At 53.6% G+C, this 55,899-nt stretch carries 57 protein-coding genes and 1 other RNA gene; 18 read left to right on the forward strand and 40 right to left on the reverse strand.

Going from position 1 to position 55,899, the window contains the following annotated elements; translation table 11 throughout:
- Window positions 1-123: 123 nt before the first annotated feature.
- A complete protein-coding gene (udp, locus tag BN1129_RS12545; protein ID WP_042036957.1) occupies window positions 124-879 on the reverse strand; it encodes a uridine phosphorylase in 756 nt (251 codons plus the stop codon).
- Window positions 880-1,259: 380 nt separating this feature from the next.
- On the opposite strand from udp, the gene yiaY reads away from it, so the two are divergent.
- From yiaY to BN1129_RS12560, 3 genes are all read left to right on the forward strand, one after another.
- The gene (gene yiaY / locus BN1129_RS12550) at window positions 1,260-2,411 is read left to right on the forward strand and encodes an L-threonine dehydrogenase (protein ID WP_042036958.1); all 1,152 of its coding nucleotides are present in this window, start codon (window positions 1,260-1,262) and stop codon (window positions 2,409-2,411) included.
- A 135-nt stretch (window positions 2,412-2,546) separates the two neighbouring features.
- Window positions 2,547-2,885: an outer membrane protein assembly factor BamE gene (locus tag BN1129_RS12555; protein WP_042036960.1), complete on the forward strand. Its 339-nt coding sequence runs from the start codon at window positions 2,547-2,549 to the stop codon at window positions 2,883-2,885.
- A gap of 160 nt (window positions 2,886-3,045) precedes the next feature.
- A complete protein-coding gene (locus tag BN1129_RS12560; RefSeq protein WP_042036961.1) occupies window positions 3,046-3,681 on the forward strand; it encodes an NAD-dependent epimerase/dehydratase family protein in 636 nt (211 codons plus the stop codon).
- A 93-nt stretch (window positions 3,682-3,774) separates the two neighbouring features.
- Here BN1129_RS12560 and BN1129_RS12565 read toward each other — a convergent pair whose 3' ends face one another.
- Window positions 3,775-4,134, reverse strand: a complete 360-nt coding sequence (locus BN1129_RS12565; protein ID WP_042036962.1) for an RnfH family protein — start codon at window positions 4,132-4,134, stop codon at window positions 3,775-3,777.
- Window positions 4,127-4,561, reverse strand: coding sequence for an SRPBCC family protein (locus BN1129_RS12570; RefSeq protein WP_042036964.1), 435 nt, complete (start codon window positions 4,559-4,561; stop codon window positions 4,127-4,129). Before BN1129_RS12570 ends, BN1129_RS12565 begins: the two co-directional genes overlap by 8 nt.
- 157 nt (window positions 4,562-4,718) lie before the next feature.
- Here BN1129_RS12570 and smpB point away from each other — a divergent pair, with 157 nt between their 5' ends.
- Both smpB and ssrA read left to right on the forward strand, forming a co-directional pair.
- Window positions 4,719-5,207: an SsrA-binding protein SmpB gene (smpB, locus tag BN1129_RS12575; protein WP_042036966.1), complete on the forward strand. Its 489-nt coding sequence runs from the start codon at window positions 4,719-4,721 to the stop codon at window positions 5,205-5,207.
- Window positions 5,208-5,329: 122 nt separating this feature from the next.
- Window positions 5,330-5,689, forward strand: a transfer-messenger RNA (tmRNA) gene (gene ssrA, locus BN1129_RS22565).
- A gap of 490 nt (window positions 5,690-6,179) precedes the next feature.
- Here the strand turns inward: ssrA and BN1129_RS12585 are convergent.
- Window positions 6,180-6,383, reverse strand: a complete 204-nt coding sequence (locus BN1129_RS12585; protein ID WP_042036968.1) for a hypothetical protein — start codon at window positions 6,381-6,383, stop codon at window positions 6,180-6,182.
- 142 nt (window positions 6,384-6,525) lie between these two features.
- On the opposite strand from BN1129_RS12585, the gene BN1129_RS12590 reads away from it, so the two are divergent.
- Both BN1129_RS12590 and BN1129_RS12595 read left to right on the forward strand, forming a co-directional pair.
- Window positions 6,526-6,705: a hypothetical protein gene (locus BN1129_RS12590; protein WP_042036969.1), complete on the forward strand. Its 180-nt coding sequence runs from the start codon at window positions 6,526-6,528 to the stop codon at window positions 6,703-6,705.
- Window positions 6,705-7,103, forward strand: coding sequence for a type II toxin-antitoxin system death-on-curing family toxin (locus BN1129_RS12595; RefSeq protein WP_042036970.1), 399 nt, complete (start codon window positions 6,705-6,707; stop codon window positions 7,101-7,103). The genes BN1129_RS12590 and BN1129_RS12595 overlap by 1 nt, the downstream gene beginning before the upstream one ends.
- Before the next feature lie 37 nt (window positions 7,104-7,140).
- Here BN1129_RS12595 and BN1129_RS24230 read toward each other — a convergent pair whose 3' ends face one another.
- The 30 genes from BN1129_RS24230 to BN1129_RS23400 all read right to left on the reverse strand — a co-directional run bounded on the left by BN1129_RS24230 (window position 7,141) and on the right by BN1129_RS23400 (window position 39,807).
- Entirely contained in the window at window positions 7,141-15,849 is an 8,709-nt protein-coding gene (locus BN1129_RS24230) for an LPD38 domain-containing protein (protein ID WP_042036971.1), read from the reverse strand.
- A 133-nt stretch (window positions 15,850-15,982) separates the two neighbouring features.
- Window positions 15,983-17,383, reverse strand: a complete 1,401-nt coding sequence (locus BN1129_RS12605) for a hypothetical protein (protein WP_042036972.1) — start codon at window positions 17,381-17,383, stop codon at window positions 15,983-15,985.
- Window positions 17,384-17,395: 12 nt separating this feature from the next.
- Window positions 17,396-17,635 carry a hypothetical protein gene (locus BN1129_RS12610; protein WP_042036974.1) on the reverse strand — a complete coding sequence of 80 codons (240 nt, stop codon included), beginning with the start codon at window positions 17,633-17,635 and terminating at the stop codon, window positions 17,396-17,398.
- The gene (locus BN1129_RS12615) at window positions 17,635-18,015 is read right to left on the reverse strand and encodes a hypothetical protein (protein ID WP_042036976.1); all 381 of its coding nucleotides are present in this window, start codon (window positions 18,013-18,015) and stop codon (window positions 17,635-17,637) included. The genes BN1129_RS12610 and BN1129_RS12615 overlap by 1 nt, the downstream gene beginning before the upstream one ends.
- Window positions 18,016-18,025: 10 nt before the next feature.
- The gene (locus tag BN1129_RS12620; RefSeq protein ID WP_042036977.1) at window positions 18,026-18,658 is read right to left on the reverse strand and encodes a hypothetical protein; all 633 of its coding nucleotides are present in this window, start codon (window positions 18,656-18,658) and stop codon (window positions 18,026-18,028) included.
- Between the two features lie 10 nt (window positions 18,659-18,668).
- Window positions 18,669-19,025, reverse strand: a complete 357-nt coding sequence (locus BN1129_RS12625) for a hypothetical protein (protein ID WP_042036978.1) — start codon at window positions 19,023-19,025, stop codon at window positions 18,669-18,671.
- Window positions 19,022-20,446 (reverse strand): phage tail tip protein, encoded by a 1,425-nt coding sequence (locus tag BN1129_RS21855; protein WP_052449347.1) that lies wholly within the window; start codon window positions 20,444-20,446, stop codon window positions 19,022-19,024. Before BN1129_RS21855 ends, BN1129_RS12625 begins: the two co-directional genes overlap by 4 nt.
- Window positions 20,443-22,053 (reverse strand): hypothetical protein, encoded by a 1,611-nt coding sequence (locus BN1129_RS12635; RefSeq protein ID WP_042036980.1) that lies wholly within the window; start codon window positions 22,051-22,053, stop codon window positions 20,443-20,445. The genes BN1129_RS21855 and BN1129_RS12635 overlap by 4 nt, the downstream gene beginning before the upstream one ends.
- Before the next feature lie 78 nt (window positions 22,054-22,131).
- Complete coding sequence (locus BN1129_RS12640) at window positions 22,132-22,377, reverse strand: hypothetical protein (protein WP_042036981.1); 246 nt, start codon at window positions 22,375-22,377, stop codon at window positions 22,132-22,134.
- An 8-nt stretch (window positions 22,378-22,385) separates the two neighbouring features.
- The gene (locus BN1129_RS23390; protein WP_157013376.1) at window positions 22,386-22,877 is read right to left on the reverse strand and encodes a hypothetical protein; all 492 of its coding nucleotides are present in this window, start codon (window positions 22,875-22,877) and stop codon (window positions 22,386-22,388) included.
- A complete protein-coding gene (locus tag BN1129_RS12645) occupies window positions 22,861-25,257 on the reverse strand; it encodes a prophage tail fiber N-terminal domain-containing protein (RefSeq protein ID WP_042036983.1) in 2,397 nt (798 codons plus the stop codon). The genes BN1129_RS23390 and BN1129_RS12645 overlap by 17 nt, the downstream gene beginning before the upstream one ends.
- Window positions 25,254-25,919, reverse strand: a complete 666-nt coding sequence (locus BN1129_RS12650; protein WP_042036985.1) for a phage adaptor protein — start codon at window positions 25,917-25,919, stop codon at window positions 25,254-25,256. Before BN1129_RS12650 ends, BN1129_RS12645 begins: the two co-directional genes overlap by 4 nt.
- A gap of 13 nt (window positions 25,920-25,932) precedes the next feature.
- On the reverse strand, window positions 25,933-26,577 hold the full coding sequence (locus BN1129_RS12655; protein ID WP_042036987.1) for a hypothetical protein: 645 nt from the start codon (window positions 26,575-26,577) through the stop codon (window positions 25,933-25,935).
- Window positions 26,577-27,020 carry a hypothetical protein gene (locus BN1129_RS12660; RefSeq protein ID WP_042036989.1) on the reverse strand — a complete coding sequence of 148 codons (444 nt, stop codon included), beginning with the start codon at window positions 27,018-27,020 and terminating at the stop codon, window positions 26,577-26,579. The genes BN1129_RS12655 and BN1129_RS12660 overlap by 1 nt, the downstream gene beginning before the upstream one ends.
- A 65-nt stretch (window positions 27,021-27,085) precedes the next feature.
- Window positions 27,086-27,475 (reverse strand): hypothetical protein, encoded by a 390-nt coding sequence (locus BN1129_RS12665; protein WP_042036990.1) that lies wholly within the window; start codon window positions 27,473-27,475, stop codon window positions 27,086-27,088.
- A 65-nt stretch (window positions 27,476-27,540) separates the two neighbouring features.
- Window positions 27,541-28,758 (reverse strand): phage capsid family protein, encoded by a 1,218-nt coding sequence (locus BN1129_RS12670; RefSeq protein ID WP_042036993.1) that lies wholly within the window; start codon window positions 28,756-28,758, stop codon window positions 27,541-27,543.
- 70 nt (window positions 28,759-28,828) lie between these two features.
- Window positions 28,829-29,764: a hypothetical protein gene (locus tag BN1129_RS12675; protein ID WP_042036994.1), complete on the reverse strand. Its 936-nt coding sequence runs from the start codon at window positions 29,762-29,764 to the stop codon at window positions 28,829-28,831.
- Between the two features lie 132 nt (window positions 29,765-29,896).
- Window positions 29,897-30,202 carry a hypothetical protein gene (locus BN1129_RS12680; protein ID WP_042036996.1) on the reverse strand — a complete coding sequence of 102 codons (306 nt, stop codon included), beginning with the start codon at window positions 30,200-30,202 and terminating at the stop codon, window positions 29,897-29,899.
- 133 nt (window positions 30,203-30,335) lie between these two features.
- On the reverse strand, window positions 30,336-32,462 hold the full coding sequence (locus tag BN1129_RS12685) for a portal protein (protein WP_042036997.1): 2,127 nt from the start codon (window positions 32,460-32,462) through the stop codon (window positions 30,336-30,338).
- Window positions 32,462-34,159 (reverse strand): terminase large subunit, encoded by a 1,698-nt coding sequence (locus BN1129_RS12690; RefSeq protein ID WP_042036998.1) that lies wholly within the window; start codon window positions 34,157-34,159, stop codon window positions 32,462-32,464. The genes BN1129_RS12685 and BN1129_RS12690 overlap by 1 nt, the downstream gene beginning before the upstream one ends.
- A gap of 42 nt (window positions 34,160-34,201) precedes the next feature.
- Window positions 34,202-34,948, reverse strand: a complete 747-nt coding sequence (locus BN1129_RS23395; RefSeq protein ID WP_157013377.1) for a hypothetical protein — start codon at window positions 34,946-34,948, stop codon at window positions 34,202-34,204.
- Between the two features lie 39 nt (window positions 34,949-34,987).
- Window positions 34,988-35,899: a hypothetical protein gene (locus BN1129_RS12695; protein WP_042036999.1), complete on the reverse strand. Its 912-nt coding sequence runs from the start codon at window positions 35,897-35,899 to the stop codon at window positions 34,988-34,990.
- Window positions 35,900-36,079: a hypothetical protein gene (locus tag BN1129_RS12700; protein ID WP_244463058.1), complete on the reverse strand. Its 180-nt coding sequence runs from the start codon at window positions 36,077-36,079 to the stop codon at window positions 35,900-35,902.
- Between the two features lie 57 nt (window positions 36,080-36,136).
- Window positions 36,137-36,736 carry a DUF2514 domain-containing protein gene (locus BN1129_RS12705; RefSeq protein WP_339366203.1) on the reverse strand — a complete coding sequence of 200 codons (600 nt, stop codon included), beginning with the start codon at window positions 36,734-36,736 and terminating at the stop codon, window positions 36,137-36,139.
- Window positions 36,679-37,170: a lysozyme gene (locus BN1129_RS12710; protein WP_042037003.1), complete on the reverse strand. Its 492-nt coding sequence runs from the start codon at window positions 37,168-37,170 to the stop codon at window positions 36,679-36,681. The genes BN1129_RS12705 and BN1129_RS12710 overlap by 58 nt, the downstream gene beginning before the upstream one ends.
- Complete coding sequence (locus BN1129_RS12715) at window positions 37,170-37,379, reverse strand: hypothetical protein (protein ID WP_042037005.1); 210 nt, start codon at window positions 37,377-37,379, stop codon at window positions 37,170-37,172. Before BN1129_RS12715 ends, BN1129_RS12710 begins: the two co-directional genes overlap by 1 nt.
- Window positions 37,380-37,524: 145 nt before the next feature.
- Window positions 37,525-38,265, reverse strand: a complete 741-nt coding sequence (locus BN1129_RS12720) for a LuxR family transcriptional regulator (protein WP_052449348.1) — start codon at window positions 38,263-38,265, stop codon at window positions 37,525-37,527.
- Between the two features lie 284 nt (window positions 38,266-38,549).
- The gene (locus BN1129_RS12725) at window positions 38,550-38,957 is read right to left on the reverse strand and encodes an H-NS family histone-like protein (protein ID WP_042037007.1); all 408 of its coding nucleotides are present in this window, start codon (window positions 38,955-38,957) and stop codon (window positions 38,550-38,552) included.
- 428 nt (window positions 38,958-39,385) lie between these two features.
- Window positions 39,386-39,580: a DUF3283 family protein gene (locus tag BN1129_RS12730; protein WP_042037008.1), complete on the reverse strand. Its 195-nt coding sequence runs from the start codon at window positions 39,578-39,580 to the stop codon at window positions 39,386-39,388.
- 68 nt (window positions 39,581-39,648) lie between these two features.
- Entirely contained in the window at window positions 39,649-39,807 is a 159-nt protein-coding gene (locus tag BN1129_RS23400) for a hypothetical protein (protein WP_157013379.1), read from the reverse strand.
- A gap of 188 nt (window positions 39,808-39,995) precedes the next feature.
- On the opposite strand from BN1129_RS23400, the gene umuD reads away from it, so the two are divergent.
- Window positions 39,996-40,418, forward strand: coding sequence for a translesion error-prone DNA polymerase V autoproteolytic subunit (gene umuD / locus BN1129_RS12735; protein WP_042037009.1), 423 nt, complete (start codon window positions 39,996-39,998; stop codon window positions 40,416-40,418).
- Entirely contained in the window at window positions 40,415-41,695 is a 1,281-nt protein-coding gene (umuC, locus tag BN1129_RS12740; protein WP_042037010.1) for a translesion error-prone DNA polymerase V subunit UmuC, read from the forward strand. The genes umuD and umuC overlap by 4 nt, the downstream gene beginning before the upstream one ends.
- Before the next feature lie 1,283 nt (window positions 41,696-42,978).
- Here umuC and BN1129_RS12755 read toward each other — a convergent pair.
- Genes BN1129_RS12755 through BN1129_RS23850 form a run of 5 tightly spaced genes read right to left on the reverse strand, consistent with a single transcriptional unit; the run spans window position 42,979 to window position 45,435 of the window.
- Window positions 42,979-43,677 (reverse strand): TIGR02642 family protein, encoded by a 699-nt coding sequence (locus BN1129_RS12755; protein WP_042037012.1) that lies wholly within the window; start codon window positions 43,675-43,677, stop codon window positions 42,979-42,981.
- A 21-nt stretch (window positions 43,678-43,698) separates the two neighbouring features.
- Complete coding sequence (locus BN1129_RS12760; protein ID WP_042037013.1) at window positions 43,699-44,412, reverse strand: phage antirepressor KilAC domain-containing protein; 714 nt, start codon at window positions 44,410-44,412, stop codon at window positions 43,699-43,701.
- Entirely contained in the window at window positions 44,409-44,834 is a 426-nt protein-coding gene (locus BN1129_RS12765) for a hypothetical protein (protein ID WP_042037014.1), read from the reverse strand. Before BN1129_RS12765 ends, BN1129_RS12760 begins: the two co-directional genes overlap by 4 nt.
- A complete protein-coding gene (locus BN1129_RS12770) occupies window positions 44,831-45,271 on the reverse strand; it encodes a recombination protein NinB (RefSeq protein ID WP_042037015.1) in 441 nt (146 codons plus the stop codon). Before BN1129_RS12770 ends, BN1129_RS12765 begins: the two co-directional genes overlap by 4 nt.
- Window positions 45,268-45,435 (reverse strand): hypothetical protein, encoded by a 168-nt coding sequence (locus BN1129_RS23850; protein WP_167335278.1) that lies wholly within the window; start codon window positions 45,433-45,435, stop codon window positions 45,268-45,270. Before BN1129_RS23850 ends, BN1129_RS12770 begins: the two co-directional genes overlap by 4 nt.
- A 289-nt stretch (window positions 45,436-45,724) precedes the next feature.
- Here BN1129_RS23850 and BN1129_RS23405 point away from each other — a divergent pair, with 289 nt between their 5' ends.
- The 3 genes from BN1129_RS23405 (at window position 45,725) to BN1129_RS23410 (ending at window position 50,127) form a co-directional block, all read left to right on the forward strand.
- Complete coding sequence (locus BN1129_RS23405; RefSeq protein ID WP_157013380.1) at window positions 45,725-48,178, forward strand: P-loop NTPase fold protein; 2,454 nt, start codon at window positions 45,725-45,727, stop codon at window positions 48,176-48,178.
- A gap of 14 nt (window positions 48,179-48,192) precedes the next feature.
- Window positions 48,193-49,137 (forward strand): HNH endonuclease, encoded by a 945-nt coding sequence (locus BN1129_RS12780; RefSeq protein ID WP_042037017.1) that lies wholly within the window; start codon window positions 48,193-48,195, stop codon window positions 49,135-49,137.
- Window positions 49,138-49,503: 366 nt separating this feature from the next.
- On the forward strand, window positions 49,504-50,127 hold the full coding sequence (locus BN1129_RS23410; protein WP_157013381.1) for a hypothetical protein: 624 nt from the start codon (window positions 49,504-49,506) through the stop codon (window positions 50,125-50,127).
- 164 nt (window positions 50,128-50,291) lie between these two features.
- Here BN1129_RS23410 and BN1129_RS12785 read toward each other — a convergent pair whose 3' ends face one another.
- A complete protein-coding gene (locus BN1129_RS12785) occupies window positions 50,292-51,209 on the reverse strand; it encodes an IS5 family transposase (RefSeq protein WP_042037018.1) in 918 nt (305 codons plus the stop codon).
- A 948-nt stretch (window positions 51,210-52,157) separates the two neighbouring features.
- Between BN1129_RS12785 and BN1129_RS23415 the strand changes: the two genes are divergently transcribed.
- The 6 genes from BN1129_RS23415 to BN1129_RS12805 all read left to right on the forward strand — a co-directional run.
- Window positions 52,158-52,541, forward strand: coding sequence for a hypothetical protein (locus BN1129_RS23415; protein ID WP_157013382.1), 384 nt, complete (start codon window positions 52,158-52,160; stop codon window positions 52,539-52,541).
- A gap of 129 nt (window positions 52,542-52,670) precedes the next feature.
- Window positions 52,671-53,105: a hypothetical protein gene (locus BN1129_RS23420; RefSeq protein ID WP_157013383.1), complete on the forward strand. Its 435-nt coding sequence runs from the start codon at window positions 52,671-52,673 to the stop codon at window positions 53,103-53,105.
- A gap of 566 nt (window positions 53,106-53,671) precedes the next feature.
- Complete coding sequence (locus tag BN1129_RS23425) at window positions 53,672-54,025, forward strand: hypothetical protein (RefSeq protein WP_157013384.1); 354 nt, start codon at window positions 53,672-53,674, stop codon at window positions 54,023-54,025.
- A gap of 92 nt (window positions 54,026-54,117) precedes the next feature.
- Complete coding sequence (locus tag BN1129_RS22580; RefSeq protein WP_084204646.1) at window positions 54,118-54,339, forward strand: hypothetical protein; 222 nt, start codon at window positions 54,118-54,120, stop codon at window positions 54,337-54,339.
- A 21-nt stretch (window positions 54,340-54,360) separates the two neighbouring features.
- Window positions 54,361-54,972: a hypothetical protein gene (locus BN1129_RS12800; protein ID WP_042037020.1), complete on the forward strand. Its 612-nt coding sequence runs from the start codon at window positions 54,361-54,363 to the stop codon at window positions 54,970-54,972.
- Window positions 54,973-55,099: 127 nt separating this feature from the next.
- Window positions 55,100-55,899 (forward strand): IS256-like element ISAs3 family transposase (locus BN1129_RS12805; protein WP_042037021.1); only part of this gene is annotated, 800 nt, incomplete at its 3' end.

Here is a 55,899-nt window from a genome sequence, read left to right on the forward strand (position 1 = left end):
GTGGCGGGAATAGTGAAAGGGGTGACAGGAGAGGAAAAGGGGCAAACGGCAGATAAAGATAGGGGCCGCGCTTTCGCAACGGCCCCCACCCCCCACTCGGTGCTCTTGTATCAAGAGCTGCTATCAGATCAGCTTGCGGGCTGCGCCCAATGCGATCTTGATGGCATCAGATTCAGTTTTTGCCATGGTCTCGGCGTTCGGGATTTCCTGCTGGGTACGGTTGACGATAACGCCAGCCACCATACCGGCACGCAGGCCCTGGCTGGTGCACATGGTCAGCAGGGTGGCAGATTCCATCTCATAGTTCAGCACGCCCATGGCTTGCCACTCTTTCATGGAACCCTGGAAACGGCTCACTACGCGGCCGGATACGGTGTCGTAACGCTCCTGACCCGGGTAGAAGGTATCGGAAGAGGCAGTCACACCGATGTGCAGCTTGGAGCCCATCTCTTTAGCTGTGTTGACCAGCGCGGTGGTGCAGTCGAAGTCGGCAACAGCTGGGAACTCCATCGGTGCAAAGTGCAGGCTGGCACCGTCAAGGCGCACGGAACCGGTAGTGACGATCACGTCACCCACGTTCAGGTGCGGCTGGATGGCACCTGTGGTGCCGATACGCAGGAAGGTATTGATACCGAGCTGGGCCAGCTCTTCAACCGCGATGGAGGTGGACGGGCCACCGATACCGGTAGAGCAGATGATCACGGCCTTGCCGTCCATCTCACCGCGCCAGGTAGTGAATTCACGATGGCTGGCCAGGTGCACCGGGTTATCCAACAGCTCTGCGATGCGCTTGACGCGCTCGGGGTCACCGGGAACGATCGCCAAGGTGGCGCCTTGCAGATCCGCTTTCTTCAAACCCAAGTGAAATACATCAGACATAGTGGACTCCTGGTTGCCCCCTGCCAGCAGGGTCAGGGCGCAAGTTAAGATGATTCTTCATGATACTTTCAAGCCTTTCCCCCTCTTTAGGGGAGGCGCCAACTATGGTCGAAAGCGCTTTCCAATTCCTTGAAGCGCCTCACACTTCCACGCATTGACAGTCACAAACTCCGCGCAAAACGTTTGCTAACTTGATGAATTTCTTGAAAAACGTTTTTCTCCAAACTGATCACGACAGGGAAAGTCAAGCCTGGTTCAGCGCTTAATTAACGACTCGTGATCGACCCCGTAAAGTTGTAAACAAGATGCTTTTGTATCCCTCCCATGATGGTAGCTTAACCACCAATTACCACTTAATGGCTAACTATAGGGAGTCCATCATGGCGACATTCAAGTTCTACATCCCCGCAATCAACCTGATGGGTGCCGGCTGTCTGCAAGAGGCCGCCGCCGATATCAAGGGTTACGGCTATCGCAAGGCGCTGATCGTCACCGATAAAATCCTCAACCAGATCGGCGTGGTTGCCAAACTCACCACCCTCTTGGCTGAACATGGCATTGAAAGCGTGGTGTTCGACGAAACCAAGCCGAACCCCACCATGGCCAACGTCGAATCAGGTCTGGCCATGATCAAGGCCAACGGCTGCGACTGCGTCATCTCGCTGGGTGGTGGCTCGCCCCATGACTGCGCCAAGGGCATCGCCCTGGTCGCCGCCAACGGTGGCAGCATCCAGGATTATGAAGGGGTGGATCGCTCCGCCAAGCCGCAGCTGCCGCTCATCGCCATCAACACCACTGCCGGTACCGCCTCCGAGATGACCCGCTTCTGTATCATCACCGACGACGCGCGCCACGTGAAAATGGCCATCATCGACAAGCACGTTACCCCGCTGATGTCGGTCAACGATCCCGAGCTGATGCTGGCCAAGCCGGCCGGTCTCACCGCCGCCACCGGCATGGATGCCCTGACCCACGCCATTGAGGCGTATGTCTCCACCATCGCCACCCCGGTGACCGATGCCAGCGCCATCATGGCGATCCAGCTCATCGCCAAACACCTGCGCACCGCGGTCAACCAGGGCGACGATCTGCATGCCCGCAAGCAGATGGCCTACGCCCAGTTCCTGGCCGGCATGGCCTTCAACAACGCAAGCCTGGGTTACGTGCACGCCATGGCGCACCAGCTGGGTGGCTTCTATGACCTGCCCCACGGGGTCTGCAACGCCGTGCTGCTGCCCCACGTTCAGGCTTACAACGCGCAAGTGAGCGCCGCCCGCCTGAAAGAGGTGGCCCGCTACATGGGGGTGGACGTGAGCGCCATGAACGACGAACAGGGCGCCGATGCGGCGATTGCCGCCATCAAGCAGCTGGCGCTGGATGTGAAGATCCCGGCTGGTCTGGCGCAGCTCGGCGTCAAGGCCGATGACTTCGATATCCTGGCCAGCAACGCCCTGAAAGATGCCTGCGGCTTCACCAACCCGAAACAGGCAAGCCATGAGGAGATAGTCGCCATCTTCCGCGCCGCCCTGTAAACCGCCATCAGGCAGAAAGGGTCGCACGGCGGCCCTTTTTATTGGCTGATGGATCAATGGCTTTTTACTTCCGCAGAGGGAGCCGGTATGATTTGCCGAGCTTAAAAAGACTTGAATGGATGATCTGAACTCGATATGCGGATGAAACACCTGATTGCCGCGGCCCTGACCGCCCTCACCCTGTCCGGTTGCAGCCTGGTCTATCGCATCGATATTCCCCAGGGCAACTATGTGGAACAAAAACAGGTCGACAAACTGCGCCAGGGCATGACCCGCGAACAGGTCGAGTTCGTGCTGGGTTCCGCCATGCTGCGCGATGCCTTTGACCCGAACACCTGGTATTACCTCTATGAATTCCAGCCGGGTCGTGGCGAAAAGGAGCGCAGGGAGCTCACCCTGACCTTCGCCAACGAAAAATTGGCCACGGTCACCGGCGACTTCCCGTTGCCAGCGGCCTTCCACACACCGCTCTGATCGCATTCACAAAACCGGCCCCGTGCCGGTTTTGTTTTATGTGGCCACCGCCATCCCATCTTCGCGAGGAAGCCTCCATGAACCAGCCCCGACATCCCCATCCCAGCGGACGGCTTGATGACCAGGCGCTGGCGGCCCCCGTTGAAGCAGGGAGGCACCCATGAGCCAGATCCTGATCGCCGGGGCCAGCGGGCTGATTGGCCGGGAACTGCTCCATCAACTCGACCCCGCTCACTCACTGACCCTGCTCTGTCGCAAGGCGGGTGATCCCCGACCCCAACATCACTGGCTGCCGGTCGACTTCGAACAACTGGCGGAACTCACCCTGCCCGATCCGGTCGACATCGCCTTCTGCTGCCTCGGCACCACCCGCAAGCAGGCAGGGTCCGACGAGGCGTTTCACCGGGTCGATCACGACTATGTGCTGGCCTTCGCGGCACTCGCTCGCCGCCACGGCTGCCAACGTCTTATCGTCGTCTCGAGTCTGGGGGCCAATCCACACTCGCCGGCCCTCTATCCCCGCACCAAGGGGCAGATGGAACTGGCACTGCTGACACAAGCCTGGCCACGGCTCGCCATAGTGCGCCCCGCCATGCTGCTCGGCAACCGTCAGCCGCCGCGCCTGTCGGAGCAATGCTTCCAGGCGTTCTATCCGCTGCTGCGCCCCCTGCTGGTTGGCAAGTTGCGCCGCTGGCGCGCCATCGACGCCAGCCAGGTAGCCCACGCCATGATAGTGCTCAGCCAGCAGGAGGGTGGCGTTGAGGTGGTGGAAAACGAGCGGCTGCACGGGATGTGACAGCGCTCTGCCGCTGAACAGCGTTGGTGACGACTCAACAGGAGAACAGATCAAAAAAGGCGCCAAGGCGCCTTTTTACTCCAGAGTGCGGCATCAGGCCGGATCTGTGTCCCCTCGCTTGCGGTTGGCATTGGGCCGCCCGCCGGTCACCGCATCGGCACGGCCCTCTTCCTTGGCCTTCTCGGCCCGCTTCTTGCGCATCTCTTTCGGATCGGCGATGAGCGGGCGGTAGATCTCGATGCGATCCCCGTCCTGCAGCAGGTCAGCCCCCTTGACCGGCCGACTGTAGATGCCGAACTTGTTGACCGACAGATCGATCTCCGGGTGCTTGGTCACGATGCCGGACTGCTCGATGGCGGCCAGCACGCTGGTGGCGGGAGCAACCCGGATGCGCAGCACAGTCTGGCGCTCGGGCAAGGCATACACCACGTCGATATTGAGCAGATCAGACACCGTACACCACCTTGGCGCGGTTGGAGAAGGCAAGCACCATGGAGCCCACCAGATCGCGGAAAATCTGGCCAAACGCCAGCTCGATCAGCTTGGAGGTGAACTCAAAATCGAGGTCGAATTCGACCTTGCAGGCATCCACATCCAGCGGCGTAAAGGTCCACCAGCCAGCCAGCTTGCTGAAGGGGCCCTCCACCAGTTCCATCTTGATCTGCCGGTTGGCATCGAGCCGATTGCGGGTGGTAAACGTCTTGGCAATCCCCGCCTTGGCCACATCGACCGAGGCAGTCATATAGTCATCGCCTGTCTCGTGGACACGGCTGCCGACACAACCGGGCAGAAACTCCGGATAAGCGTGAACATCATTGACCAGCCTGAACATTTGTTCTGCGCTGAACATCACCAGGGCACTGCGAGTAATACGGGGCATGGGCTTTCCTCATCCAATCGGGCCGATTTTATCACCTTGTCAGCCAAGATCATCCCCAAAACCGCTCACAAAGCCGCCACTCGAGCAGTTGCGCGTTTTACAGCCGCCGCCACCCACGTATAATGCGCCTTCCTAATCATTGCCAAAGGCGCCCGTCATGAGCAAAAAGAACAGTAAAAACAAAGCCGGGTCCAGCACCATTGCACTCAACAGAACCGCCCGCCACGAGTACTTCATCGAAGAGCGCGTGGAAGCCGGTCTGTCCCTGCAAGGGTGGGAAGTCAAATCCCTGCGGGCGGGCAAGGCCAACATCAGCGAAGCCTATGTCATCTTCTTGCAGGGCGAGGCCTTCCTGTTCGGCTCCACTTTCCTGCCACTGAACGCCGCCTCCAGCCACGTGGTGTGTGATCCGACCCGCACCCGCAAGCTCCTGCTGAGCCGCCGTGAACTCGACAAGCTGGAGAGCCTGACCGCCCGTCAGGGGTACACCATAGTGCCGCTGGCGCTCTACTGGAAAGAGTGCTGGGTCAAGGTCGAGATCGGCCTGGTCAAAGGCAAGAAAGAGCACGACAAACGGGAAGACACCAAGGCCCGCGAATGGGATCGGGAGAAAGCCCGCATCATGAAAAACAAGCATCGCGGCTGATTGTGCGCCGCATGCAGCCATGCGGCGTCCAATAAACCAGCAATCGACCGGTCCAGGCCGGTCGATTGCTATCAACGCCTTGCCATGACAGGATTTTTGCGTACAATCGACTTTGACAACTTGGGGCTGATTCTGGATTCGACAAGATTCACGAAACCCAAGGTGCATGCCGAGGTGCGGTAGGCCTCGTTAACAAACCGCAAAAAAATAGTCGCAAACGACGAAAACTACGCACTCGCAGCTTAATAACCTGCGCTGAGCCCTTCTACCCTAGCTTGCCTGTGTCCTAGGGAATCGGAAGGTCATCCTTCACAGGATCGTGTGGAAGTCCTGCTCGGGGCGGAAGCATTAAAACCAATCGAGCTAGTCAATTCGTGGCGTGTCTCTCCGCAGCGGGTTGGCGAATGTAAAGAGTGACTAAGCATGTAGTACCGAGGATGTAGTAATTTTGGACGGGGGTTCAAATCCCCCCAGCTCCACCAATTTAACTAGGACAGCGGTAGGACAAAACGAGGTAAAACAGCAACTTAGCGAAATCATCGCGACAGAGGCTGGCCTGAAACAGGAACCAAAATGATCCACTGGTGATCCAAGATTTAGAAAGCCTGCAGAAATGCAGGCTTTTTTCTTTTTCACTATCCAAGACATCAAAAAGCCCGCACTGTGGCGGGCTAATCCGAATCCTTCCGCGTTACAACGCAGTGACTTCATCACGAAGCCTTTCAAGAATGCGCGCGATTGTATCCCGCTCCTGCAGTGTCAGATCTACTTCCTCCAAGTACACTTCAAGCTCCGCCAGTATTAATTCCATCCTGTGGTCCCCCAGGTCTCCTCTCAATCTCTCGACCGTGAGGTACTGTATGAATATACAGTGCAATTGGGACCCTATCACCATTCACTTCTGCATTGTATTAAAATTAACCACCCCCTCCTCATTCGCCGCCTATCTTTGTCTAAACCGTGACCAAAGTATCACCAGAAACTAATGACAATTAGCACAACAAAGCCTATCAGGATCAGCATGAAACCAAAGGCCATAAAGTTATCCAGGCTCTCCCTATCGGATCTGCTGAAACACCAACACCCCAAGGCGAACGGGATCAATGCCAACGTGAAGCTGAAACTAAATGTCTTGAGCGCCAGCACCATACATCCGAGCGCAAGCAGTATCCACATGGTCGAGTCCTCAAAACCTCCACCCTATCCCCGTGAATACAGCTCAACCAGGGCCGCGCAACTGGATTGGACATTCCACGGGATGTCGATTTACCATTTATGGTAAAGTCTCACTGTGCAATACCAAGAGGCAAAGAAGAACATGAAAGACAACAACATCAGCAACAAGTATGGGTTGCCCCAGGTACAGAACCGACCACAGATCAAGGCTGAAAAGAACCTGAGCCTGAACGGTGAAGAGGGTCGTCAGATCATCAAGTCTGAAACCAAACTAACGCTGAAAACTCACGAAAAAACCTTCACTCGTCTGGCTGATATGTAATGAACATCATCCAGTTCCCTCCGGCGCGGGTGCTGGAGATCAATCACTACATACTGGGTACTTCACCTGGTCACCAAGGACCAGCCAGCATCGAGTTATTGGAAGGCGCTCTGGGGCGCATTGACAACGCAATCGCTTATAGTGGGCTGAATGATGTGTTTCTTATCGCAGCAAAGTACGCCATGGCCATCGGCACCGCTCATGCTTTTTCTGATGCCAACAAGCGCACTGGGCTTGCGGTATGCCTGGAGTACCTTTCACTCAACGACTACGAAATTGAGAGAGATAACGAAAAACTGGCTGATGCAATGGTTGACCTTGTATTGAGCGTTTTGCCCGAAGAGTGGTTTGCTGACATCCTCTACGCGCTCTGGCTGGAAGAGCAAAACCCCACCTGACACCCCCATCAGGCGAGCGCAGTGACGGCCGCCTCCTCTACTCCCAATTTTTCCGATTCTTGTTTACCGCTTGGTACACTAGATCATTACGGCGCGAGAGCAGCGCATCGATGCGCAGACGCTTTTCAGCAGCCGCCAGAGTCTTGTCACGCTGGAGCAGCTCTATCTTGTTGCGCACAACCCGAACTTGCTGCTGGGTTCGGCTCAAGCTACGTCGGGTCTTCAAGAGCCCACCTTGCTCTTCCAACAATTCGTTGGCCTTCTCACTCATTCCTTCCTTGCGGTACTGATCCACTGTGCGCTTGAGTTGGTTCACCTCGTTGAGCATCCGGTAGAACTCTTCCATGTGCTGGGTTGACTTGGCTGGCCCAGTACCGCGGTACACAGCCTTCACCAAAGGGATCTCATCGCCGCGCCAACTGGCTGACTCACCAGGGCGGCTAGCCCGGATCAACCCGTCTGCAGCAGCCATCACGTAACTACCCAAGGTGCCGGTGTAGCCGATGAGCAGGTGCTCCAGCTGCTTGGGAGAAAAACCTGATAGCTCACCAAGCTCGCGCATCAGCAAGCTGGTCTGCTCGTTGTAACGGGCCTCGGCACGCACAGCCATATCCTGGGGGCCATCGATTGGCCCACCTCGGAAGCTGTCATAGTTGAAGGCGGCCTCAACCATCGGCTTGACCAGTTGGGGAGTTGGGTTGAGGGCAAAGGTATCGCCGACCGCCCGGGCCACAGCCTTGCCGAACTGGGCGCCGGTGTCTTTGTCTCCCAGAGCTCGCACCATACGCTCGGGAATTGTGCCGAACATCACCCCTATCTCGAACGGTTTAGGGATCCGGAAGTGCTGATCCCCAATGAAGAAGTGCCAGTTGGTATCTTTGTCCCAATCTGGCAGTGCCTCGTACCGCTCATCGTCCCAATTAGCAGCAAGCAGGCCGAGCGACATGGCCGTGATCATGCCAGCGCGCTTGGCAATCTCGCGCGGGTTGTCACGCAGCTCTCGGGTCAGCTTGCCCAGCCCCTGAAGGCGGGCATTGAAGAACGGCAGCACCATGGCCGCCCCTTGAATGGCACGAGCAGCACCCAGCATGGAGAAGTCCATCAGGTCCTTCGATTCAAAGGCGGCCTGCGCGTGGCTCTTGCCTGCCTTGATGGCGGCGTCATAGACCGCCTCACGGTTGGCGTTTTCCAGCCCCTCACCAAGCCTGTTGTACTTCTCCCATGCGTTAGCCACCACGCCTTTGGCGTGGGCGGCATTGCGGATGATGGATTTCTCATACTTGGCGATCTGCTCCGGCGTCATCCCTTTGCGACGCAGCGACTTGCGCACCGTGTCAGCCATGGCGGTGGGGTCATTGCCGTTGACGTAGCCACCAAGGAAGCTGGCACCACTAAACATCACATCGATGGTGCTGCCATCCATGGCCAGGGTTTTCCTCACCCCCTTGATGGAGTCGATCACTGGCTTGAAGCCATCCTTGCTGATCACCCAGCTGGAGAGTGAGTCGCGCAAGAAGTTGCGCAGCATGAACTCGGGAGATGCAGTGACACCGGCCGTCAGCAGGCGCTTGGCCTTGGCTGCTACATTAACCAGGGCACCGAACGACTGACGGTCGAAGAAGGTCATGGCGCGGTAAAGGTCAGGATCCTCGACCCGGAGGATGTAATCCTCCCCTTCCAGCTTGACGGTGATCAGGTCCTTGCCGTTCTTGAGGGCTCGCCAGTCCATCATATTTGGCTTGGCCACCACCTCGATGAGACCGGTATCCGCCAAGTTCCAGACGATCTTTTGTGCTGCCATGTTCTTCATGGAGGCATCGATCAGTTTACTGGTACTGGTGAAGATGTTCTCGAGCAGATCGTTGGTGTTGGCCTCACCGCCCTTAAGCTTCTTGATACCGGCGTTCTGGTTGGCGATCCCCTTCGGCTTGAAGGGGGCGATAACATCGCCATCCTCCGACTCTCGGAAGAAGGGGATATACCATTCGCTCTCGAACTCGGCCCGCGCCTCCGCGGTAAAGAGCCCAGCCTCTTGCGCCAGATCCAGCGTCGCTGCATTGAGGCGATTCCAACGGGACTTCACCTCGATAAATTTGGCCTCTTTGCCATTGCCAACGCCTTTCAGCGCTGCGATGTCATTGGCATCAAGCAGGTTCTCACGCCCCTGTCTCAGCAGGATTTCAGCCCGGTGACCGGCCATCCAGCCAAGCCAATTGTGCAGGTCGGTCCCCAGGTCAGAGAAGATCCCCAGCAACGCATCCTTCTCCCCGGTTCCGGCTTTGCGCTGGATCACCCCATCTTTCCATTCCGGCAAACCATAGAGCATGGTCGCCTGCATGGTGGAGGCTGCACCGGTGGCCATCCGTGCAGCGATATAGCCAGAGTCGGCTGCGTCCGCAATGCCTGCGGCTTGCTCTGCATACTTGATGGGAGCCAAGGCATCGAGCACTTCGGTATTGGCTTTTTTGATGAAGCGGTCAACCCATGACTGGACCACTCCGCGATCTACAGATCGCAGCTTGGCAAGGTTGGCTTTGGTGTTATCAATGATGTCAGGCTTGGGGCCCAGATTGAGCTTTTCCATCGCCTTATCGGCGACGGTATTGGTTTGGCTAAATTTCAGACCATCAGGTGGGAGAGATCCATGGTCTCGAGGGCTTTCGTGTTCGCCTCGTGCCGGCGCCGCATATCCTGCCGCAACGATTCGATCTCTGATTTTGTCAGCATCCTGGGCACGAAGGATGTATCTACCTTCTGACTCGGTGAGGGAGTCAAAGCCGTAGCTGAATCGGTTTTGCCACCACGCTTCAAGACCTGTGCCGTCATACTGTTCTCTTAATTGCTCAAGGGTTGAGCTATCTATGGCAATTTTGGCGGAATACTGCTTGCCGGTCAATGCAGTTGCAGCAAGCACCTCCCCACCTCGATTCTCAATGTACCCCTTGAGGTTAGCCAAGGTTCCCCCTTGGGTCAGGGTATCGTCCATAATGAGATAAGGCTTGTCTGTTCGCACTTTGCCATCAAACCCTGGCTGTAAGGCCAACCGACCAAACCCATTCTGCGCCGTTCGCCCTACCTTAGCAGCTTGAACGATATCCACACTGACCTCTATCCCCAGAACTTTGCCTAGCAGGTCAGCCATCGCTTGCGGAATTGCATTACGACTCACCGCCTCCTCAGCATGCACACCCAAGGCAATCGCCTCTCTATCGCCAATCACCGCTTTGAGTTGCCTAATTGCATCCGGTGATAACACCTCGCTAACCAGTCTCCGCGCGGCGGCATCATCGCCACCTTTGGCAGCCTCATAATCAGGATTGCTGGTCGCATCACCCAACCGGCCGTGCAAAATGACCTCGGGGAATCCCTCTTGCCAGGGCGAGCGTTCAGCACTGAACCACAACCCATCGCCATCAGCGCCAATGCTACTGGCATCGGGGCGCTTCAGTTTCTTGCCAAGCCCCTCAATTAGGCTGCGTGTCTCAGCAGCAGTAATTCCCTCGGGTACAAAACCAACGGCGCGCAGGGCCTGTTTCACCCATGACAGCACTTTGTCCCAACCGCGCAGCCAAGCGTTCTGCTCAAGCTCGGCGATGTGGGCAACAACTTCCTCAGCCTGAGTGCCAATATCCTCATCTTCATAATGGGTATTAATCCAGTCCCATACCTCCTTCATGCTTGGATCTTTCTTGGATTGGATCAGGCGGCTCATCAGCTTGGTGTATTCACCACCGCCCAGTACGGTGGCCAATCCATAATGGGCCAGCACCTCATGACGCAGGATCTCACGCATCCTCTGGGGATTGGCGATGGTGTCAGCGGCCACATGCAGGGTGCTGGAGCTGTCATCAAATGCCGCACGCCGGATCAGTCCATCCTTGGCATCCAGTCCCAGGGACTGCTCTAGTTCAACCTGAGTGGCATGGATCTGCACATCAATGCCACTTGCCCCCTGGTACTGCTTGAACCATAGCTTGGTGACCAGCTCCGCCTCTTTCTGGGTCAGGTGCTTAGCTGGCTTGTCGCCTTGCGCCATGGCCTGCTTGGAAAACAGGATCCGGTGCGCCCCCTCCTCACGCTCTTCAATGGTGTCAAAAAACTGATCAAAACCAGCACGGATGGCAGGAACCTCCCCGGCGGTCGGGTAGGGATAACTCTCATCAAGCCGCATCCCCAGCGCCGCTTCTGCATCCCATGACGCCTCACTCACGATATTGGCCAGGTAATCGTTACTAGCACTCTGATCTTGCAGCTTGGCTATCAGATACGACTCGAACGCCCGGGCGCTTAGCTCTCTGTCAGTGGTCCAATACGCCTTGCTACGCTTGTCATCGAGCTTGCGAGACCGCTCCTTGAGCGCAGTCTGCTTGATGGCCCGGTTAACAGCACCAAACGCCTTGATCATCTCTTTGCGCACGTCACCACGATGGATAAATGGGCTCTCCCTAGCCGCCAAAGATACATCCAGTGCCTCGGTCATCATGTCACCTGGTTGGCCACGGGTTCTGGCAAAGTAGCCATCAAGCGCATGCCACCACTCATGACCCAATGAACCGGCCCCATTCATCTTGGTGAGGTTGATCACCACCTTACCGTGCTCGTAATGTGCAGCAGCAGGATTAACCCCACCAGAGCCCCTAGCGCCGAACGCCAGCCCCAGCTCACCATTGAGCGACAGAGCCTTGGGCGAGATCCCCAGTACCGCCGCCATATCCATCAATGCATCGTAGGCATGGTTCAAGTCCCGCTGACGACGCCCCTGCTCCACCCAGTTGCCAAACTCCACCCCACGAAAACCAAATGCTTCCCCAAACAGCTCAGGGGTGACGTCAGCACCACCGCGCATGTCTTCACCCACTCGAGGCAAGTTGATATCACGGCGTTCATGTGGGATCTCCTTGGCCTTTTCCAGCTTGCTGACCAGCTCGTCATAGTGGTCATCCCGATACTTTCTGGCATCACTGACGTTATTAAACGCCTCTGTCAGGTCCAGGTGGTTGCGGCCCACTTTCTTCCCAACGATCCAATCTTGGCCATTACGGCGACTGTAGATGGCGAACGAAATGGCTTTGGGTTTACTGCCTGATTGCGTCAATTGGTCATAGCGATGCTTGAACGCAGTAATCACTTCCGCCTTGCTCGCCCCTGATGCAATGGTTCTCGGCCAGTTGCCAAAGACACTCGATTTACTTTCTCGGCTAAGGGTCCAAATACCCTTGGGTGGGTTGTACTTCACCCCCTCATAGAGGCTGTAACTGCCCAGACTGAGGGAAAGATCGGCCAGACTTCGTTGGTGGCCAACCGCCACATAGAGATCTGCCCTGTGATGAATAGCATGAGCACTGCGCAGACTAGTGCTGGACATCACTCGTTTTGCCGTATCCGCATCAACAGTGCCATCCATCAGGCCAAGAGACAGGTCACGCAGCAACTTCACGGCCTGTGCCCAGTTACCAACCTTATAGCTGACCCGAGGCTTGGCAGGGATCGCGTCACGAGCGGCCCTGGCAATGGCAACGGCATGGCGATCCACTCCTGACTCTATCAGCTTGTCGTAGTCTGGTGCCGGCCATGCCTTGGAGAGAGGCAGCGCCTTGATCTGCTCAGCGGTATCCCCTTCGACGGTGTCGCGGTACGCCGTCCAGCTATCCTTGCGTGCCCCACCAATCTTCTCGCCAAAATCTGCGATCTTGCTCTGTGGCTCGGTCTTGCCAGCCACCGCAGGCTTGGTGGTATCACCGTCACTGAGCCAACGCTTAAACGCCTCGACCGGCATGGCTTTGATAGCGCCCAACCCCTTCCATCCCTTCTCGTAGTTGGCCAAATAGCCAACGCGAGCGGCGGCTTCATCAACAAAGCCCATCATCACCTTGTGCTCGTCAAACTTGCCGCTCTTGGGATCAACCTGGTCCACTATAAAAACCGTCTCGCTATCTGGTTGGTCACCGATAAACACATCAACGTGATCACCGTCAGCACCGAGCGTGCGCTTGATATAGCCATAGTCGTGAGCCATGGTCGATTGCCACGCCTTGCCGGCCTGATCGGTGCCGGAGCGGATGGACCCCTTGGGATTCTCGAGCGCGATATGCAGCCCCTGCAGCGTGAGGTGCCCCTTCTTGTAGTTACCCGTCTCTTTCTGCGCATCGGTGGGCGCTGGCGCCACCTCGGCACGAGCTGCTTCGAGCTGTAGCTCCGGCTCACTGGCGGCAGGCTTGGCAAGCTCTTGCACCTTGGTGGCCGAAGACTTGGCCACAACCAGCCCACCTTTTCCTGGGATAACCTTCACGCCAGTATCCTTGGCCCAGCGCTTGATCATGGGCAGATCACCTTTCAGGGTGATGGTGCCGTCAGGGTTATTGATAGCCTCAGTCCACGGCGTAGGTGTCGATATGGTAGCCCCAGAAACAACAACCCCGGCATCAGTGGCCGGGGCTGTTTTCAGTGCAGGGTCATCTCGTGATGATCCATCAGGTGCAGGTAGATCAGGAGCGAGCTCTGCCGGATCTCCAGTTCGAGTTCGTCCGGCAAGTTCGGCAGTGGTTGGTTCAGAACCCGTTGCAGCTTGTTGGCCTGCTCCAGGCTGATCACCTTGTCGCTCACTGCTGATTGCAGGTACTGGGGTAACTGGCTCATTGCTCACCTCTGCTTGTGGCTGGCTAGTAACGGTGTCGTCGAGGTTCGTGGCACTTGCATGCTCCACCTCGGCAATCTCGGCCACCCCAAACCCGCCACCATTTAGCGGTACCGGGGTCTCCTTGCCCTTGCGGCTGGCAAGCTGAGCCTCTTTTTTACTGGCAAACGGCTTGCCTTTGCGTGTAATGCGTAAGGATTGAAGCGGGCCAAAGATCGAATCTGTCTCACTCCCAGCTCGTGCAATCGATTGATCACGAACCTGTGTGGCGGCCTCTGCTGCATGTTGCGACTCAATGCCGGGCTCAAACGTGGCGCTCTGCAACGCCTCACGTTGAGCCAAGCTATCTTTTTGCTTCTGCTCAGCCGTCTGCCGATACCCCTCTATCTCTCTCTCTTGTTCGGTTGGTGCCCTCAGTGCTTTGGGTTTGTGCCCCTCTGCTGCAACCTGTGAGGCCGTTTTGTTGCCAGCGAACGGATCCACCCCCAGTGCGCCAGACTGAGCCAGCTCGTAGAAGCTTGGTCCCTGCTCTCCCCCTTCCATCTGGGAGGCAATCAACTCTTGTATCGATTCTCCAAAATCACCAGCCAGCGCACGTTGTACCTCCGTATCCTCAGCCATCCCCTTGAAGCGCTCGGCAGTATCGTCTTGACGCAGATAGGCAGGTACATCCCTCACTTCATCAAACTGGCTTTTACTTGGGCCGAGTGGATTTTGTTCGACACTGGTTGGCCCAAGCTCTGCCTGCTCATCAACGGCGGTGGCCAGATCAGGCCCGTTCTCCTGTGCTTGTTCGGCAAGTGGCGCAGGATTGTCTGCCGCCATGGGGCCTGTAGCTTCATCAACCACTGGAGAGGCAGGCTCAGTGGTTGGATTGGTAGCCCCCTCATTAACATGAGGACCACCGCGCAGGCCGCCAGCAGCACCGACAACACCACCCGTGCCCATACCGATAAGGCCACCTTCCAGCGCACTTGAGACAACCCCTTTCATCGGGTCAATGTCGGCCGCTGCCACTTCGTTGAGGGATGCGTTCACAGCATATTGCTGAACACCCTCTTCAAGGGTCTCGCCGATCCCCTCACCCAGTGCGCCCTTGGCGGCTCCTTTTAACATGCCACCAGCAACCATCTTCCCTGCCAGCATTTTGAACAACATGGCATCACCCATCATGGACCCCATGGCTGCCGCGCCCCAAGTCTTGGCATCGCTCATGGTCGCGCGACTGGCCACATTGGCGGTTTCTTCCCTGGCCAGTGCCAATTTCTCATCGTCAGTGAGGTGAAGGGTTTGCTGATCTTGGTCGATACGAGTGAATGCCTGGCGGAACGTGTCACTCGCTGCCAGCTCGTCATAACTCATGCCAAGCACTGACTCTTTGGTATTCACACCGGCACTGCCTACAGAACCGGTCGCACCGGTTGTGACGGCGGCGCCTGTGGCAAGCCTGGAGACGGTCTTGGCGGCTACCGCCTCGGCCACCTGCTGCGTGGCACCACGCTTGACCATCGATGCAGTCACCGCCCTCCCAATGCTGACCTTGGCTGCAACACCAGTCACCCCGCCGGCCAAAAGGGTCGGCACCAGAGAACCGACCCCTTGTGCCATCTTCATGGCCCAAACATCGATATCACCCGCACCGTCCCCCATAATCAGACGGCCCTCCGGCGTTTCATCAACAAGCCGGCGGTTCATGGCCTCTTTTGCATCGGAGCTCATCCCTTCGGTCAGGGACTCTGCGCCAGACTTGGCAAGATCACCAGCCCCGGCAACGAAGTCCAGCACTGGGCTAAGCTTGCTTGCCAGGTTGGCGCGAGCCTGCTCCAGGTAGTCGCCCCCCTGCTTGCCCGCATTCTCTTTGCCAAACTCACTGGCTTGGCCTGCCAACTCACCGATCCCACCGACCAGCTCCAACGCGCCAGCTCCGATGCCACGGGCAAGATCACCAAGTCCCACCTCAAGATTGCGAGCAGGTGCAGCCTTGGCGGGAGTAGGAGCCAGGGCTGCAGAAGTTGCAGACAAGTTGCTATCGATGTTGCTCCAGAACGGGTCAGTACGGGTATCGGATGATTGAGGCTGTGGCAGGGCGTCACGCAGTCCAGGCTTATCCATGGTGTCCTCGGCTTTTCGGCAAAAGAAAAGCCCCGAGCGGCGAACCGTTCAGGGCTTGAATGGGGGAGTGCAGGCCAATAAACAGACTGGCCGACTATGGGGAGATGCTAACGCTGGGAGTGAGTAAAGACAACTACTGGCGGCCCTGAGCCAAGCTCATCGCCTTATAGGCGTCCGTCTTCGTATCACGCAGTCGGGTGGCGGTCACCGTTGCCTGCTCAGCTTTCTTCTCTGATACCGCCTGCTGGCGCCACATTTCAAAAGCAGTGTTCATTCTGGTCGGGCTCTCAAGCAGGCTATTGAGCTTGCCGTGCTGATTGGCCTCTTTGACGAACTGCAGGCGTTCGGGATCACCGCCCGTCCACGCCCTGAGTGGCTCCTCCGGCTTCGGAACGTCGGTTTTCCCGGTCATGCCATAGGTGTCTGCCAAGGCCGCCTTGCTCTGCTCAAGCTGGGCATCCAGCGCCTCGATCTGGATATCCTTGTCCTCAGTGTTGCTTGAAGAGATCCTGGCCCGGTTTTGCCCATGCTGGCTCTCAAGGTTGGTCACGGCCTTCTTGTAACCGGCCTGGTCTGGGCCTGCTGCCAGGCCAAGTGATACGCGCAACTGGTCGGCATTGCCGATCATGTGCTTGGCAAGGGCTGCTCGTTGGTAGGCGGGCTTTAAAAAGTCATTAATGGGAATCACCTTAGGAGGATCATCCGGGGAGGAGGTGCGATTATTGGTGACCGGTCGTACATCCTTGCTGCCATCGTCATAGGTGACCTCAACACCCAGTACTACTCCACGTCCATCTGGGCTCACCATGATGTTATTGAGCTGTTTAGCGGTGATGGTCTTGCCGCTATCCGGGTCAATATCCCCCACCCCTTTATTAACCTCATCCTGATATAGGGTACCGGCAGCTTTAATGAACTTCGGATCGTTAACCATGGCATGACCTTCCGGCGTAGAGGTATCAAGCTTGCCCTCTTGTGCCTGGCGCATCAGGTTGCCAGCATAGGTGACGAAGGTCTTCCCAGCCTCAGCATAGTCATGCTGTAGATAGCGCTCCGGGTTGTAGGAGCCTGCCCGCTTGTCACGAACAACGGACCAGAACTGTTGACCAGGGTCTTTACCTTCGGCCACCGCCTGCCAGCCTGACTGGATGATGGGCAAGTTCTCCTGTTGGAAAAGTTGTTTCTCACGTTGTTCACTCTGCCATTGATACTCCTGCTGCTGACGGGCTTCGCCGGCATTGGCGCGACGTTCTGCTGCTCCCGCCCGCACTTCAGAAGCCTTAACTTGTCGCTCAGTCAGTGAAAACTGCTTGTCATAGCGCTCGTCCGCTACCTTGTCGCGACTCTTGCCGTACTCTCTCTCACCCTGGTAACGCTCATCAGCAACATTCTGTCGATCCTGTTCGTTCTGCCACATGGCATCGCGCAGGCTCATTGACTTATCCATGCGCTCGTCGTCTTTCTGACCACGCTGATAACGATCCATGGTATTGAACCCGGCAAGAAACCCCTCTGCCAACCCTGATACGCCCATCTCTTACCCCCCTTAAAACAGACTGTCAGCCAGAAAACCGATACCGGCCCCAATTGCCGTGCCCAGCCCCGGCATCACCATGGTACCAACTGCAGCACCTGTGCCGATTGAACTCATCGTCTGAGTCTTACGGGCCGACTTCAGGCTCTTGTTTGCCGTCTCAACCTCTTGCTCTCGGCTTGCCGCATCACGCAGGCCAGCCATTCCCTGCTGGCGCGTCTGGGCTCCGATCTCCAAAATCCCGTATCCCATTACATTCCCCCACCGGTTTTAATTGCATCACGCAGCCCGGCATCAGCACCGGTCAAGATCCCCATCTGGCGAGTCTGCTCCTGCTCACGCAGACCATTCTCTGTGCCTGCTGTCATCAAGGCAGAGCGCAGCCCTTGGCTGTTGTCGTTAACAGGTGAGGGGGCAGCAACCCCCATGCGGGCATTGCGATTAGCCGTGGCCTGCTGAGCTGAACGCAGGGCATTCGCATTGTTCCCATCCACCCGGCCAAGTTGGTCTTGGAGCAACTTGCCATTGGTGGCCAGTTCCATTAGTTCTTTCTGCTTGGGGTAGAAGCGAGTCTTCCAGTCCTGATATTGCTCCCGGGTAATCTTTGCGTATGTATCTGCGGCGTATCCCATCGTTTACCCCTTAGTAACCCTTGCCCTGCAGCACTGATGCTGTCGGGCTGATCTTCTTGCTACCAGCCGCCACCGGGGTCTTAAGTTGCCCAAGTCCATAAGCGGTCGCACCACCGGCTAACGAGCCCACCAGTCCCGCCGTTGCCTGCTTATCCTGAAACGAGGTTTGGGCATCATTCACTGCCTTGCGCAAGCTGGTATTGGCCACATCCCCAATCCCGGCGAGAGATTCGGCCTTCTGGCCAGCGCCTATGCTCAATACATCCTTGAGACCCGCTACGTACTTATCTTGCTGACTAGATTGGGCCCGGTTAGTGGTGTCGGTTTGGCTCAATGCCTGGTCTGTCTCTAAACCTTCCATTGCGGCCTGGTACTTACCGCTAGTCGGATCTACACCACCGGCAGCCAAGTCGTCTGCTAATCCCGTGCGCGCTTCGCCAAAGGCTTGCGCTGTACCAAGGGCTGCCGTCCCAGCCACTTTGTCGTATTGCTGTTCGCTGTTGAGGTTATCGACCTTGTTCATAAAGATGTCCTCATACTGCTGCAGGTCGTTCTTGTAGAGATCCCATTGCTCCATGGCCACGCCAGCCGCCGCCTTTTGAGCCTCAGTTTCCTTGATTTCGTTCGAGCCACCCTTCCCCATCACCCACCTCTCACAGGTTGATCTGAAATACGTACAAGCCGTCAGCATCGTCCGGCTGACGCACCCACCCCAATTGCGGGGCCACTCTGAGCCACCCCTTACGCGCGGAGTGAAAACGCAGCCAGCGGGCACCGATCATGCGAACCAGTCGCTTCACCTCAGGCAGGTGGCGCTCCGGCGCCCCGCCATCCCCCCAACCTACCCACACCAGCACGCCGGTAGTTCCATGCTCGCTAACTGGCCTCAATACGAATCCGTCACCACCACGCACAAACAAAAACGCCACCCGGTTACGGATGGCGTCTTGCAGTTCAGCGGATAGATTAGGGTTGCCAGTGTCGCTGGCGATGCGCGTGATCGCCTTCATGAAAGAGACCCGCCTTGTTTGAACATCACAACACGCCCACTTTGAGAAGGGTCGCTACACACCCACCCGTCCCCCTTGATCCTCTGGATCCTGATGGTGATGAGCGGTTCACGATTCGCGGGGATGGTAATGTCACCAATATAAGAGCCGACTTCATCTACGCTGGTCACCGGTCCTTGTGATGGATTAGAAGTCGCAGATGCCGAGGCCATCGCTGTCAGCGTTTTCACCACAGCACCATCCATTAACACGGTTATCTGCATCGTCGTCGAATTGGAGTTCGATATAGGTGAGGAACCACTACCAGATGCAGTCACAGAGCACCCCACCATGCCAGCCACCCCAGGGATAGTAAGTGTTCGAGCGAAACCAACAGATTGGTTGATTTTGATACTGCAAACATCAATCGGGCCAACCTGTTTTGCATGTGTCACGCAGGCATAGTCTCGGGCAACATACACATCCCCTACTATGCGATCGGCATACACCGTTCCTTTGACCACACAATCCTGCTCAATCGTGCAATTACCCAGGGTGATATTTTTGACATATCCGCCCTCCGCCCGCAGGCGATTGGTAAACAGGCTGCCATCGGAGTAGATCATGGTGTACCAACCCCAGCTCCAGCCTGCATAGGGACCACCTTTACCAAATCCCGCTGCGCCCCCAGCCATGAAGGCATTACCCATATCAAGCTGGCCACCAGTGATCAAGGGGGCACTAATACTGACCCCTGCCTTGATATAGTCAGCGGTGATCTTCTCTGAGTGAAGGATCTGGATGGTGGCAGCCTTGATGACCGCCTCTTTGATGGCAACCCTGCCATCATCAGTAACCCCGAATATGATCTCTTTCGCACTCGGGTTTGCAGGGTTATAGATTGCGAAGTGTGTTGCTGATGCAATGATTTCATCCACGTCAGGACTAGTCTGAGCCTTCAAGCCAGCGGTACTATGAAATGGCCCTGACAGTCCATTCTTGTTGATGAAACGCACCCAGTAATAGGCGGTTACTCCTTTACCTATTGAGTCTGAATAGACATTCGCCAGAGTTGTACCGATCGCCACTGCGATGGCGGGGTTGTCCACCTCAGCCCGCAATATCTCAGCATACGAGTGTCCTTTGTACCCAGGGATATCCCATGTCAGCGTGATGGTGTGAAACGCCCCATCTGCTGTGACATGCGTCGGGGCAACGGGGGGTTGCACCCCTGACCACTCAGGGTCTGTTGGCTTATCCGGCGGCAACGCCGGCACCACCGCCCCGCTGCTATTACGGCGCAAGTTAACCATGCCAAGGGCAGCGGCTTCTCGCAGGGTCAGCGCCTTGTCCAGCCGGTCGCCCTTCTGGCCGGTCAAGATCTGCATGTTTTCAGTCAGTCCCTGTTGGGTACCGCTGGCACGAAAAGGGCTCTTGCTCATGGCGCTGCGACCTCAGCAATACTGGAGCCCAGAGTAATGCGCTCGATCACCGCAGTGCCGGCCACCTCAACCTGCCAGCGCCTGCCACGCAAGGGGGGCAACCGGAAGACGCCAGCAGGTATCTGACCCTCGGCGAGTGAAAACACCCGAACATCATCAATAATCAGCGTAAAGCGACATTGGCTGATCTGGTCGCTGGTCACCCGAGCACAACCTAGCCTGACGCCAAGTGGCAACTCAAACTCTTTAGATCGCCAGATCATCGGCAAGGGGGTCGCCCCACCCCGCCACTGATAGAGCTCAAGGCCCTTGGCCAACATCAGCGCATCAAGTTGCATGTCAGGCACCGCCGTATCCCAGCGACTCGATAACCAGCGTAGGTCTCCCGATTTCGGATCGAATACAAACCCATGGCTATCGGTCAGAGCAACATACTTGCCTTCGCTGTACCAGGCGCGCAGCGTGTCAGGTTTCATCAGCTGCCATTGCTCACGAGTAATGATCCCCTCGGTGATCAAAGTTCCACCATCGGCCCCCACACCAATCAGTCCATCAGGCGCGGCGTAAAGAACCATGCCATCCAGTGCCACCATAGACCTCGCGCTGACGCAGGCCTGCTGGACTGAGGAGAGCTTCTGCCCGGTGATGGCTGAGGGGGACGCACCTTGAAACAGATAGGGGTAACCCTTAGTGCCCACAACCAAGGCTGTATCGATAGCGGCGATGGCCACAATGTCATGCTCAGTCGTCAGCTTGTACTTCTCCGGCCAGGCGTAAGGCAGAAACGGCTCCGAGAACAGCACGGCATTGCCGATGAACCCGGCACAGATGCCATTCGCCATCTGGCAAATACCCCGCATGGCATCCGGCGGCATGGTATAGCCATAGGTCTCCAGCACCGGTCCCAGCTCACCATCCTTCTTGCTGTCACTGTGCGTCACGCTTGCAATTGGAAGATCGGCAACCAGCAGGTAATCCGCCATCCCACCACCAGATACCGAACGATAAAGGCGGCGCCGTGTGATATTGCTGTTGTTGGTAGGGGCTGGAGACAACCCCACCAGCACGGTGGAGTTTGGGATAGTGATGGTGACTTTCCCGCTGGCAGGCCCTGGGGCTCCCTCTTCCCCCAAGCCAGTGACATAGGTCTCGACATAGAAGCGAGTTTCATCATCGGTGGGGTCATCATCTTTGCCGCCGCTAGGTGGGGTAACAGACTGCATATTCGGTGGTGTCGCTGGGGCGGGTACACCAAGCCTGTACCAAGCCGTTGGCTTGTTTGAGCTCCCCGTGGCGATAGCGTCATAGGTGAGCTTGGGGGATTCACCGTCGGTGAAATAGATCCGGTTGTACTGGTCCTGAGCGATAGGAGATCGCATGACCTCAACCAGCTTGTTCCAGGCAAACCAGTGATCGCCGTAGTAGTGAAACAGGGTATGGGGTACCAGAGGCAACGTCACGCTTACCCGCTGGTCACTCATCAATGGGGCGACAACCCCGCGATCGAAATAACAGTCTTGTGCCAAGGTGGCAGCTTCATCAGGCAACAGGTGGTCTGCCACCCGCGGCACCATCCCGCGCATGGTCACAATGTCGATCAGGGCCATGGTGCTTCCTCACCCGCTTGAAATGAAAAACCCCTCTTGTAAGAGCAGGGCTATAAAATGGCGCAACGTTGAGGCAGCCTACCAAGCATCGCGAAGCGGGACCTTGCGCTCGTCGTACTCGATGCTATCCCGGCAGTGCGTCGAACTACGCATGATGAAATTGATGACCCTTTCCGCTCTCAACGCCCAGTGTTTACCTTGCTTGGCGCAGTAGCCTACGTTGCCAGAAATGGTCTCATCTGGTCGGCCACCCAAAATGGTGTTACCTAGCTGGTCCAGTGAAACCAGAATGCGGAAGAAATATCGGGTAACTCGGTTACTCATGTTATTCCTTATCGATAGGTAGAGCCTTCCGCCGTAATGTTCACCGTTTTAACTACGGCACCGTTCAAAATGAAGTCGATTGCAGCGGTAATAACCTGATAGCCCGAATAACCAGGGGCTATACACCCCACCCCGCGCCACGTTCCATCCGGGGTAAAAGCAGTGCCGTTAGAGGTGCCAGAGAAAATCACCGATCCATCTCCCCCTGTGCGTCGGATTCGGATCTGGCACATCCCTCTTGTAAGCTGGGTATTAGAGAGTCCGGAACCACCTCCCCATATGTCATTTCCAGAACGCCAGAAATAAAGCATTCCGTCTGCATTCTCTGCTACTGGGTTACCGGGATTTCCAATTATCGAAAACGCACTTTTACCGGCGAGTTCCCCTATGTAACGGGGAGCACTGATACCTGCCTTGCTCAGAATATTGGAAGCCCAGCCGTTCCCCCCGAACTCGCTGTTGGCTTGAGACAACAAGAAAGGCTTATTGGGAACCGCCATCCAGGGCCTCCACCTTCTTGTCCAGCTCTTTAATGGCTTCAACTACCAGTGCAAGGATGCCCGCCGGAGCCAATGACAAGTAACCATCGTGGTTTAAAAAAACTGATTCAGGCTGCACGGCGGCCACCTCCTGCGCGATCAACCCTGCTTCACGCCGACCCATTTTGTCGTACAGCTTTCCGTGCAATCTCTTGACCTTACCTAACGCATCTCGAATCGACTCAAGATTCCCTTTGAGTCGCAAATCTGAGCGGATGTAGACATCATTGAAATTTCCGTTCTGCGCGACAACATCTGCATATGCGCCTGCGCCTTGTTTGTAGAAATAGAACGTCGATCCATCTCTCATTTGAATGCTGCCAGCAAACAACCCGGGTTGGTGGAATCCATAGGTTGGGAACACTGTGTTGGCAGCTCCATTGCCATTTGCCTCAAAACTCCCTGCGCTGTAGTCATTCCCTGTGCCGTAACCAACCCAACGAGAAGGTTGACCTGTTACTTCGCCCCAAGATGGCCAACGCGAGGCTGTAACCGGGATCTGGTCGAGCTGACTCCAGGGGTGTCGGTGCGTTGCAGGGGCCAAATCAGGTTTACCGGTCACCTCACCCCACGCAGGCCAGCGGGAGGCATAGGCGGGGATCCCCGTCAGTTGTGACCAGGCATGGGTGTGGCTGGCCACGGCCGCCCCTATCTCTGCAATCGTGGGCCAACGTGTAGCGTAAACAGGTATGTTGGAAAGCTGAGACCAAGGGTGGGTATGTTCGGAGGGCGGCATGGTCACCGGCTTACCGGTGATATCAGCCCAGCCAGGTACCCAGCTTGCGGGCCGAGCACCGACATCCGCCGCACTGAGCACAACAGCCCCTGTCATGCTATTGACCGAGATCACCGCATCCGAGCCATCAATTTTGAACCACGTTCTAGTCGCAGGATCCCAGTGCAGGTAATCACCAGCGACATAGGCGACGTTTGAGATTGCCCCTGGATGGGAGATCCGATAGAACGGAACACCTTGACCCGCAGCCGGCGTGACTGGTGCCCCTGCGGCCGCACTCCACGGCCCCGCCCAGACAAGCTGTGATGTGATGGCCTGCGCCCACTTCTGGGCCTGCAATGCCCAGTGCAGAGCAGAAAACTCCCCGGGGCGCCCGTTGATATCGCTCCCTTCCGGGTTTTGGGCCCAAGATTCGGCCATGAGTTCTGCCTGGCTAGCCCGTTGAGCACTGCTATTCGCCAATGCTTGATCCTGCGTCGCCTGACTTGCTTTATCACTGGCTGTATCTGCGGCAGCAAGCGCCAGGGCCGCTTTCGCCACCACCACATCCCGCATCCCCTGGACAACGCTCTTCGCCAATTCCACAGATGTGGTATTTGTGCTGACCTCCTTACTCTGTACAGCCACCGTCGCGGCATTAGTGGCAACCTCCCCCGCCTGCGCTTGAACCAAATCGCCATCGGCTGATACCTGCTGGGCCAAGATGGCAACCCTTCCGGCATGCTCTATCGTGATCACCTTGGCACTCTCAGACGCTTGAGCTGCCAGATCTGCATTACTGGCATAGGTCTGCGCATGGGTTGCAGACGAAGCAGCTGCGGCCTTGGCGAGACTGGCAGCATTCGCTTGGGAGGTAGCCGTGCTTGCGCAGGTCGTGGCCTCACTCGCCTTGATAGTGGCGGTCGCCGCACTTTCACTGGCATTGGCCGCTTGGGCTGTAGCCGTTGCGGCACTGGCCCCTGAGGCCAAAGCACTGGCGGTAGCTGCAGCAGCGGAGTCACTGGCCTTGACTGCATGGTGCAAAGCGGAATTTTTGCCTGCCACTACAGCCACATTCAACGGATTTTCTGCCCATTGCAGTGCCCGCGTGGCTGAGGCTGTGGCCGCCGTCGCACTGGTCGCCGCCTCATCCGCTTCACTGCCTGCCATATTAGCGGATGCCAAGGCTGCACTCGCCTGTTCGGCCGCCAGCTGGCTAGCCCGTTGCGCGTCACTCACGTCATTGCCAGTCTGGATCCGATCCCGACCGGTTGCCTCAGCCGCAGACTCAGCCCTTTGCATCGCATCCACAGCGCGACCTAGCAAAGGTGGCGTCAAGTTGATGCCGCTATCGACCAGGATGCTGTTCAGTGGACCATCTGCGCCTTGAGGCACCACCACCCCGGTCCCCAAGTAATCCATGTCACCACACTGGTCATTCTGGGCATAAACATCGTAGGCGCCCACTGCCAGCGGGAATCGATACCGACCAGCAGTATCACATTTGAACGTCAGCACCGAGCCCATCAACACTTCACTGGTCGTGGTGAGGGACCGCAACTCGATGATCGCCCCGGGTACCAACTTGCCAGCGGGATCAGTCATCACTCCGTAGATGTGGATCATTGGCGCCGTCCATTGGTACTGGCCTGGCTGTCTCGCATCGCTAACATGGTGGCATCTGTTTCAGTACTGACCGATAACGCCTGACTGAATGATTGCAGGTGGAGTTGCCCTCTTGACGCATTCGCCGTCACCTCGGAGTCACGCATGAACGCGCGATAGATGATCCAGTCCAGACAAGGGGTGATATACCGGTCATCGACCTGAACGCTCACTCCCGACTCGACCTCGGCTCTCGTTACGGGTGTAGGGAGAATACTGAGCACCAGCTCGACACTCATCCCAGCCTTCACTCCGGGGTACAACCAGAAGGCACCGATATTGGTGGGTTCGTGGATATATAGCTCCGCCTCTTCCCCACCGGTACTGCTGGCCCAGCTCGGGATTAAGCTCTCTAGATCAGCGCGGGACACATAGCGGATCGACTTGCCAGTAAGCGTGTTGCGCTCAATATCTATCAGTTTGATGGTGCCAGCAGGCGCGGTTTGCCGAGTGCCTGCTGCACAGGCAAAGGGTTGAGTCTTAATGAAGATGTCCGGCCTGGCGCTGGCGATCGCGGATATCGCACTGTTGTAGTAAGAGATCAAATCCTCCAGACCCCAGCTAATCCGCGGTGTATCGGTCAACTCAGTTGAGGCTCGATTCAATATTTCACTGACCAGCATGACTCACCTCATTTCAGAAGAAGTTTCGTTTTCTGACGGGGTTGTGAACCCTTGCACTCTCGGTTTGCTCAATGCGGAACCGGTATGCAGCGCGGATCCCGTCATAAAACTTGCGACGATTTATCTGAGCCAGTTCAGGGTTTGTCCACGCCTTGGCGTGAAGCTGCTGCAAGAGATACCCAGCCCCACAAGCCAGCTCATGGGCGTAGTCCTCGACGAGAGCAGATGGGATCAGCGTTGCGGTCGGTAGAGGCTCAATGGCCCCGACGATGCAAACATCGCTCAGCTGTTCAAGGAAGCGGATGGACTCGGCAGACTGTGCGTGATAGTGCATGCCAGGCGTCAGAATGATGCCGCCTGCGGTGATGCGATGGAGCACCGATCCCGTCACCTGTGGATCTTGCACATCCTGTCTTGCCTGACGATTGATACTGCTGGCCCGGGCAAAACTAACTGTTTGTCCCTCAAGCACCTCATCAAAATTGCGCTCCAAATGAACCAAAACGCTTTCTTTACAGAAAATGATGGCAGCCTCGATGAGGTAGCTATGCACTAATGCGTCAGCACCTTCCGTGTGCGGCAAATGGAGAACCCGCTGGCGAACCAGCGGGATCATAGGAGCGGTGCTCACCAACCGGCTATCTTGTACCGGCACCATTACTCACTACCTTGCTCAACGGCCAGCTTGGCTTTCAGCGCATCACGCACCCGCAGGCGGAACTCGCCAACCTTCTCTTGCGGGCCTTGTGGATCAATTTTCAGATCATCCCCCTCTACCAGAGTCGCCAACTGGGCAGAAGTCAGCTTGGCCAGATCACGGTCACCAACGATCATGCTTTGCTCTTCGGCAAAACGGGCCGCCTCCCGCGCCAGTCGTCCTGCCTCCTCGGCAGCCAGCTTGGCGATGGTCTCTTGACGCAGAATTTCACCAGGCAGGGCATCGGCATGGATCCAGACGGAGGGGAACTCCAGCAGTTGCATGGCAATGTGGCTCTCAACATCTACGGTCACATGGCGAGGAAACACCATGCGGGAGCCGGTCACGGTGTCTTTCTTGCTCGGCTTGTCGCCGATATAAACCACGGCAATTTTGTCGCTCACGGCAATATCTCCAATCTTGAAATGAAAAAGCCCGGCACAAGGCCGGGCACGTAGCGATGGGCGAGTTATAGGTTGCCAATTACCTCATAATGCAGCTTGAGCTTGGCAGTACCTGTCGCCGCGCCACCGCCAACCGTGAGGGTTAGTTCCTGCCCCTCCTTGGTGAACAAGTCATCCACCGGAATGTACTTGGCCACGGCGGTTACCGTGCCCTCAGCATTCACAATGGTGGCGGTACCGACCTTGGCAGTCAGCGTAGTGCCGGCGCCCAACGCACTGGTGATCAGGGACACCCCCACCACCTTGAGGTTGGACTCAACCTTGTCGCCGAACACGATCACATCCCCTGCAGGCAGCGCGGCCAGCTTGGCAATAAAGGTCGGGGAAATGGAGAGGTTGCCGAACGCGCCGACAAACCAGCGGCGGCAAGTGGCTATCAGATTAATCTTGGCCATGATATGGCTCCTTGTCTGGTCAACAAATGACAGAGAGCCTGATGACCCTCTGCGTCAGTGGGTTATCAGCGAACTATCGGGCTCACCGCAGTATCCAGTGTCATGCAGCCATGATCCTGGATGTTGCCGTTCTTCTGCTTGAAGCGGATCTTCTGCAAGCCCCCCATCCAGCGAACGGACAACTCAGTAGCATTGTCGTGGTCAGTTTTCTCTTCAAACATGCCAAAGGAGCTGCCCTGCTCTCCCGAACCAAACGCATTGGCCAGCGCCTGACCGCCCAGCAGAATGGCGCGGTCGATGGTGGTGCCCGCTACCTTGTCCACTTCCACCCCTGTAGCAGACTCGGCCGCACAGACTTTCACGAGACTTCCCTGGTTAAAGCGAATAGGCATCCCCTTATAGGGCTTGACCAGAATGCCGCGCCACATCGCCCCTTCCCCCAGGAAGATCGGGTGATTCCAGCCTTTACTCCGCACCGTGACCGCGGCCAACATGGCATTCCAGTCCTTGCCCGAGGAGCTGGTGTAAAAGTCGTGCCATTGGCGCGAGGTAACGAAGAGCACGAAGAGGGGCTCGCCACCTGACGGGTCAGACACCATCCGAATAGGCTGGATGGGGTTGGCCATCTCAGACAGAAACAGCGCCATGTTGTCCACGCAGCCGAGATTGAAACGGTCGGCCGCATCGATGGTTTCGAAAGAAGTCGCATCCCCGCCAAAGAAGTGACGCTGATAAGTCGGTGCAGTGATCGGGTTGATCATGATTTCTGCAAACTCTTCATCATCAGCCAGCGGCAGGATGATGTCGTCCGCTGCATAGTCGCCACGGGCACCAGCCAGCTGAACGAAACCGCGCTGGTCTGTCAGGCGGCCGTAATAACCATCAGCCAGCAACACTCGCGCGGTCTTGATCAGGTCATGCTTGGTACGCTTCTGGCTCATCTTGCCCCCCGCGTCCACACCATGACGGGTCTGGTTGATCTTGAGCGAGAAGTCGGCAAAGGCCAGACTCTCGAGACGGCCAGCTATTTTCTTGTCTCCCATGGTCGGGCGACCAGACAGTTGATGGAACAGCTGCATATCCACTTCATCACCGGCATTTTTGCTCAGGTCAGTGATACGTACCACGGGTGCTCCCGCACTGGTTTGCTTACCACCGTTGACCTTGGCACCTTTGGGCGCCTCTTCAGTCAGCAGGTTCACCAGCGAATGGGAACGGTTGGCAGCTGTAAACAAGGCTGCCTGCATAATCTTGTTGGCTTGCACCGAGGTGACTTGGGTCATGATCCTCTCCTACCTAAAAACAAAAACCCCGACACAGTGGTCGGGGTTTGCGTGTTAATCGTGTGGTGGGTTAATACCCGGCTTGCTCCAGTAGTGCCTCGAGTTGGGCGTCCGTCATGGACCCCATTTCGCCGACCAACTCGGTCTGCGACATAGAGCCGTAACGGGCAACACCGCTTTCGGGTGCTTGATGGGTTTGGCCGAGGGCCGAGGGACTGGACGGGATGAAGTCAGCGGGCTTGTCGGCTTCCATGCTGGGTGCCTTGGCGGGTGGTGGAGCTGTCTCCACCATGTCACCAAAGGCCAGCTTGGTGCGACCCGCTGCCTCTGCAAATCGCTCATCCAGTGACTTACCTTGCCACGCGGGGTCTACCTGAAGCTTTTCATCGACGATGATGGCGAAGTCGAAGCGGTCTTGGTCCTTGTCCCGCCAGTTAATCAGGTCAGGTACCGCCTGCAGAGCGGCCTGCACCGGATTAACGGCAGGTTGAACCGGTTGCACCACAGCAGGCTGTTCCAACAGCTGGATTTTTCGAGCCATGGCGGCCATTGCCTTCCCGATCTCCGGGAAATCCTTCGCCAGTTGCTCTACTTCATCCAGGTTGAGCTGGTCTGGGTCTGCATCGGGATTTATTCCGTGCTTTTCCAGTAGCGCCTGCAGCGTGTCCCGCTCTGCCTGAGCCTGCTGAGATAGGCTCAACTGCTCACGCAGTACCTTGTTCTCATTGCGTGCTAGCTCCAGCACGTCATACGGGATCGTGTGTTGACCACTCTTAGCCAGGATCACCTTCTCGGGCACCTTGGCCACTTCACCGTCCTGTTCGGCGTTAGCTGGTTCGGTACTGGCTGCCACTTCGACCGCCGACGGCGCGGTGTCTACGTCCGTTTTCTCGGTGACAGTGCCAGCTGTTAGCTCTGGATCGCCCTCTTGCTCGATCTCAGCCAGCATGGCTTCCAGTTCGTCCAGGCTTTCAGTCCCGGTCAGGTTGTTGATGTTCATATCCATGGTTGTCCTCGTGGGTTTTCAGTGGGTGGTATCGCTGCCCAAGCGGGGGAAGGCTCTCGGAAAAGCTCTCCCCGGCTGGGGCTGGGCACAAAAAAGCCCGCACAAGGCGGGCTCAAATAAGAGACGATACGTTTAGACGATGTGTCGATTTACACGGAATGCGTGTTTATCTTGAAATGTAAAGTCACGTCCAGCGGGTAACGTAAAATATTCATGGAAATAGTTTGTTTTCAATGAGCCTCGAAAAATACCACTGCCAAGCAACACTACATTTTGAATATAAACGTCATTTCCCTGATGCCTTAAAACAACTGCATCCCCATTTTCGATACGAAGGTGATTCATCAACTGCTCGATGCCTTCTCCATCAGCATGAACCCCTCTCACCTCAGGGGGCATAGCACTTTCGTCAAAATCATTAGCGTCAGCATCAGTCATTGTAAAACTCCGTTGTTGATAGAGCTGATAACTATGATAAATAACCACCTAAGTGCAAATGAAAAAGGCCCAATCTCGAGAGACTGGGCCATGTTGGGGAAATCCTAACGCTGGGCGGTGAGGAAAGCAACTATCAGAGCGTGATGGCATCAATCTGCTGCTCAATGGTGGCCAGCAGCTGAGCCTGTAGGGCTGCCTGCTCGGCCTGGATCCCATCTTGTTCGGCAACCAGCAACTCCATTTCCTGCAGGGTCTTGCCTGTCTGGGCCTGCTTAAGCGCATCCTCGAACCGGATAGAGTCGGTCAGCTTGGCGATGCGTTGGGCTTCTGCCTGCCACTTGGCCGCCTTGCCTTCCAACTCAGCCAGCTTGGCCTGCATCTCACGCATGGCCATCTCCTGCTCCATCTGTTGTTGCTGGGCCTGCTGCTCGGCGGCGGCACGTTCCTCCTCGTCCATCTCCTCGGGATCTTTGGGAATGTTGAGGGCATTGCGGATCCGCTCCACGAACTCAGCTTTGCGCGGTACATCCATCAGCTCAACCAGCAGATCAAAGCATGCTGCAGCTGCTTCCGGTGGCAGCTGTGCCATAGCCTGAGTCATTCGCTCTGCCAGTTGTTGCTTGTAGGCTGCGGTCTGCTGGATGGGTGCCAGGGCAATATGGGCACGCAGCCGGGTCACGTCGTTACTGAGCTTGCCATCTTCCTGCTCCACGTTGATCACCACCGCCTTGCGGCGGCGTGGGTCATCCCGGTTGACGGTAACCTTGTAGTTCTTCTTGGCTGCCAGCTCCTCAAGCAGATATGACAGCGCCAGTTGCCCCACCAGTTGGCAGCCCATCCGGTAGTTGTCGTTGATCTCGGAGAGTGTCGTGGCGCCCTGCTCTACCAGGTTGCTGATGGCAACACCTGACTGGCCAGTAGTCCCCTGCCCCAAGAAGGCGGCATAAACCCCCATAGTATCTTGAATGAGCTTCACCGAATCCTGCATCACCTGGAACTGCTGGGCAGCCACGTTGAAGTCCTGCTCCACCTTGAAGGCGTCACTCACACTGGTCTTGTTGACGCGATCGGGGTTGAGTTCAACCAAACCATCCGGGCGCTCGACCTGTTCCAATACCTGCTCCCGGGTCATGTTGGTGGCGTCCTTATCCATGATGACGCGCTTGGCTTGCAGCAAGAAGGTCAGCTTGATACGGCGCAGATTCACCTCGTCCTGAGCCGGAATGGCGCGGGCTATCAGGCCATAAGGTTCACCAGAGCTGTCCTTGCGGTATCCCCAGAACGGCACCAGCGGATACATGTTGTGAGGCGCACTGCAGGGCCGATCGACCAGGTGATGGGGACCAACGAACCAGGACTCGCGGATCACGGCTACCGGTCGGCGTTCCAACCTGGCACGGCCCGTGGCAACGGCGGCAAGATGAAGTTGGTTGGTCTTGTCATATTCCAGCGCCCGACCAGAGTCGAGCATCAGCACTTGGCGTGTGGTGAAGGTGCGGTAATAAACCACCTGCAGCAGGACGCGATCACGCTCCCTGCTACACCACTCGACCTGTTTGCTGTCAAAAGAGCTCCACTCATCGAAGGCACTGACCAGATCGGGGGCCATTCCTTCAATCGAGGTCAGGCTGACTATCCCATCCCAATCATTCACGCCCCACGTCAAAGCCTCGGCTTTGCTCGGGAACATGGACTTGGCCTCATCCAAATCAACCCAACGGCGGCGCATCAACCACCTGCAGTCGGTAAGCTCGGGCTCACGACTGTGCCAATCCCAATACACCTCGTCCCGATGAATGTTACTGAACTTGTAGCGCGGGCCGAATGGATCATCTTGGCGGCGTACTTCAACCCAACCGATCCCGGTCTTTATCTGTCCGGCATAGGCTTCACCCCGTGCCCGATCTAACCCACCCAATCGGCACATGTCGGCGTATTCAGCGTTAACGGCCTCGGCCATCTGTTCCAGCTCATCATCGTGGTCATCCGCAATGACCATCAGATCGGTACGGCTCTTGGCCTCCATGCCCAATACCCCATCAATGGTGGGAGCGATCAGGTTATGGATGGTGAGTGGCTGCCCGCGCTCTTCCAGCGCTTTCATCACACTGGCCGGTAGCTGGTCATTGTCATAGTAAGCACAGGCGCGATTGGCCAAGGAGCGCCAATCCGGCTGGCCATTGATGTCACTCATCAGGTTGAGCAGGCGTGAAGTATCGAGGCCACCCTGTGAGGGGGCCTTGGGTTGGTTCTTGATCATCAGTTGGCCATCCAGTGCTTGGGTTTACGTGCGGTGCCGGACTTGACGATGCGAGCAGGCATTCTGGCCCGCATCTCTTGGGCAATCATGTAGCTGACGAGCTGATCGTCGTAACATCCGGTCTGGGCATTCATGCTGCCCCGTTTGTCGTAGACGTAGGTAGTTGCTTCACTGATGGTGCCTATCCAGTAAATCCCGGACTGGCCGGCGCGCAGCAGGTCTTTCAGGCCATCCACCAAAATGGGTTTGGATTGCCGGGTGGTGAGCCAGCCAAGACGCGGGGTCTCATCATCCCGATCCCGGTCGATGTATTCCTGGGCGTAGATGCGCCGTATCGGATAGTGATCCCGCAGGGCCAGCAGCACCGCATGGCCATGGTTGTTGCGTTCGGGGCCGATATAAGCTGGGCCATACTCATCAGTGCCATACCACTTGCCGACATGAGCCAACAGCTGGGCAAAGAGACCGGGATCCAGATGCCCGTACCAGTGAACTACTTGCCGACCATCGCTCTTGGCAACCACATCAAACGATGAGCGGTCACCATGCTCCAGGCCTTCTGCCACATCAGCACCAATGGCGTAATCTTCGTCAGGGTCGGGCAGCTCCCACACCAGCAGCATGTTCTCGAGTGAACGCTGGCCCTGATCGTCTAAGTACTCAGGCTTGCGCGCCCTCTCCCTTCGACCGGTGACCGGGTCCATGTCATAGACAATGAGCGGGGCCATGCAGTCACTCTCTGCGGCCATCGTCACGATGGGGTCGAATACCCTACGGCCAGAAGTCAGGAAGGCCTCCAGTGGCGTGCTGGGGAACTCCTGCTTCATCTCCACACCCTGAGTCGACTCCTTGAGTAGATACCATTGCCGTTGTTCGTCGGTAATGGTGCAACTCATCGCCTTCTCAACAGCGGCGAAGTATTCGAGCTGGGTTTTGCTGGCCGTCACACCGGCTCTCGGCACCACTGCCACATACTTCGGATCTTGCCACCAACCAAAGAAGTGAAACTTCCAATCCTGCTGGGTCAGCTCGTGAGTGGTTCGGGCCAGCTCGAGAGACTTCATGCTCATACTGTGGAAATCGCCGCCCACTCCTTCTGCCGTTGATTCGATGAAGGCCACGCAGCCTGGGTGAATGGCGTTAAGGGTACCGGTTCGCACCTCCTTGGCCTTCTCGGGGTACTTGGCGCAGATCTTCCCGTGCTCCGACACATGCAGGCGCTGGACGGTACCGGATCGAAATGAGGTGGCCACCTGGATGCTGGAGCCATGGCGAAACAGGATGTAGCCACCGTTGGCGCCACCGCGGCGAGAGGCCACCGGGAAGCAGGCCTTGAGCCATGTCGGCAAGTTATCGAACGGCACTTCAATCTTGGTGCGGTAAATCTCGCCGGCCGCCGTCAGGTCCTGGGCGATGATCCCGCACTTGATGCTCTTGTTGAACAGCGCCTCATCCAGCAAATAGATATCGATGGCGGTGGAGAAGCCTATCTGACGTGCCTTCAGCACGATGTTGAGCCACCACATGGTCTTGAACAGCAGCTCCTGCGCCGGTCGCAGCCTGAATTGCACCAGCTCACCCTGCTCATTCTCCACCATGTAGAGGTTGTTCATCCGCCACCACTTATCGCTGAGCTTCGAGCGGATATAGGCAATCTGCTCCTGCTCAGTCATGGCGGAGATATCTAGTTCGGTCATGGGGGATCTCTAGCAATAAAAAACCCGCCGAAGCGGGTTTGATTAACCAATCATTTTAGATAAAAAAAATGAAATCAAAGCAGATCCTGTAACAAATGCTGGAAGTAATGAGTCTCCAAACCAAACCTCTCTATATGACAAGAAAATCCAACGAGCCCTATATGATACGTTCAATATAACAAAAGGGATTATTCGCTTGTATCGAACAGAAATAAGGCCATAACCGTCACTATTTAACCTGGAACGAACGGCACTCAACTCTCTATTAGTTAATATATGTGGCGTGCCATAGCCACGACAGGAGTCCTTTGTAAGCCCGTGAACGCTTAACTCATCCCCATCTAGCCATTTACTTGAACAAGTCATCTTTATCAAGATGAAAGTGAAAAACACATCTATTATCTCGATTTTGATACGCCCTATTCTCTCACCATATTTTACAATGGCAAATCCATTATCATCAACACCCTTAAAGGTAACTCCAGGGTTAAATACATATATCATGTAACGTATTTTATTACTTGCAAGAAAGAGACCATTTAAGACTTCACTTCGGTGATGCCTCCTAATTTCTCCAGATACGAGCCAGTGTCTCCATTGTAAGAAAATCATAACCACGATCATAAACATCTCGATCCAGTGTGGCCTTGAGAAAGTTAGCTTGGCACCTGAAAATGTTATATCTTTATCAAAGGAGCCACCTGCGATTGAATATATCAGCACAATCATACTGACAAGCATCAAGTTTTTTCTATATTGCCTTTCAAGCTCTGTATTATCACCTGTCATTTATTCTTTCCCAAGGAACAACTAATAGAGATTTTATTATCACATAAGCCCACCAGTTCCCATAATTTGTAGCTTAGTCACCATCTCACTGACAGGAGTTGACTCGTTCCCGCCGTCCTTCTCCAGCCTATCCGCCTCAGCGGTCAGCTTGCGGGTCGCGGCCTTGATACGCTTGGTGTCAGCCTCGATCTTCGGCCCTGTAGCCCCATCAAGTCGCAAGGCGCTAAGCGTTCGCTCGATGGACTCGATCCGCTGGATGTTGCGGTCGAGGGCCTGCTCGGCGCGCAAGATCTTGTCATAGAGCGCGAGCCGGTCTGTCAGCTCCTGCGCTTCGGCCAGATCCTGCTGCAGGGCCTTCAAGGTTTTGGTGACCGAGAGTACGCGAGCCCGAGTGAATAACAGCTCATCCCGAAGTTGCAGTGCTTCGGCCTGGTCGAACAACTCATCGGCATCGAGGAACTTGGCGTAACCGCCATGGGTCTTGGTCAGCTGCATGCCGGGCTTGATGTTAGCTGGCGGATTGGGGTTGCCAGCATTGCCCACTGACTCGCTGTTCCCCTTATCAAAGCGCCCATCTGCGTGACGTCCGGACTTGTTGTTGGGGTTCAGGCTTGAGTCCGCCGAGGGTTGTGTGGATGAAGAAGATCGTCCCCCTTGTCCTCTTTTCCCTTTTTCCTCTCCCTCTTTGGCTTTGCTCTCATTGCGCATAGCGTACGCAGTTTCATCCAAATTGCGCACGTTGCCCTTGGATAATTGCGCACGATTTTGCGCACTGCGCACACTGGGCTGCGCAATTTTATCGTCAGCCTGCGCATCACTGGCCTTGATGTAGCGCCTGGCAGACTGGTAATTCAGTCCATGCTGCTCGCACCATGCCTTTGGGCTGATGCCAGTCTTGGCATAGGCGCTTTGATACTGAGCCGCCACGCTGCTCCAATCGGTCTTTGCCATTTAGAGAGATAACTCGCCTTCAACGATGGTGTCACCAGGTACCGGCTTGTGAGTCGCAGGAACCACAACGGAAACACCGGAGGAAAGAACAACCAGGGCCTCGCCTCCACCGTAGTGCTCTACGCTGGCGATTACCCCAGTCACGTCGATACCGTTTATCACTTCACTGCTCCAGTTCATCTGCATCACCTTCTCCCCTTCCCCAGAAAGACAAACCCCGCCGTTATGGGCGGGGTTTCATGGTCCTGGCTGCGAGATAGCATCGTAGGCTCGTTCACAGGCTAGTCCTGATACTCGAGCTCGGTCATACGCTGCTGCCAGCTCACCCGCTCTTTCATCAGCCCTGCTGAGCAGGTCGGCGAGCACCATGGCAGATTCTCTAGCTGACGGGCCTCCTTGGGCAGTACCGGGATAGCTGGCGCACTGACTTGCTCGGGCTGCCAAGCGGCGGGCTTGCTCGCGCAACCGGCCAGACTCAACGCCAGCAGCAGCGGCATCAGCTTGTGCCTGGGCGATTTCTTCTTGTGCATGCTCTCTCACCTCATCAATTTCAGCCTGCCGGCGATGCTCTTCTTCCCGGGCTTCCTGCTCAGCCTTGGCTCTGGCGGTGGCGAGCCTGGTAGCCTCTTCATCCCACTTCGCCTGCCAGGTCTTGCGCTCCCCCTCTTCCCCATCGGAATGGCCGGACTGGTAGAGCGCCACCCCGCTGCCGGCCAATGCAGCTATCACCAGGGCGCCAGCCAGGAACGACAACGTTCTGCTTTGCGGGATCGTCACCATCACTCCCCCTTGCACTTGGCATTGAGGCGCAGCCGGTCTTTCCACAGCCCAGGGCATACCCTATTCCCCGGCGCAGAGCAGTCTTGGTTACCAGCACGCTTGAACAACAGGATTGCCTCACACGCCCCGGGATAATCGCCAACGTTCAGGCGCTTCACGATGGTTGAGCGGCAGAAGGCCCCTGGGCCAATGTTGTGGGAGAGCTCGACATAGGCGTCGAACTCATACTGATGGAGGGGAGCCCGAATACAGGCCTTGAGGGAATCCTCGAACACCCGCACCTCCCGCAGGCTTCGGTTCACCGCAGCGACAGGGGTGATGGTATCGCCCATCCTGACCCCTTCTGTGCTCCCAAACCCGATGGTGGGAAGCTTGGTGCCGTGTACCGGGTCGGGGTAAGCCACTGGGCCATACCCCTCCCGATTCAGGATCCCCACAAAGCCGGCTGCGCTCAGCGTGAGAGCAGCGATTGCGATGCGGACCTTGCTCACTATGCACCTCCCTGCTGGCGACGCGGCTTGATGATATTCGACCAGATGAACCAGCCCATCTGGACCGCGATCCACGTCAACGTGGCCGCGAGCACCCAATCATTGAGCGAGTACCCGGCCAGCGTCATGCCGGACACAACGACAGGCGGTGCAGTCTTGGCTACCCCTGCAGCAGCGGCAGCCGTCGCGAACCCTTCCTCTTTGGCCATGCGCCCTCCCTCCAGAAACGACAAAGCCCGCACGAGGCGGGCCAGAAATGAAAAAGGCCAGGGTCACGGGGACTCTGGCCATCTTTGAGAGATACTAACGCTGACGGCTGAAGAACACAACTCAGCAGCCTAGTGAGCTAGGGCCTTACAGATAATCCTCTATCTTGATCAGTGTCAGGTCAGGCCGTAACAAGCCCCCCATTGCTACTTTGGCGATCGCTTGATAACGGTTAACTGAGTTCGTTTTATGCACAGCTTCCTGAATGTGATAATTCACAGTTCGAGCAGTGATTGACAGTATTTCCCCCATCTCCTCCGCTGTTTTACCCTCACTAGCCCAGAACAAACATTCCAATTCGCGGGAACTTAATGCAGGGTTATTCTTGGTTGAGCTGACAACTCGGACCCCAGCATTAAATATGTAGTCCGTAACCCACCTTAATGTCGGCGCTTTTGCCTTTATATCTAGACCATCCTCTTCGGTGATGAAAGATAAGATACCTGACTCCCCGCAAGCACCTCGAAAAGGGAAAGAAATGCCATCATGCAAACCACATTCCCTAGCCTCATCCATCAGCGCCAGAGCGCCCTCTGGCAACATCGGTTCAAGAGGAATTTCCTGCCAGTAAATAGGTAACAGGCTTTGCATTGAGAGATAAATCACAGGATCTCGTGGCAGCATACCTTCTTGACCATAGCGCTCTACCCAAGATTCACTGCAATGTGAAAAAATGATTGCTTTAGGACGAGTTAAGCTTTGGGGGACTATCAAAGCAAAACGATACTGGCTGAACCCCATCGCACTAGAAAAGGCCATAAGTGCGCGGTTAAACCCTACCTCGGTTTTGGTTTGGTTAAATGTTTCTATAAAACTTGTAACGTCCACATAGACTCCTTTCCTTGAACTTGAGCCCATAGTAGCAAAGACAACACAATTAATCGCCCCGATTAATGACATCATCTCAGTCTGAGCTTGCTACAACCCGAACGTTAATGATTAAGGGGTCAAATATAGGTGTAACTAACGTACTACGCTTGTTATGTGTACAACACACATCCAGCTGTAAATGCGTATCTCTTTCTTAACGGGCCCTTGTGGCCCGCATTTTTATGCAGGTGCCGTAACATGAACTGTGGATATAGTAATTTGATCCAAACAAGGCTGCTAAGCTAGATCGCATAACTCTCGAGCAACTCGCCAGCCTCAATCGCTAGTACAAGCACTTTGGGCATACGTCCTTGGCCAGTCCATGTTTTCTCAACACCATCTTCGGTATACTTGTACTTGGGTGGACGGGGAGCGCGCTTGCTTTTCGCAGTAGATCCTTTAGCAACCTTACTTTCTGTACCCAGCAACTCACTCGGATTAATACCAGCCTCCTGCAGCATGGCTTGGAATTCAGCTAGCTTGGCTTGGCGCTCTTCCTGCTCTTGCATGACCTTCAATTCTGCTTCTTCACGATCTTGGAAGAGCGCATCAAGCTTTTCTTTAACCTCTGTCAGTTGCTCAAAGGTCAGCTCACGTAAGACGGCACGCAGACTACGTTGGTTCACAAGAACTTTGATGAACTCGCTCATTTTTCCTCTCCGGGTTATTTATTTTATTGTTTACGTAATTTTGAATCTTCCGCAACCCCACATCATTGAGCCCTAGCTCTTCAGTGAGATTTACAAGCGCAATGATTGCATCAGCCAAGGAGGAATATACCGGACCAATCCGAGCTCCATCAACCAGTACAATATACCCTAATTTTCCCTTGCCATCATTTGATTCGATAGTAACTATGCCAATAGACCTAACTTTCCTCATAATACCTCCAGATTAATTATTGCTGCACAAGCGCTGCGTCTTACTACAATGCATTGTGATACCAATGCTGTCAACGCACTTGAATTAATTTAAAAAAATTATTACATCGATTTTTTTAAATACTATAAAATACTGATAAGTGTAGGGAGATTCTAGCCTTTTAAATAAACCTTCCATTATTAAAATATTAGACTCACTACTTGGCCTTCCGGTACCGCTCCACCTGCTGCAGGAAGTAAGCCTGCATCTCCCCCTTATAGTTCCCAGCTTCACTCTCGGCTGGCACCTTGATCTCGGGGTTCCTTTCCTTCCATACCGCATAGGCGGCGGCCTTCTCGACCTCAACTCTCTCCTGCTGCTCTTTCGGCAGGGAACACAGATTGAATGACATTGGCGACTCCTTGCAGGCGAAATGGGCAAATCAGACCTGAACCGACATTCCCCATGAAAATAATATGGCTACTTCGCTGACGTCTTCGCCTCCCAGCGATTAAACATTCCGTTCAAAACGATGGTCATGCCCAGGGTGATCAAAAATCCAACAACACCCCATAGAACAGAACCGACAGCCATGAAGGCAATCATCAGCAAAGCCACCACAATTTTCAGCAAGATCATGTTTTTCCTTACTTATACATCAGAGTTGCACTATTTAAACACCATTTGGAACCCTGTTGCAAAGCTGCAGTGTGAGACTGTGACGCTACCTGCAAGAGCAACATATCAGGAGCCAATCGCCCCACGGTGATCTTCACGACCGGCAAAGCTATACTGTATTTATATACAGCACAACAGAGCCACCCATCATGCTTGCAGTTCCCGATTTCAACGCCCCGACATTGGAAATCCCCTTGTTCCTCTCCCCTGCGGCGTGCGGCTTCCCATCCCCCGCCCAGGACTACGTCGAACAGACCATCGACCTGAACCAACTCTGCATTGCCCACCCAGCCGCGACCTATTACGTGCGGGCTGCTGGGGATAGCATGGTGGATCACGGGATCCGCGATGGTGACATGCTGGTTGTAGACCGCAGCAGCAAGCCAGTTCATGGCAGCGTGGTCGTGGCAGCCGTTGATGGCGAGTTCACGGTGAAGCAACTCCAGCTCAGCCCGTCGGTCTGCCTCCTACCGGGAAACCCGGCCTATCGCCCTATTCACTTCTGTGATGGGCAGAACCTGGAGATTTTCGGCGTGGTTACCTTCGTCATCCACAGAATGCCAGCCCCATGAACAAAAGCTGCGCTGTGGCGCTGGTCGATGTGAACAACTTCTACGCCAGTTGCGAGCGGCTGTTTCGTCCTGATTTGAAGGGGTGGCCCATCGTGGTGCTCTCCAACAATGATGGCTGCGTGGTGGCCCGTTCAGCTGAGGCAAAGGCGCTCGGCGTCAAGATGGGGGTGCCGTACTTCCAGATCCGCCAGTTCTTCGAGGCCATGGGCGGGATCTGGTTCTCCAGCAACTACACCCTCTACGGCGACATGTCGCAGAGGGTGATGACGATTCTGGAGGGGATGGCACCAGCGGTGGAGGTCTACAGCATCGACGAAGCGTTCATCGAGCTGAGCGAGAGCTGGGCTGGCGACCTGGTGGAGTATGGCCGCCAAGTTCGCGAGCGGGTGCAGCAGTGGACTGGGCTTGTGGTGGGTGTCGGTATTGGCCCAACCAAGACCCTGGCCAAGCTCGCCAACTACGCAGCCAAGAAATGGCCCGCCACTGGCGGTGTGGTAGATCTGCGTGACGAGGGACGGCGCACCAAGCTGATGGCCATTACCCCAGTGGATGAGATATGGGGCATCGGCCGGCGACTGTCGGCAAAACTCAACGAGCAGGGCATCAAGACTGTTGCCGAGCTGGTTGCAGCAGATCCCAAGAGCCTACGGCGCCAGTACGGGGTCGTCGTTGAGCGAACGGTGCAGGAGCTGCGGGGGATCCCCTGCGCCGAGCTGGAGCAAGAGGCCCAGGCCAAGCAGCAGATCATCTGCTCCCGCTCCTTTGGCGAGCGGATCACCACCATGGAGCCCATGCATCAAGCCCTGGCCGGCTACATGGAGCGAGCCGCCGAAAAGCTCAGGGCTGAGGGAATGTGCTGCCGCCATGTGACCCTATTCATCCGCACCAGCCCGTTCAGTAACAAGGCTCCCTATTACGGCAACCAGATCAGCACCAAGCTGGCGGTTCCCACCAATGACACCCGAGCCCTGCTATCTCTGATCGCCCCCCTTCTATCTCGGATCTGGGTTGAAGATCAGCACTACCAGAAAGGCGGTGTCATGCTTTCCGACTTCACCCCTACCGGCATCCAGCAGGGGGACCTATTCATCAACGAACAGCAGGATCCCCGAAGCGATGCTCTCATGCAGGTGATCGACAGGATTAATCAGGGGCGAATGGGGAAGGTCTACTTTGCCGCAAGAGGCCGTGACAACAGGGAGTGGATGATGAAGCGGGAGCAACTCAGCCCACGCTACACAACGAGCATCAGCGAGCTCCCCGCGGCGAAGGCATAATCTTAACCAACCTGGCCAGCTGCTGCTGGACTGGCTCCCACTTAGGGTCAGAGGGCACCTTTACTGCTCTCGGCGGAGGCTCTGGATGGATGGCTATCACCTTGATGAAAACCCGACGGGGGCTTCGCTTCCCAGGCTCACGCTTGCAGCTCCTTGTCTCTGCAACTGTCTCCACGTAGCTAAGACGACGCAGGTAGACCAACACGTCGCCAGCTACCGCGTCCGACACCCCAATCAGACCGGAGATTGAATGCAGATCGAAGAAGTCGCCATGAAGTAATCCCCACCCCGCCACCATCAAGGCATGCCCCTTGAGTCTGCTGCCCATTGAGTCCCTCCATTGCCCACAACTTTCAATCTAGTCGGTGTGTAGTAGCCCTGCACACCCGGAGTAACTCGCTTTATGAATTGCGTAACAGCAATCTGTATGGGTAGCAGAAAATGATTTTGGTGATGCAATAGAGGAAGTGCACACCGTAGAAGAAAGCAGAATGAGGACATGCCTACGAATCGTGACTTGCAGGCAGCGTGATGATGGCAGCTTTACTTGACCTAAGAGGAGTTCGCTGGACAAATACTGCTCAAACAGACTCAGGAACGGCCCAAAAAGCTCTGATGAGTTTGGCGTTGCTAACTGTTTACTGGTAGCTTCGAGCAATCAATTCAGTATGCCCTTTCCTAGTTGATAATCATGCCTTGTCCCTGCTGACGAATGATCGGAAAATGCAGCGATTGACCATAAGGCACCAACCACACCAAACAGCGAGCGAGGTGAATATGAATTTAGACAAAAGACTTTATCAACCGCCGAATAGGGAGACACTATATGGCGCCACCAAGACGTCCGAAGGGGCGGAAAGACTCGGCACGTGCCGAAAAGACAAAGACCCCACAGCTTGCAACTGCAGGGTCTTCGAAGCTAGCTGATAAGCTACTTGCAATAGCTCACTCAGCTGAATCGCTCCTCAAGCTAGCCAACGCGTTCGTCCAACTTGTCAGGCTTGCTTTAAATGCTTATAAGCATCTAGAGGATATAATTACCAAAATCCAAGGGCCTTAGGGCCCTTTTTTGCACCTTTCACTCACGATTCGTGAGTAAATGGTTTACTCGGAATCATGGCCAATGATGGCTTGGTCGTCAATATAAATATATCACAATTTGTGCTATTTTAACGTTCAAAAAAGCACATAAAGACAATGCATTCAATCATTTAAGTCACACTCCATTGCTATGAAATTTTGTTTTTAGCAGAGAGCCATTTTGCATGGTGTATGATGATTTCCTACGCCGCCCGCATCTCCCGCACCTGCCGGTCCATGACTCGAACCAAGTCTGACGCCTGATGAATCACCTCTTCCACTGCATGCTCTACAGCCTGCCACATCTGCACGCCGAACCGGCGAGACACCAACTCAGTATCTGGTTCAACTCGCCCGGTACCGTGACACTTCGGGCATTCGTCGCCGAGCCGTGGCCGCATGCCGGTACCATTACAGTGCGGGCAACGCCCTGATCGCATCATCTCAGCCACACAGTGTTCACGCGCGAGAGACAGGATCACGTTACGCTCAGCCAACAGGCGCTGGTACTCGTGATTGTTGCTGGCACGGTGCGCCCGCTTGGCCTTCTCCATCACCACCGCAGCCCGGCGGCGCTCCTTGTCATAGTGCGGGTGAGACAACACCAGTCGCTCCAGCCGCTCTGACTGCGGGCGGCGTAATAAGATAGCCATAGCCATGCCACCGGCCTCGCTACAACCCAGGGTCTCGCTGAAATGAGCCAGCAACCCCTGAGTGGCCTCAGTGTCCAGCAGGTGATCAGCCATCAGATACTGATACCCCTGAGGATTGTTCTTGGCGGCAACCTGCAGTGCACCGATCAAGTCATCACGTCCCAGTGCGTTGAAATTGCCGGAGGATGGCTCATGGAGCGCTCCCTTCGGTGAGAAAAGGCGTAGTGCCATTTCCAATGACTTACTCATATTCAGTCCTCCTCGGGAGGGTTAGGCAGCATGGGCTTGCAGATGGCCGGCAGCGAGAAGCTTGTGGGTCAACCATTGCTGACCTTTACCGGTGATGGTGGGAGAGAAGGCAAGACGAGTCTCGCCATTGATCTCGTAGGGCTTCTCGAGGACCTCGAAGTAACCCAGGTCGAGAAATTGTTGGAAAGGCAGGTTGTGGCGATTACCTCCCTTCATCAGGATCCGCATCTCGTGCAGAATGGTGAATATCTTCTTGGGCCCAATCCCCACTGTTTTGGCGAAATTACCGAGAAGAACGCCCTTGTCGGCACCGGCCACACGATCGGCAAAATCGGCCTTAGGTGTTTGGATGGCGATCTGCTCTTGGGCTTGTTCAAGCTCCATGGCCAAACGACCGGCTTCAAGCAACGCTTCGGCATAGGTTCGTGGCAGTAATGGAACAAGCTGCGCTTCCAGCTCCTGCCAGCGGTCAATGATGCGAGCCCTCAGCTCGATGCTATAACCCGATACCAGGATCAAGCACTCACGCTTGGGTAAGTGGAAGCATGGGTAGTCCTGGCCATTTTGTTTGTTCTGGTGGGTCTCCTCAAATCTGAGGTCACCCCCAGCGCCGTAAAGCTCAAGCAACATAGCCCGGATGTCGCGCATGACATTGTCATGACGTTTCCCCACGAGCTCAGCAATCTCGATGCTAGTCATGGTCAGAGAGGTGTTAGTTGTGGTGGTCAAGTTCATGGTCGGGTCCCTGGTTGGTTATTGGTCTGTTCAAATGCCTTCAGCAGCCAGGCGCGCAGCTGGCTGGTCTTGATGTGTTCGGGGGTAATCTCCAATACAGTCCACCCAAGCAGGGCGGCCTCGTTCATCTTGGCCCGGTCCTCCACGAACCCCCTCCCCCGGGTATGCCGGCCACCGGAGTGGATCCCGCCGTGGATCTCGACGGCGATCATCTGCTCTTCCCAGGCATAGTCGAACCGCCACTTGCGCTTGGGGTGGAACAGCAGCTCGGTGACGGGGTCTGGGAAACCGACAAGCTGGGCCTGCACCTTGTCGTGCAGGCTGGTGACTTGTTGAGCCTTGCGCACCTGATTAGCTACGCTCCTGACCTTCGGGCTGTTACCCAGCAGCCGGGCAGCATCGAGGGCGGAAAGGTGGATCATGCAGCCCTCCCGTAGGTGGCCACCCAGTCGAAGCCGCGGCGGGATTCATCACCGAACTGCACGTCCTGCTGGGCGCCGAAGGCTTGGGCCATCTCAATGAGGTCGCGCATCTCGCGCACGGTCATCTTGGAAGTGGACTTACCCAACACAACAAAGCCGGTACCGTCGATATTCGGTACCACGTCCTGCTGGTACAGCGCCGCGCTGAGAACGTGCTTCCATTCCTCCTTGGCGAGCTTGCGGCCGTGCCAGTTCACCTGTTCGGCGATGTCGGTCAGTACTGCCCATAACATGGCGTTCTGGGCTAGGCTCCGGATCATCTCCTTGATTTCGATGACCAGCGGCTTGTCCTGGTCAACCGGCAGGCCAGCAACCAACTGGCAAGCGCGGGATCGGATTTCAGGACTGCGGAGGAAATACTTGGGATAGGCGCTCAAGCTACGCCCTCCCCGAGCAACACCAGGGACGGCTCGACTAGCACGGGGTTGAAAGGAAATACTTCAATCAAATCAGCCAAGTTAAAATTGCGCAGGCTGCTGGATACACTGGCACAGCCGCGTGGGCGTGCTGCGGATAGATCTTGGGTATGTGGTTTGGTCATGGTCTGGGTCCTTTTGGTCATACACAGCCGGGTGGTCTAGGTCCGGCTCTGACTATGGTACCCACTATCGATAATTTATGTCACGCACCAGCAACTACTGAGTTTTCAAGATTGTATCCCGCGACATAGCAACCTCTCGAATTAGAGCCTTTTCATTGAGATAGCTCATTAACATGAAGCCCCAATTGAGTTAGTATATCAATGCGATTACAAGGTGATAAAACTTGTAGAGAGGTTCAAGAATGTTGAGTTTAAGCTGGAAGCTTAATCGAGGAGCTATTGCGGAAAAATGACCAAAACAATTCATAGATACTTTGATATTACAGTTTACGCATTTCTTTCATGGCTGATATTCTCTATGGCTTCGGAAATGGAAGCTGTAAAAGGTTTCATTGCCAACTGGATTAGCATATACAGTTCCACTCAAGCCTACCTTATTATTTTCATCTACTTCCTCTCCGGAATATTAACTAAATCCATCTTAATAAACTCAGGTGATTATAATTACCATCACACATTTCACAATGAAAGAAACTACAAACTAGAAAACGAAGATGGCATTAGTTTAGTCGGTGTTTTTGATTTAAAACTAAAGTTGAAACAAGTCATAATCAACCCACCGCTAAGGCTATCAATCATAGTGTTTTTTGCAATAATTTATTGCACTAACGACATAGTGTTCAAAGATTACTTGTCTATTGAAATAGCCTTCTATTTTATTGGGCTAAAGACTCCTCAGTTTATTAAATCCATCAGATACAGCCTCGCAGATAAACCGCCATTGCCAGAAGACAATGAATCCTATGACATGGATACTTGGCATCAACAAGAAACAGCAATTTTAACCTTGAGTCAAGATAGATTAAATAGAGTGGAACTTGTTAAACGGTTATTTGATATCATTACATCAAATAACATCACAGACACCAGAGGCATTGCAATAATAGGTCCATTTGGAATTGGCAAGTCATCTATCATCAATATGACCTTATCTGAAGTCCAGATGACATATCACAATTTCATTCAATGTAGAATAAACAGTTGGGGAACATATAGCTCTGAAGATCAGATACAAAAGCACCTAATTGAAAGAATTATCGATTCGCTAGGTCAAGTTACATCAACTACAAGTTTAAGTGGCCTTCCATCAAAATACATTAGCTCATTGAAGGGAGCACAAAGCCTATGGTTAGATATATTACCATTGTTTGACAATCACTCGTCCCCAAGCTCGCAACTAACTGAGATTGATGACTTATTAGAAAAGCTTAACCTTAAAGTAATAATCATACTTGAAGATTTGGATAGAAATAAAGATGCGGAGGTCATGCTAAATAGCATAGCTCCTCTGATAGATCGGCTAAATGACAATGGTAACTTTCGATTCATACTTAGTGTTGGAGAAACGCTAAATAACCCTAATATAATAAATCGAATTTGTAGGTATAAGGAGTATGTCAGTCTTGATCGAAGCTATGCACTAGATTCAATCAAAAAAGCCCTATATAGCACTCTTCAGAAGAAGAGATTAACCTATATAGGTCATGTAAGTCACTTTTTCTCCACAAATAATTCTCAAGGCAGTATTGTATCCGCTCGGGATGCACTGGTAAGCTACCTAAATAACCCTAGAGAATTGAAAGTAATATTGAGGCAGGTTGAACTGGATTGGGTTAATTCATTGCATGGATATTGTGATATATTAGACCTTTTTGCGATTACCACACTAATGCATTACGAACCGAATTTAATAACATCACTACTAAATAATACCTCACATGAAGTTAGTTTTGCCAAACTTGTGGAAAGAAATAATAAACTAGAAGACAATCTAATCAATCCAAAGTCATCAGAGGCAATTGTTAACTATTTCTTTGACACCCAAAATGAATACGCGAAACCACAGAATAGACTACAAAGTTGTAAGTATGATTTCCCAAAGCGACTCCAATTAATTTCATCCCGAAGCAGAATAAATGATAAACAAAGAGATAGTGAGCAGTCATATTTTCGCGGTCTTCTTGAACTTAATTCTCTTTGCAGGATAAGCTGTTCATCAAATGAGATGTCCACTCTAGCAGATAAGATATACACGCTAACAGATGAACTGATTTACTATAAAGACTATGACAGATTTATTTATGATTACAAAGCGTTATATCCGATAAACTCTTTGATTCCTAGCCTTGTTCTAATAAAAGCCTTTATGATAAACAGCAATGTAATTAAGAATGAGAAAATTACCAGTGCATACATGATAGGAAAACTAAAAGGTTTACGTACAAAGAACCATTTCTTCGCTCAAGAAATAATAAGTGACATAATGAACCACTACTTAGACCTCTCATTAAGAACACTTCTACTATTTTATAGGAGCCTCGAAGGAACCATAAATCCAAGATATATTACAAAGCCGGATGTAAATAAACTTATGTCGAAATTTAAGGAACAGGGGAATAGCAAGGAAAACATCAACATGTATTTGCTCAATGACACACTAGAAATCATCAAGATTATAATATCAGGAAAACCTGGCCTCAAAGAAAACTGTTATGACCTCTTTATGGGATGGTTGATTAGTGATAAATCTACTTTCTCTAACAACCTCATCCATAAAATCAACAATTATAAAACAAGAGACCAGTTCAGCACTGAATACCGTCTTATTCTTAACCTTAAAGATGCCATGCCTGATTTGACTAAGCCAAACGAACTTAATAAAGAAAATGAAGCAACTGTCTGATACAAGGATAAACGATGGCATTCTGGTGGGTAAACCATAAGCAAACGTACGGTGCAGAAGTAGGGGGCGGCTACATCTGGTCGCCCAAGGCGAACCGCAACGGCTCAAAGAATCAGACCTATATCAACCTCACGCTGACCCGGCCGGGAGACATTGTCATCTCTTACGCCAGCGGGCTTATCAAAGCCATTGGTCTGGTTTCAGCACCTTGCAGTGAGCAATCCAAACCCTCTGAGTTTGGTAGCGCCGGCGATGCTTGGTCTGATGCTGGTTGGGAGGTTCTCATCGACTGGGAGGTGCTCGCAAAGCCAATCCGACCGAAGGACCACCTGGAGTTGATAGCTCCCCTGCTCCCCTCGAAGAACTCACCATTACAGCCCAACCTGAACGGTAACCAGGGCTGTTACCTTGCGGGCATCAGCGACGAGCTCGGCAACCTGGTGCTTTCATTGGCCAACCGCGTGAACCCGTTCTTTACTGACGCTGTCGAGCAACACCAGGCCGAACTCGAAGGCGATGCCATTGAGGCGGACATCAAGGCCTCGGCCCTTGAGAGCACAGAGAAGCTACAACTCGTCAAATCCCGCCGTGGCCAGGGCCTCTTCCGTAGTCGGCTCGAGCAGTTAGAGCCCGCCTGCCGGGTCACCGGCGTCACCAACAAGGCCCTGCTGATTGCCAGCCACATCAAGCCATGGAGTGAGTGCGATAACGCTGAACGTCTGGATGGGAACAACGGCCTTCTGCTCTCCCCCCACATCGACAAGCTGTTCGACCGTGGCTGGATTACCTTCACTGACGCCGGCGACCTGCTTTGTGCAGAGCCCTGCATCGAGCATATCCTGCAGCAGTGGGGTATTGTGCTGCCCAAGAACGTCGGCTCGTTCGACCACAAACAGACTGAGTTCCTCGCCTATCATCGTGATGAGATTTTCAAAGCCGAGTGCATCGCGTCTGCCTGACACCTCTAATCATGAGCGGGTACTTCTCCCCGCTCAATGCTACTCCATAGCAAACCTTGAGAGCCGTGACCCTCTCCTAGTTCAGCGCGATAACTTCGCTGTAGATTTATTTTTGGATGTTCTTTGGACTATTACTCTTCCACTCACCCTGATTGATGACCAGGATATTTTGGGGTGGTTAATCCCAATGCACGTATAAACTCATCCAATGAAAGCTTGGGCGTCAATCATTAGCACTCAGTGCATTATTAATTTTAGTCGCCCCCCCAAATGGATAGTTGCATATTAAAACCAATTGAAAAGACTATCTTTTTGAGACCTATTAAATAATATACATATTTTCATCAATACAGGGTTAATGAAAAAATGGATTCTTCATCTCGAAACGAAAATCAAAGTAAAAACTTGTATAGTAATATAGCTTCAACAATTGCATTAGTTACATCTATCTTGACGGTTATCTTCTCATGGCAGCAAAATAATATAACAAAAGAACATAATAGGTTGAGTGTAAGGCCAATTCTTCAACTTACACCAATGGCCGAAGGTGATGGTAAACTTAATGGGTTATATTTATCTAATGTGGGCTTTGGCCCGGCCATTATAAAAGGATTTGAAGTTAGAACTGGAAATTATAGTGCATCAGGATTTGAGTCTGATCAATGGGACTTAGTACTAGGTGCTGCAGACTTAAAAGCTGATTGTTTCGCTACAGGTTGGCCAAAAGAAAACTCGACCGTAAAAGTGGATGATGAGACTCCATTACTTTCCATAACTAATAGTGACAAGAGAGATAGGTGTATACCAGAAATGATTGGGCTGGTCGGCGGGGATGAGATAAGTGTTATTATTACTTATGAATCAATATATGGTGATACATATGTTGAGCGTGCTTCTGCTTCAATTAAATCTGATACTATCATGAAAGCATATTCAGAATACAAGAAGTATGCTCACCAAATGAGGCAGTTAGAAAAACTAGTACAATAAGCACATAAAAATATGGAGTCAGAAAACTGCTTGCTGGCAAGCATGTAAGGATACATAAAAACTGGTGCCGCCACACTGCGGTACAAAATGTACAGATTTAGTAATCAGGGCGTTGTTGCCGAAATCAGACAGCAAGTCATGATTTCCCCAGCCCCAGGTGACCGTTACACTCGGGACTTTCTGACAGGCAGACCAAGTGTGTTCAGTTTGTTGATTGCACCAACATACGCCATTACTTCCCCTACCTGACCGTTGTAGGTCCGCAGACTGATTTTGCCCATCATTAACTGCTTGAACCGATACATCGCCGTCTCTGCCAGCGAGCGACGGTGATACCCCGATATCTTCTTCCAGTGCGCCAGCCCTTCCTTGCGCATCACCAGCACGGCCTCATTTCTTGGGTGCCCCTTTTTCCAGAGTCCCGCGTTCTTGCGAGGCGGGATACAGGCTGTTGCCCCTTTGCGCGAGATAAGCTGATGGCTGGCTTTGTTGTCGTAGGCGCCATCCGCATAAACACGGCCCAGCTTGCGCCGCAGTGGATTGAGTAAGGTTGGCAGCACCTCGGCATCATGGACATTCTCCAATGACACTTCTGCTGCCACGATATCGTGGGTTGCTGGGTCCACCGCCAGATGCAGCTTGCGCCACACTCGCCGTCTTTCGGCACCGTGTTTTCTGACCTTCCACTCGCCTTCACCAAACACCTTGAGGCCAGTCGAGTCGATAACCAGGTCGGTGATACGTCCCTTGGCGGGCTGTCGATAGGCCACCGTCACCGTGCGGGCCCGCTTGCTTACGCAGCTATAGTCCGGTGCGCACAGCGGCACATTCATCAACTCGAACAGGGAGTCGAGTAGCCCCTGAGTTGCGCGAAGCGTGAGGCTGAAAATCCCCTTGAGCATCAGGAAGGTAGAGATGGTCTGGTCTGTGTAGAGCTGGCAGCGGCCTCGCCGTCCGTGATGGTCGTGGTGGAACCAGTTGTTCATGGCCTCGGAATCAACCCAGAAGGTGAGGGAACCACGGTTAATCAAAGACTGGTTGTATTGAGGCCAGTTGGTGATGGGGTGAAGCGACGTGCTCATGATGCAGACTTGAAGAGGATGGTGGTGATCAGATCACCGAGTCCTCAGTTAGTTCCATTCAAGCTGCATCGATTTGGGCAACAACGCCAGTAATCAGTGGGCACCGGCCCCAGACCGGTGTCTTCTCCCCCAAGTAATACTCACTCCCTGACGAGCCCTCTCAGCCAGCACCTGCTGCAGCTCCCTAGCCACAGCATCGGCCTGTGATGATCGATCCCACGCTTCTGCCATCATTTCACAGGCACTCATCGATACGCGGGATCCATACTGAGATACCGTGACAACAGGCGCAGCCTTGAGGATTCCAGCCCGCACTTCCGCCGGCCGGAGAGCACACTGCTGTTCTCCTCCCTTCCCTGCTTCCCCCCACAAAATCTGTGATCCCCTTCGGACTAACGTCTCATTTTGCTCAACGTTCAGACCCATATAAGTCATCTTTACATCCTGTTCAATACGCGGAATGTCAATCAAAAATGCAGCTATGTTCGAAGTGCTGCGGGGCTATTACTAACCCCAAATTTTCTGAGCATATCATCCGTTATCTCTTCCGGTGAAACCTAGCCACCCGGTTTAGCTACGGGAGTGAAGGAGATATGACGGAATAAGAAGCGACAACCCGGTGTTGAAGCTATTAACTCTTTCTTGGTGAAAAAATCGGCTTCTGCAAGCTATATTGCGATTAACTTCGATAGCCATTTATTAAATACCAAATGATAAAATCAAATCCTCCTTGTTAATAAAACTCTAATCTCATCACGAACAGTACATATTCACTCTTAATATTTCACGAAGCTGAACCGGAGCTTAATCGGTGATTGAATACCCCTCCTTTTGTTCTAACATTTTACTAAACAAAGACAAATTATCTATTGATATCATAAACAATAAATTGCTATTCTGGTTACCGAACGAATCCACACGTTGCCAATTATATTTAAGTGAGAAAAAATGAAAGAATCTGCGATAGCTTTGGGACTGATTTCTTGCGTCGGTCTATCAGGCTGCGCTGGTATCATTAATGGTACCAGTGACAATATCACAGTCCGCTCAGCAAACCCTGATGCCACCTTGTATGTTGATGGAATGAGCATGGGTAAAGATACTGTTATGTTTTCACAGAAACGCGGTAATAAAACGATTCTAGAAGCAAAAGCACCGAATTGCTCAACCGGTGTTTCTCACACTGATTGGAAATTTGATGGAACAAGTTTGCTAGGTATCTTTATTGATTTTGGGATCTTCTCTATTCCAATTGACTTCGCTACCGGTGGTGCAATGGCTCCAGAGCAGACAATATACACTGTAAACCCAATTTGTTCAGCGAATTCATAGTAAATGGTAAGTATTGCGATCAAACATATTTATTAATGAATGCTGTTCTATCGCAAAGAAGCGTTAAACATGATCCCATAAATATATTGGTTACTCTCTAGCACCCATTGGAATTTAATACGGTATCTTATGCTTTACAAAGCCTGCATTATTTCAACACTATTAATTGGCTCTTACGTTCATGCTGCAACTGACTATAGTACTGCAACAAGTAACTGTATAGCTTGGTCTAAAGACGTTATTAATGGTGAATTCTCTTACTCCTTTTCACCGGCAATACCATATGGTGGTGGCATACAAGTTTCTTTTATTTCTCATAGTTTGAAGGATATATCTCAAGAGCATATCGACACTGTATTTGAATCCAAAGTGAATGGACGAACAATCAGCTTTGCTGCTCAAGGTTATGGGTCATCAATAATCTTTAGACCTCAGAATAAAAATGATACAAAATTCATATTGGATGCTGCAACTACTGGAAGTTTAACATTTAATGACATGGTATTTAAAACAGGCGGTACGAAAACTGTAGTCAATTATATGCTTAGCCAGTGTAAAGATTAACCAAATATAATTGGCCATTCTGCTAGAGCAATAAAAAACACTAACTCAACGTTGGCACTTTTTACGTTCGCCTATACCTTAGCTGCAAACGAAAGAAGCTGAACTGTATCCTCAGCCGGAATTGATAACTTATACCTTATTGATTGCTTTCTGATTTATGTCAAAAACAAGTCCGATATCACAGACTTGGCCAAGAAATCGCTCAACTTTATGAGTGCCGATTGGTATGCTCCTCAACTGGTTCCTATACCTCAAACAGGGCCTACCGATGGCGACGTTCTCAACCGCCAGATCACAGGTCAAAAGCAGCATTCTGTGGGCTGTAACCTAGGGGCGGTAGCTAATGCGTTTGCCGTATTACTGTTGTTATACACAGCCGTAATGCTGGAGCAAAAAGAGGAAGTCAAGAGAACACGTTCAGCTTCAGAGGCCAGTAGGTAATAGATTGATTTAAAATATAATTGTGGATGCCCTATATCAGGCCGGAGCGGAGTTAGATGGAAGGCACCACTAACATGTTAGTACCGCCTTCTATCTAATCACTGTTAGCAGTTTAAGGAAATCATATGACGCGGTCTGAAAGAGCAAGCCAAATCTGGGCAGTATTGGCACTAGCGGCAAAAGGAAGGCAATCATTAACCTACGGAATCCTATCAAAGCTGGTTGGTGTTCCAGCAGCAGGCTTAGGAAAATTGCTTGAGCCAATACAGTCATACTGCCTAATTGAAAAACTTCCACCATTGACCATCCTGGTTGTCCAGCAAGAATCAGGTCTTCCTGGCTCAGGCTTTACAGGGGCTAAAGCAACAGAATTTGCGAAAGATCAAATGAGAGTTTTTTCATTTGATTGGGTTGAGCATGGAAATCCTCAGCCAGAAAAACTTGAACAAGCCGCGCAACAACAACCGTCCAATCGGTAAACCGCTAAAAAGCGGTTCAGACAGTTCGCTTCGCTCACTAGGACGGGACGAAGCCCGCCCCTTAACCAAATGTTATGTTTACGGAGATAACTATGAGTATCGAACATAAAAATTTAATTGGTATAAGTGATGGCAACAACTTGGTCGCAACAGGAACCAAATGGGAGCAGAGGAAAGGCAGGGATACTGACATATACTACTATGACGAAGTTGATTCATCTGGTGAATTGGTAGCCAAATATGAGGTGAGAGAATCTATGTCAATATACCCACCATTTGGAACAACCAAGTCTTTTACAAAAGTAATTTTATAGGGCAATAGGATAACAATATAAATGACAAGAACTAATTTCATATGTGCCCTCATCGCAACTCTTGTTGTCTTGTCTCTGGTGGCTTTTTTTAAATCTGAAGATGGCTTTCTGGTTGGTAATTTACTACCTGAAATGATGGGAGTCTGCATTGAGCTTTTGATAATAATATTTGTTATCGATGTGTGGCAGAAGAACGAAGAGAAGCAAAAAAGTATAAAGATTGAAAGACGGCTTCGTGAGTTTTTAATATTTTTCTTGAAGCACAATTTCAGTGGTTTTCCTCCATCATGTAATCCAGGTAATTTTTACGGAAAGGATCACACGCAAAACCAAGATGCTATTAAAAATTTAATTTTAAACATTGAACAAAATGGCATTAATGAAGAAGTGGTTCTCAAGGTCCAAAAATATTGCGAAAATGAGAAAGAGATATTTAATAATTTGATTCCAGTGGCTTCAGATTTGACTAATGATCATTTTAAATCATGGGTTCGCATCTCATACTTTATGAACTCTATCGCTTCAAAGAATGAGAAAACAAGTCATGCACTAGTTAAGATATTACAAAACATTAAAAGATTCGATGACGAGTCATATGCTAGTAAATTGTATGTTGGAGCGGATGAAACATAACTATCGCACTCAGCAGTAACACTTCGCTCGCAAGCGTTAGGTGTACAGATCTGAGCCTGTAAATCCAATTGTGTAACCGCCCACGAATAAGTAACTTTTTCAAAAGGATACCTTCGTGGGTAAGCAAATGGACCAAGACAAACTCAAAGCACTCGCCGCTGAGCTGGCAAAAGACATCAAGTCTGAAAAAGATCTCGGCACCCTCACCCAACAGCTGATCAAGCTCACCGTCGAGACCGCGCTTAATGCCGAGATGGACGAGCATCTGGGCTACCAGAAACACGCCCCACAAGGCCGCGGGACCGGCAACAATCGTAATGGCTATTCCACCAAGCGCCTAAAAGGGCAGCACGGGGAGGTCACCATCCAGGCGCCTCGTGACCGTAACGCCTCCTTCGAGCCTCAGTTTGTCCGCAAGGGCCAGTCACGCCTGACCCAGATGGACGACCAGATCCTCGCCCTCTACGCCAAGGGCTTGAGCACGCGGGATATCGTGGACGCGTTCAAAGAGATGTATGACGCCGACATCTCGGCGGGGCTGGTATCGAAGGTGACCGAACGTGTCATCGAGCAGGTCCACGAATGGCAAAACCGGCCGCTGGATCCGCTCTATCCCATCGTCTATCTGGACTGCATTGTGCTGAAGATCCGCGCGAACCAGCGGGTGATCAACAAGTCGCTCTATCTGGCACTGGGCATCAATATGGAGGGGCACAAGGAGCTGTTGGGCCTGTGGCTGGCTGAGACCGAAGGAGCAAAGTTCTGGCTGTCGGTCCTGACCGAGCTGAAGAACCGCGGCCTGGAAGACATCCTGATCACGTGTGTGGATGGTCTCAAGGGCTTCCCTGATGCCATTGCCGTGGAGTATCCGCAGACCAAGGTTCAACTGTGTATCGTCCACATGGTCCGCAACTCGCTGCGCTATGT

This window comes from Aeromonas popoffii, from assembly GCF_000820025.1.
In the GTDB taxonomy this organism is placed as follows: Bacteria; Pseudomonadota; Gammaproteobacteria; order Enterobacterales; family Aeromonadaceae; genus Aeromonas; species Aeromonas popoffii.

Coding starts and splice junctions, on each gene's coding strand:
- BN1129_RS12570 (WP_042036964.1), bottom strand. CDS start 4,561: ATGCCCCGTATTACTCGCAGTGCCCTGGTGATGTTCAGCGCAGAACAA.
- BN1129_RS12725 (WP_042037007.1), bottom strand. CDS start 38,957: ATGAGCGAGTTCATCAAAGTTCTTGTGAACCAACGTAGTCTGCGTGCC.
- BN1129_RS12590 (WP_042036969.1), top strand. CDS start 6,526: ATGAAAGACAACAACATCAGCAACAAGTATGGGTTGCCCCAGGTACAG.
- BN1129_RS23425 (WP_157013384.1), top strand. CDS start 53,672: ATGACGCGGTCTGAAAGAGCAAGCCAAATCTGGGCAGTATTGGCACTA.
- BN1129_RS12670 (WP_042036993.1), bottom strand. CDS start 28,758: ATGACCCAAGTCACCTCGGTGCAAGCCAACAAGATTATGCAGGCAGCC.
- BN1129_RS12700 (WP_244463058.1), bottom strand. CDS start 36,079: ATGAACTGGAGCAGTGAAGTGATAAACGGTATCGACGTGACTGGGGTA.
- BN1129_RS12625 (WP_042036978.1), bottom strand. CDS start 19,025: ATGAAGGCGATCACGCGCATCGCCAGCGACACTGGCAACCCTAATCTA.
- BN1129_RS12635 (WP_042036980.1), bottom strand. CDS start 22,053: ATGGCCCTGATCGACATTGTGACCATGCGCGGGATGGTGCCGCGGGTG.
- yiaY (WP_042036958.1), top strand. CDS start 1,260: ATGGCGACATTCAAGTTCTACATCCCCGCAATCAACCTGATGGGTGCC.
- smpB (WP_042036966.1), top strand. CDS start 4,719: ATGAGCAAAAAGAACAGTAAAAACAAAGCCGGGTCCAGCACCATTGCA.
- umuC (WP_042037010.1), top strand. CDS start 40,415: ATGAACAAAAGCTGCGCTGTGGCGCTGGTCGATGTGAACAACTTCTAC.
- BN1129_RS12585 (WP_042036968.1), bottom strand. CDS start 6,383: ATGTGGATACTGCTTGCGCTCGGATGTATGGTGCTGGCGCTCAAGACA.
- BN1129_RS12555 (WP_042036960.1), top strand. CDS start 2,547: ATGCGGATGAAACACCTGATTGCCGCGGCCCTGACCGCCCTCACCCTG.
- BN1129_RS21855 (WP_052449347.1), bottom strand. CDS start 20,446: ATGAGCAAGAGCCCTTTTCGTGCCAGCGGTACCCAACAGGGACTGACT.
- BN1129_RS24230 (WP_042036971.1), bottom strand. CDS start 15,849: ATGGATAAGCCTGGACTGCGTGACGCCCTGCCACAGCCTCAATCATCC.
- BN1129_RS12620 (WP_042036977.1), bottom strand. CDS start 18,658: ATGGGGAAGGGTGGCTCGAACGAAATCAAGGAAACTGAGGCTCAAAAG.
- BN1129_RS12800 (WP_042037020.1), top strand. CDS start 54,361: ATGACAAGAACTAATTTCATATGTGCCCTCATCGCAACTCTTGTTGTC.
- BN1129_RS12690 (WP_042036998.1), bottom strand. CDS start 34,159: ATGACCGAACTAGATATCTCCGCCATGACTGAGCAGGAGCAGATTGCC.
- BN1129_RS23400 (WP_157013379.1), bottom strand. CDS start 39,807: ATGATCTTGCTGAAAATTGTGGTGGCTTTGCTGATGATTGCCTTCATG.
- BN1129_RS12765 (WP_042037014.1), bottom strand. CDS start 44,834: ATGATCCACCTTTCCGCCCTCGATGCTGCCCGGCTGCTGGGTAACAGC.
- BN1129_RS23405 (WP_157013380.1), top strand. CDS start 45,725: ATGACCAAAACAATTCATAGATACTTTGATATTACAGTTTACGCATTT.
- BN1129_RS12595 (WP_042036970.1), top strand. CDS start 6,705: ATGAACATCATCCAGTTCCCTCCGGCGCGGGTGCTGGAGATCAATCAC.
- BN1129_RS23410 (WP_157013381.1), top strand. CDS start 49,504: ATGGATTCTTCATCTCGAAACGAAAATCAAAGTAAAAACTTGTATAGT.
- BN1129_RS23395 (WP_157013377.1), bottom strand. CDS start 34,948: ATGACAGGTGATAATACAGAGCTTGAAAGGCAATATAGAAAAAACTTG.
- BN1129_RS12610 (WP_042036974.1), bottom strand. CDS start 17,635: ATGGGATACGGGATTTTGGAGATCGGAGCCCAGACGCGCCAGCAGGGA.
- BN1129_RS12785 (WP_042037018.1), bottom strand. CDS start 51,209: ATGAGCACGTCGCTTCACCCCATCACCAACTGGCCTCAATACAACCAG.
- BN1129_RS12755 (WP_042037012.1), bottom strand. CDS start 43,677: ATGAGTAAGTCATTGGAAATGGCACTACGCCTTTTCTCACCGAAGGGA.
- umuD (WP_042037009.1), top strand. CDS start 39,996: ATGCTTGCAGTTCCCGATTTCAACGCCCCGACATTGGAAATCCCCTTG.
- BN1129_RS12645 (WP_042036983.1), bottom strand. CDS start 25,257: ATGATCCACATCTACGGAGTGATGACTGATCCCGCTGGCAAGTTGGTA.
- BN1129_RS12730 (WP_042037008.1), bottom strand. CDS start 39,580: ATGTCATTCAATCTGTGTTCCCTGCCGAAAGAGCAGCAGGAGAGAGTT.
- BN1129_RS12665 (WP_042036990.1), bottom strand. CDS start 27,475: ATGGCCAAGATTAATCTGATAGCCACTTGCCGCCGCTGGTTTGTCGGC.
- BN1129_RS12560 (WP_042036961.1), top strand. CDS start 3,046: ATGAGCCAGATCCTGATCGCCGGGGCCAGCGGGCTGATTGGCCGGGAA.
- BN1129_RS12685 (WP_042036997.1), bottom strand. CDS start 32,462: ATGATCAAGAACCAACCCAAGGCCCCCTCACAGGGTGGCCTCGATACT.
- BN1129_RS12650 (WP_042036985.1), bottom strand. CDS start 25,919: ATGCTGGTCAGTGAAATATTGAATCGAGCCTCAACTGAGTTGACCGAT.
- BN1129_RS12780 (WP_042037017.1), top strand. CDS start 48,193: ATGGCATTCTGGTGGGTAAACCATAAGCAAACGTACGGTGCAGAAGTA.
- BN1129_RS12705 (WP_339366203.1), bottom strand. CDS start 36,736: ATGCCCTGGGCTGTGGAAAGACCGGCTGCGCCTCAATGCCAAGTGCAA.
- BN1129_RS12695 (WP_042036999.1), bottom strand. CDS start 35,899: ATGGCAAAGACCGATTGGAGCAGCGTGGCGGCTCAGTATCAAAGCGCC.
- BN1129_RS12615 (WP_042036976.1), bottom strand. CDS start 18,015: ATGGGATACGCCGCAGATACATACGCAAAGATTACCCGGGAGCAATAT.
- BN1129_RS12655 (WP_042036987.1), bottom strand. CDS start 26,577: ATGGTGCCGGTACAAGATAGCCGGTTGGTGAGCACCGCTCCTATGATC.
- BN1129_RS23415 (WP_157013382.1), top strand. CDS start 52,158: ATGAAAGAATCTGCGATAGCTTTGGGACTGATTTCTTGCGTCGGTCTA.
- BN1129_RS12605 (WP_042036972.1), bottom strand. CDS start 17,383: ATGGGCGTATCAGGGTTGGCAGAGGGGTTTCTTGCCGGGTTCAATACC.
- BN1129_RS23420 (WP_157013383.1), top strand. CDS start 52,671: ATGCTTTACAAAGCCTGCATTATTTCAACACTATTAATTGGCTCTTAC.
- BN1129_RS12715 (WP_042037005.1), bottom strand. CDS start 37,379: ATGGCCAAAGAGGAAGGGTTCGCGACGGCTGCCGCTGCTGCAGGGGTA.
- BN1129_RS22580 (WP_084204646.1), top strand. CDS start 54,118: ATGAGTATCGAACATAAAAATTTAATTGGTATAAGTGATGGCAACAAC.
- BN1129_RS12640 (WP_042036981.1), bottom strand. CDS start 22,377: ATGAGTAACCGAGTTACCCGATATTTCTTCCGCATTCTGGTTTCACTG.
- BN1129_RS12680 (WP_042036996.1), bottom strand. CDS start 30,202: ATGACTGATGCTGACGCTAATGATTTTGACGAAAGTGCTATGCCCCCT.
- BN1129_RS12675 (WP_042036994.1), bottom strand. CDS start 29,764: ATGGATATGAACATCAACAACCTGACCGGGACTGAAAGCCTGGACGAA.
- BN1129_RS12760 (WP_042037013.1), bottom strand. CDS start 44,412: ATGAACTTGACCACCACAACTAACACCTCTCTGACCATGACTAGCATC.
- udp (WP_042036957.1), bottom strand. CDS start 879: ATGTCTGATGTATTTCACTTGGGTTTGAAGAAAGCGGATCTGCAAGGC.
- BN1129_RS23390 (WP_157013376.1), bottom strand. CDS start 22,877: ATGGCGGTTCCCAATAAGCCTTTCTTGTTGTCTCAAGCCAACAGCGAG.
- BN1129_RS23850 (WP_167335278.1), bottom strand. CDS start 45,435: ATGACCAAACCACATACCCAAGATCTATCCGCAGCACGCCCACGCGGC.